We start from the raw sequence: 57,671 nt of genomic DNA, 5'->3' as shown, positions 1-57,671 counted from the left end.
ACGATCTGTGGAACGATTATCTGGCGGAGCTCAAAGCCGCCGGAAAAACCCGCGACCCGAATCAGTCCGTCATCAAGCTGATGCTCTAACTCAAGCCTCCGACTGTTTAGAGGGCATTTTCTAATTCCATCTGTTTGAATGCTGGGCTGTATGGCCAATGAATGGCCTGCTTGCGAAAAAAATTAAACTCGGGTAACCAATGGAGCTGGCAAGTTCCCTGCAGAGTTTTGCGAGCCTGTAAGGCAGCGGTGCGCAATTAACGGTCACCCGAGCAGTAGTACCTGGCATCGTGCTGTGTGACTGCACAGCAGGTCCGGTACTCGTCTCAGGACAATGGAGCGTCGTAGATGAGTAACAAGAATAACGATGACCTGAAACGCCAAGCCTCGGAAAACACCCTGGGGCTCAATCCGGTCATCGGCTTGCGTAGAAAGGATCTGCTTACCTCTGCTCGAATGGTGCTTGCCCAGGCCATCAAACAACCCATCCACAGCGTCAAGCACGTTGCGCATTTCGGCCTCGAACTGAAGAACGTGATGTTCGGCAAGTCGACGCTGCAACCGGAGAGCGACGACCGTCGCTTCAACGATCCGGCCTGGAGCCAGAACCCGCTGTACAAACGCTACCTGCAAACCTATCTGGCATGGCGCAAAGAGCTCCACGACTGGATCGGCGACAGCAGCCTGTCGGAACAGGACATCAGCCGCGGCCACTTCGTGATCAACCTGATGACCGAGGCCATGGCCCCGACCAACAGCGCGGCCAACCCTGCCGCAGTCAAACGCTTCTTCGAAACCGGCGGCAAGAGCCTGCTCGACGGCCTGTCCCACCTGGCCAAGGACCTGGTGCACAACGGCGGCATGCCCAGCCAGGTGAATATGGACGCCTTCGAAGTCGGCAAGAACCTGGGCACCAGCGAAGGGGCTGTGGTGTTTCGCAACGATGTCCTGGAACTGATCCAGTACCGGCCAATAACCGAGCAGGTGCATGAACGCCCACTGCTGGTGGTGCCGCCGCAGATCAACAAGTTCTATGTCTTCGACCTTAGCCCGGATAAGAGCCTGGCGCGGTTCTGCCTGCGCAACAATGTGCAGACCTTCATCGTCAGCTGGCGCAACCCCACCAAGGCACAGCGGGAATGGGGCCTGTCCACCTATATCGAGGCCCTGAAAGAGGCCGTCGACGTGGTGACCGCGATCACCGGCAGCAAAGACGTGAACATGCTCGGTGCCTGCTCCGGCGGCATCACCTGCACGGCCTTGCTGGGCCACTATGCAGCGCTGGGGGAGAAGAAGGTCAATGCCCTGACCCTGCTGGTCAGCGTGCTCGACACCACCCTGGATACCCAGGTAGCCCTTTTCGTCGACGAGCAGACTCTGGAAGCGGCCAAGCGCCACTCCTATCAGGCCGGTGTCCTCGAAGGCCGGGACATGGCCAAGGTGTTCGCCTGGATGCGCCCCAACGATCTGATCTGGAACTACTGGGTCAACAACTACCTGCTGGGCAATGAGCCGCCGGTGTTCGACATCCTGTTCTGGAACAACGACACCACCCGCCTGCCTGCCGCGTTCCACGGCGACCTGATCGAGATGTTCAAGAACAATCCGCTGATCCGCCCCAATGCACTGGAAGTGTGCGGGACGCCGATCGACCTGAAGCAGGTCACGGCCGACATTTTCTCCCTGGCCGGCACCAACGATCACATCACCCCGTGGAAGTCCTGCTACAAGTCGGCACAACTGTTCGGCGGCAATGTGGAGTTCGTGCTGTCCAGCAGCGGTCATATCCAGAGCATCCTCAATCCGCCTGGCAACCCGAAAGCGCGTTACATGACCAGCAGCGATATCCCTGCCTGTCCCGATCAGTGGCAGGAAAACTCGGTCAAGCACACCGACTCCTGGTGGTTGCACTGGCAAGCCTGGCAAGCCGAGCGCTCAGGCGAACTGAAAGCCGCACCCAGTGTTCTGGGCAACAAGAAATACCCAGCCGCCGAGGCTGCGCCGGGGACCTACGTCCACGAACGTTGAGCCCAGGTAGTAAACGACGCGGCGCCAGGAGGTGCCGCCAAGCCCTATTCTTGGTACGAGGCCTGGCCTCAGGAAATCCGGAGGACGCCCGGGAAGGCGCCTCCAATGGTTCAATTCACAGGGCTACGGCATGCCACACTCTTTCATCTTCCGTACCGTTGATCTGGACGGCCAGACCATCCGCACTGCGGTACGCCCCGGCAAGCCTCACTTGACGCCGCTGCTGATCTTCAACGGTATCGGTGCCAACCTGGAGTTGGTGTTCCCCTTCGTCCAAGCCCTGGACCCGGACCTGGAGGTCATTGCCTTCGACGTCCCGGGAGTTGGCGGTTCCTCGACCCCAAGCCGGCCTTATCGTTTCCCGGGCCTGGCCAAGCTGACCGCACGCATGCTCGATTACCTGGACTATGGCCAGGTCAACGCGGTGGGCGTTTCATGGGGCGGGGCCCTGGCCCAGCAATTCGCCTACGACTACCCGGAGCGCTGCAAGAAGCTGGTGCTGGCAGCCACCGCCGCCGGCGCTTTCATGGTCCCCGGCAAGCCCAAAGTGCTGTGGATGATGGCCAGTCCGCGGCGCTACGTGCAGCCCTCCCACGTAATGCGCATCGCCCCGCTGATCTACGGTGGCTCCTTCCGCCGCGACCCGAACCTGGCCGCTGAACACGCGGCCAAGGTGCGCTCGGCCGGCAAGCTGGGCTATTACTGGCAGCTGTTCGCCGGCCTGGGCTGGACCAGCATTCACTGGCTGCACAAGATCCGCCAGCCGACCCTGGTGCTGGCCGGTGATGACGATCCGCTGATCCCCTTGGTCAACATGCGTATGCTGGCCTGGCGAATTCCCAACGCCCAACTGCACATCATCGATGACGGCCACCTGTTCCTGATCACCCGGGCCGAGGCCGTTGCCCCCATCATCATGAAGTTCCTCCAGGAGGAACGACAAAGGGCAGTGATGCATCCGCATCCCCAGCCTTTGCGTCCCGTGAAGTAAAAGATACCTGTCGACAGGATCGTCGCGCGCAAGAAGGGCCAGGACCGACTATGTTGTCTGTCTTGGATTGGTCTGCTTGTTAGTGGTTTGACGAAGGAGTGTTGACTCATGCAAGACAAACCTGCGCAGGGCTCGCTGCCCTCCCCCGCAGCCTATATCAACGCACAGAGTGCGATCACCGGTCTGCGCGGCCGGGATCTGCTTTCCACGTTGCGCAGCCTCGCGGCCCACAGTCTACGTAATCCGTTGCACAGCGCCCGTCATACCTTAGCGCTGGGCGGCCAGCTGGGACGCGTGCTGCTGGGGGAAACCCTGCACAAACCCAACCCCAAGGACAACCGTTTCGCCGACCCGGCCTGGACCCTCAACCCTTTTTACAAACGGGGTCTGCAGGCTTACCTGAGCTGGCAGAAGCAAGTCCGGAACTGGATCGACGACAGCACAATGAGCGAGGACGACCGGGCCCGGGCGCACTTTGCCTTTTCCCTGCTCAATGACGCCGTGGCACCCTCCAACACCCTGCTCAACCCACTGGCCCTCAAGGAGATTTTCAACACCGGTGGCAACAGCGTGGTGCGCGGCATCAGCAACCTGGTGGATGACCTGCTGCACAACAACGGATTGCCCAGCCAGGTGACCAAACACGCCTTCGAAGTCGGCCGAAACCTGGCCGTAACCCCGGGTTCGGTGGTGTTTCGCAATGAATTGCTGGAACTGATCCAGTACAGCCCCATGAGCGAAAAACAGTACGCCAAGCCAGTGCTGATCGTGCCGCCACAGATCAACAAGTACTACATTTTCGACCTCAGCCCGGCCAACAGCTTCGTTCAGTACGCGCTGAAGAACGGCCTGCAGGTGTTCATGATCAGCTGGCGCAACCCGGACGTGCGTCATCGCGAATGGGGCCTGTCGAGCTATGTGGAAGCAGCCGAAGAGGCACTGAATGTCGCTCGCGCCATTACCGGCAGTCGGGAAGTCAATCTGGTGGGCGCCTGCGCCGGCGGCCTGACCATCGCCGCCCTGCAAGGCCATCTGCAGGCCAAGCGGCAACTGCGCCGGGTCGCCAGCGCCACCTACCTGGTGAGTCTGCTGGACAGCCAGCTGGACAGCCCGGCCACCTTGTTTGCCGATGAGAAAACCCTGGAGGCAGCCAAGCGTCGCTCCTACCAGCAAGGGGTGCTGGACGGCCGCGACATGGCCAAGGTGTTTGCCTGGATGCGCCCCAACGACCTGATCTGGAACTACTGGGTCAACAACTACCTGCTGGGCAAGGAGCCGCCGGTCTTCGACATCCTGTACTGGAACAACGACAGCACCCGCTTGCCCGCCGCCTTGCACGGCGATCTGCTGGACTTCTTCAAGCACAACCCGCTGAGCCACGAGGGTGGACTGGAAGTCTGCGGCACACCGATCGACTTGCAGAAGGTCACGGTGGACAGCTTCAGCGTGGCCGGGATCAACGACCACATCACGCCCTGGGACGCGGTGTACCGCTCGACCCTGCTGCTGGGAGGCGAGAAACGTTTTGTACTGTCCAACAGCGGGCACGTGCAGAGCATCCTCAACCCACCAAGCAACCCCAAGGCCAACTACGTGGAGAACCACAAACTCAGCAGCGACCCTCGAGCCTGGTACTACGACGCCAAACACGTCGACGGTAGTTGGTGGAGCCAATGGCTGACCTGGGTTCAGGAACACTCCGGAGCGCAGCGGGAAACCCTGACCACCCTGGGCAACCAGAACTACCCACCGATGGAGGCTGCTCCAGGCACCTACGTGCGCGTGCGCTGAAGACACTTTGCACCACGACTCCGCCGCTGGAGTCGTACCCCTCAATGGACCGACAAGAAGTCAGGATGAAGACCCGCGACCGGATACTCGAATGTGCCCTGCAACTGTTCAACCAGAAGGGCGAGCCCAATGTCTCCACCATGGAGGTGGCCAATGAAATGGGGATCAGCCCCGGCAACCTCTACTACCACTTCCATGGCAAGGAACCTCTGGTGCTCGGCTTGTTCGAGCGTTTCCAGAACGAGCTGACACCGCTGCTGGACCCTCCGTCCGATGCCCAACTGGCGCCGGAAGACTATTGGTTGTTCCTACACTTGATTGTCGAGCGCCTGGCCCACTACCGCTTTCTGTTCCAGGACCTCTCCAACCTTGCGGGACGCCTGCCGAAACTGGCCAAAGGCATTCGTAATCTGCTCAACGCCCTCAAGCGCACCCTGGCTTCCCTGCTGGCTCGGCTCAAGGCCCTAGGCCAACTGGTCAGCGGCACCCAAGCCCTGGGCCAGCTGGTGGAGCAGATCACCATGACCTTGCTGTTCTCACTGGATTACCAACGGATTCTCGATCGCGAAGGGGAAGTGCGCCTGGTGGTCTACCAGATCATGATGCTGGTGGCGCCGCACCTGCTGCCACCGGCAAAACTGGCCACGGAACAGATGGCCCTGCGTTACCTGGATGAACAGGGGTAGCCGATGGCTCCCCAATAAAAAACGCCCGACCTTCGCAGGCCGGGCGTTTTTTGTGTGCCTGATGTAATCAGGACTGGCTGCTTGGCGTCACTGGAGTTGGCGCTGCAGTCGGAGTTACAGCCGGGCCAGGTGCTGCGGCGGAATTCGCCGAGTTGGCCGAGGCCACTGGTGCCGCAGTTGCAGGCTTGGCTGCTGCAGCGGGCTTGGCTGCTACAGGCTTCTTGGCTACAGGCTTTTTCGCCACGGCCGGCTTCGCAGCGGGTTTGGCGGCGGCTTTCACCGCTGGCTTGGCAGCGGGTTTGGCCGCTGGCTTGGCGGCAACGGGCTTGGCGGCGGGTTTGGTTGCCGGTTTGGCGGCCGCTGTTTTCGCTGCTGGCTTGGCGGCAGGTTTTGCGGCGGCCTTGACTGCCGGTTTGGCGGCAGGCTTGACCAGTGGTTTGGCAGCAGGTTTTGCCGCCGGTTTGGCGGCAGCGGTCTTGGCCGCAACCGGCGCGACCTTGGCACCTGTGAGTTTCTCGATCTGCTTGGTCAGGGTATCGACCTTGTCGTGCAGCGCCTTGACCTCATTGCGGCTCGGTACGCCCAGACGCGAGATGGCACTGTTCAAACGCTTGTCGAAAGCGCCTTCCAGTTCATCCCACTTGCCCAGGGCGCGGTCCTTGACGTCGCTGATGCGCGACTTGGCGGAACTTGCGGAGTCTTTGGCAGCATCCACTTTCTTGCCAACTACGCTCTTGGTCAGTTTCTCGGCTTTCTCACCGTCCTTGACCAGTGTCTCGAAAAGCTTGCTGCCGTCAGAGTCGATTTTCGAGTACACGCCTAAACCAGCAAGCCAAATTTTACGGGAGTACTCTTCGACTTTCCCGATCCACGAGCTGCCTTCTTTTTCAGTATTCTTTTTACCAGCCATCCCGTTCTCCTTAATGTTTACGCGCGACACGTTCGAGCAACGCCGTCAGCTCATCGAGCTTAGCAGAGAGTGTCTCAACGTCATGTTTAGACGGAATGCCGATACGATTCAAGGCACTGGCGACGCGCGTGTCAAAAGCCTTCTCGACTTTATCCAGTTGCACTTCGACTTTGCCTTTAAGAGTGCTGACATCCCCTTTAACGCTATCAATCTGACTGTTGGCCGCTTCAAGTTGTTCAGTGACAACTTTTTTGCCTTTCTTTTCAACGGATTGACCAGCCTTGATCAACTCCTGGAAGTAGTCGCTGCCCTCCTGGCCAACTTTGGCGTAGGCACCCAGGCCTGCCAGCCAGATCTTGCGGGCATAGGATTTGACTTCGCTCAGAGCAGTTGATTGAACATCAACTTTTTTCTTCAGAATTACTTTGGCCATGGTGCACCTCACGCGCAGAAGGTTTGAGGAACTGCCCTCGAAAAGAGGACCTGAGGCACAACCTAAAGAGAAAAATTAGAATCGGCACCCTAACGAATGTCATCAAATCATGTAGGAGCCTGCTGGCCGGCGATGCGCTTTGCCTGGCACCGTTGCAGTGCCTGCGATGCGCCGACAAGCCGGCTCCTGCGGGTGGACTCAGGTCAGGGCCTTGTCCAGGGCCTTTTCGATTTCCGACTTGATGGTGCCGCTCATGGCGGACATCAATAGCCCCAGTTCCACATCGATACGGATCGATTCTTCGCCCACATGCACCGCGCCTTTGACGCCTGAGCGCTTGAGATTCAGGGTATCCCCTGCCCATTGCGGCTCCAGGCCATACTGATCGGCGAGTTTCTGCGCCAGTTTGTCAGCCTTTTCACGGGCCACCTGCTTACCCAGGCCATGGGCACGTTCAACACTAATACGGGCCATTGAAGGACTCCTGCTGTTTCGGGACTTGCCTGAAGCATCTTGACCCTGAGTGCGTCAAAACGTCCCGGCGGATCGCTATCTTACATTCAGCCTTGCCAAGACAAAGACCGCCACCGGCATTAGAATGTCGCGCATTCTCTTTTGGTGACAGCGATATGACTGATCAGCGCAAAGGCAGCGATGCCGAACCCACCACGCACTTCGGCTTCAAGAACGTTCCTGAAAGCCAGAAGGCGGAAAAAGTCGCAGAAGTGTTCCACTCGGTAGCGGCCAAGTACGACCTGATGAATGACGTACTGTCCGGCGGCATGCACCGTTTGTGGAAACGCTTCACCATCGAGCTGTCGGGCGTACGCGCCGGCAATCGCGTACTGGACATCGCGGGCGGCACTGGCGACCTGACCAAGCGCTTCTCCCACCTGGTAGGCCCTACTGGCCAAGTGGTACTGGCCGACATCAACGAGTCCATGCTCAAGGTCGGTCGCGACCGCCTGCTGGACCTGGGTGTGGCCGGCAACGTCGAATTCGTCCAGGCCGATGCGGAAAAACTGCCCTTCCCGGACAACCATTTCGACTGCGTGACCATCGCCTTCGGCCTGCGCAACGTCACCCATAAAGAAGACGCCCTGCGCTCCATGCTGCGAGTGCTCAAGCCCGGCGGCCGGCTGTTGGTGCTGGAGTTCTCCAAGCCGACCAACGCGCTGATGTCCAAGGTCTACGACGCCTATTCGTTCGCCTTCATGCCCCTGGCCGGCAAGCTGATCACCAACGACTCGGAGAGCTATCGCTACCTGGCCGAATCGATCCGCATGCACCCCAACCAGGAAACCCTGAAGTCGATGATGGTCGAGGCCGGTTTCGACCGCGTGACCTATCACAACATGACCGCAGGCATCGTCGCCCTGCACCGCGGCATCAAGCCCTGATGTTGCTCAGCGGCTTGCTCGCCAGCGTCGAGACCGGCATCAATCGGGTGTTGCGTCTGGACAGTACGGCCCTGCCGCGCCTGCAGCACCTCAATGGCAAGGTGATCGCAGTGGATTGCCGCAACCCGGCATTGCAGCTGTTCATCCTGCCCAGCGACGAAGGCCTGATGCTGGCCTCCCAGTGGGCTGCGGACCCTGACTGCACCCTCCGTGCACCGGCTTCAAGCCTGATGCGCCTGGCACTGAGCAAGGACAAGACCGCGATCCTGCACAGCCCCGAAGTAGAGCTGGAAGGCGACAGCGGCGTGCTGCTGGACCTGGCGGCCATCCTCCAGGACCTGGAGCTGGACTGGGAATACGAACTGTCCCGGTGGCTGGGCCCCGTGGCCACCCAACTGTTCAGTGGCCATGTGCGCAGCCGCGCCCGCTGGTATCAGCAAGGATTTGCCAGCCTGAATCAGAACCTCGCCGAATTCCTCGCCGAAGAATCGCGCACCCTGGTGGGCCAGCGCGAAGCCGAAGCGCGTTTTCGTGAGCTGGATCAGGCCAAACTCGACCTGGAACGTCTCGAGGCGCGCTTCGAGCGCCTTTCCCGCTCCCTTGACCCAAGCGATAACGCATGAAGCTGCTTGCCGTCCGCCGTCTGTTGCGCATCCAGCGCGTCGTGATCCGTTACCGCCTCGATGACCTGCTGTTTGCCCTGCCTCTGCCCTGGTTTCTCCTGGCCCTGCGCTTCGCCCTGCCCTGGCGCTGGTTCCCGCGCAAGCCGCTGGAACTGAGCCGCGGCGCCCGGCTGCGCCTGGCGCTGCAAGACCTGGGGCCGATCTTCATCAAGTTCGGGCAGATCCTCTCCACCCGCCGCGACCTGCTGCCGGAAGACATCGCCGACGAACTGATGCTGCTGCAGGACCGGGTGCCACCGTTCGATTCACAGAAATCCGTGGCCCTGATCGAAGAGCAACTGGGCAAAAAGATCAGCGACGTGTTCAGCCGCTTCGACATCGAGCCGCTGGCCTCGGCCTCGGTGGCCCAGGTCCACGCCGCCAAGCTCAAGACCGGTGAAGAAGTGGTGGTCAAGGTGATCCGCCCCGGGCTCAAGCCAATCATCGCCCAAGACCTGGCGTGGCTATTCATTCTCGCCCGCGCCGCGGAAAAGCTTTCGGCCGACGCGCGCCTGCTGCACCCGGTGGACGTGGTCAGCGACTACGAGAAAACCATCTACGACGAGCTCGACCTGCTGCGCGAGGCGGCCAACGCCAGCCAGCTCAAGCGCAACTTCGAAGGCTCGCCGCTGCTGTATGTGCCCCAGGTCTACTGGGACTGGTGCCGGCCGAAAGTGCTGGTGATGGAGCGCATCTACGGCATCCAGGTGACCGATCTGGCAACCCTGGCCGACCAGCGCACCGACATGAAGATGCTCGCCGAGCGCGGTGTGGAGATCTTCTTCACCCAGGTGTTCCGCGACAGTTTCTTCCACGCCGACATGCACCCGGGCAACATCTTCGTCAGCACCGTGCAGCCCTGGAGCCCGCAGTACATTGCCATCGACTGCGGCATCGTCGGCAGCCTGACCCCGGAAGACCAGGACTACCTGGCGCGCAACCTGTTCGCCTTCTTCAAGCGCGACTACCGCCGCGTGGCCCAGTTGCACATTGATTCCGGCTGGGTCCCGGCGGAAACCAAGCTCAACGAATTCGAGGCGGCGATTCGCACCGTGTGCGAGCCGATCTTCGAAAAGCCGTTGAAGGACATTTCCTTTGGCCAGGTACTGATGCGCCTGTTCCAGACCGCCCGGCGCTTCAACATGGAAGTGCAGCCGCAGCTGGTGCTGCTGCAGAAGACCCTGCTCAACATCGAGGGCCTGGGCCGCCAGCTGTATCCGGACCTGGACCTGTGGAACACCGCGCAACCTTTCCTCGAACGCTGGATGCGCGAACGGGTCAGTCCGAAAGCCGTGTTCGGCAATATCCACAACCAGATCGAACAGCTCCCCCACCTGGCCAACATGACCCGCGACCTGCTGGAACGCATGTCGCAGCCCCATGCCGCCAACCCTCCGGCGCCCTGGCACAAGCGCAAAGACGACTGGTTCCTGCGCCTGCTGGGCACCGCCCATCTGGGTGGCGGCGCCGTTCTGGCCGCCGGAGGTCCGCTGCATGAGCTGGGCCACTGGCCTGCCGGCATCATGATTGCGGTGGGTTTGTATCTGATCGTTCGCCGATAGCCAGTGGCGCGACCTGCTGGCAAACTGTCGAAATCGCCGAGGCGTCACCAGCGGGTTGAGCCCGGTTGTCGGAGTCGAAAATGAAAGATTGGCTGGACCAGATCAAATGGGATGCGCACGGCCTGGTGCCGGCCATCGCCCAGGATCACAAGACCGGGCGCGTGCTGATGATGGCCTGGATGAACCGCGAGGCCTTGAGCCTGACCGCTGCCGAGAACCGCGCCATCTATTGGTCACGTTCCCGTGGCAAGCTATGGCGCAAGGGCGAAGAGTCCGGGCACGTGCAGAAGCTGCATGAAATGCGCCTGGACTGCGACGCTGACGTGATCATCCTGATGGTCGAGCAGATCGGCGATATTGCCTGTCACACCGGCCGCCACAGCTGTTTCTACCGCGTCTACGAAGACGGCGAGTGGAAAACCGTCGAACCGGTCCTCAAGGACCCGCACGCGATTTATTCTGCAGGACACTGACATGAGCGATACCCTCACCCGTCTGGCCCAAGTGCTGGAAGAGCGTAAAGACGCCGCAGCCGACAGCTCCTATGTGGCCAGCCTATATCACAAGGGGCTGAACAAGATTCTGGAAAAAGTCGGTGAAGAATCGGTGGAAACCATCATCGCCGCCAAGGACGCCGCCATCAGCGGTGACTGCAGCGATGTGATCTATGAAACCGCAGACCTGTGGTTCCATACCCTGGTCATGCTGGCGCAGTTGGGTCAGCACCCCCAGGCCGTGCTCGATGAACTGGATCGCCGCTTCGGTCTGTCTGGACACGCCGAGAAAGCCTCGCGTCCGTCCGCCTGAACAACTTTCTAAGAGGAAACGCAGCATGGGCATTTTTGACTGGAAACACTGGGTCGTCATCCTGGTGGTCGTGGTACTGGTATTTGGCACCAAGAAGCTCAAGAACCTGGGCACCGACGTTGGCGAATCGATCAAGGGCTTTCGCAAGGCCATGAACGACGACGAAAAGCCCGCCGAGCCCGTAGTACCCCCAGCGGCACAGCCCGTGCCACCGGTTCAGCCACAACAAAGCGCTCCGCTGAACCAGCCGCACACCATCGATGTGCAGGCACAAAAAGTCGAAGAGCCGACCCGCAAAGACTCGTGAGCACTGACTAATGTTTGGTATCAGCTTCTCTGAACTGCTGCTGGTGGGCCTGGTGGCCCTGCTGGTGCTCGGCCCCGAGCGCCTGCCTGGCGCGGCGCGTACCGCCGGCCTGTGGGTCGGGCGCCTGAAGCGCAGCTTCAACGCGATAAAACAGGAAGTTGAACGTGAAATCGGGGCCGACGAAATCCGCCGGCAACTGCACAACGAGCACATTCTGTCCCTGGAGCAGGAAGCGCGGAAGATCCTCGCTCCGACCCAGCAGCAACCGACTCCGGTCGAACCGATTGCCGAGCAGACGATTCACTCGCCAAGCTCTGCGCCGGTAGCTGAAACGGCCCCGGTGACCGAAGCGCCGCTGCCAACGACTCCGATTGCCGAGCCTGCGGCCCCGGTGGCGACACCCGTCACCACGGCCCCCCACGACCCCACTTTGCCGCCGCGAGCCCCATGAGCGATATCCCAGAGAACGACCAACACATGCCGCTGGTGTCGCACCTCACCGAGCTGCGTACCCGCCTGCTGCGCTGCGTAGCGGCGATCTTCATCATCTTCGCCGGGTTGTTCGCCTTCACCCAGCAGATCTACACCATCGTCTCCACGCCACTGCGCCAGTACCTGCCGGTGGGTGCGACGATGATCGCCACCGACGTCGCCTCGCCATTTCTCACCCCGCTGAAACTGACCATGATGGTCTCGCTGTTCCTGGCGATCCCGGTGATCCTGCATCAGATCTGGGGCTTTATCGCCCCCGGGCTGTACAAGCATGAGAAGCGCATCGCCGTACCGCTGTTGGTGTCGAGCATCCTGCTGTTCTACATCGGCATGGCCTTCGCCTACTTCCTGGTGTTTCCGCTGATCTTCAAGTTCTTCGCTGCCGCCACCCCGGCCGGCGTGGAGATGATGACCGACATCACCAGCTACCTCGATTTCGTCATGACCCTGTTCTTCGCCTTCGGCGTGGCTTTCGAAATCCCGGTGGCGGTGGTGCTGCTGGTGTGGATCGGCGTGGTCAACGTGGCCTACCTGAGGAAGATCCGGCCTTACGTGATCATTGGCTGCTTTGTGGTGGGCATGATTCTCACCCCGCCGGATATCTTCTCCCAGACCCTGCTGGCCGTGCCCATGTGGCTGCTGTTCGAAGTTGGCGTGCTGTTTGGCGGGCTGATCAGCAAGCGCGGCGACCACCCGGACGATGCCCCGGCTGACGATCACAACGACCAGCCGCCAGCGACCCAAGCGTGAACCTGCTGCTTCTGGAAGAGGCCGACTTCATCGCGGCCGACCTGGTGGTGCTGCGCGACCGGCGCCTGACCCATATGCAGGAAGTGCATCGGGTAGCGGTAGGCGACAGCCTGCGGGTCGGGCGTATCGGCGGGCTGATGGGTTCAGCCCGGGTGCTGCGCCTGGAAGCCACCGAAGCCGAGCTGCAAATCACCCTGGACCAGCCCCCCCCGGCCAAGCTGCCGCTGACCATGGTGCTGGCCCTGCCACGCCCGAAGATGCTTCGTCGAGTGCTGCAGACCGTCGCCGCCATGGGCGTGCCACGGCTGGTGCTGGTCAACAGCTACCGGGTGGAAAAGAGCTTCTGGCAAACCCCGTTCCTGGAACCCGGTGCCATTCGTGAACAGCTGATTCTCGGCCTGGAGCAGGCTCGCGACAGCGTGCTACCTGAAGTGGTCATCGAAAAACGCTTCAAGCCCTTCGTCGAGGATCGCCTGCCGGCCCTCAGCGCAGGCACCCTGGGCCTGGTGGGCCACCCCGGCCAGTACCCGCCCTGCCCCCGCGGCCTGGATGAACCGGTCACCCTGGCCATCGGCCCCGAAGGTGGCTGGATCCCCTACGAGATCGATCTGTTGGCCAAGGCCGGCCTGCAACCGGTGCAATTGGGTGAACGCATCCTGCGGGTCGAAACCGCCGTCACAGCCCTCCTCTCTCGCCTGTTTTGAGCAAAGGCTCCGTGCCAGCCGGAGCTTTCACCAGCAATATCAATTAGCCATCTACCTACAGAATCCACCGCTCCCGCCGATAGCCTATGGTTAAGCCCATCTTGCTAAAAGGGAGTTCGCAGCATGTACCGTTGGCTAGCCAGGAACCTGGGAAATGTAAGCGTCAGCCGCAAACTCGGTATCGGCTTCGGCCTGGTACTGCTTCTGACCCTGTTGATCACCGCCACTGGCTGGACCGGCCTGGGCCGAGTGATCGACCGTGGCGACAAACTCGGCAACATCTCCACGCTCTATGGCATGACCAAAGACCTGCGCATCGCCCGTCTCAACTACGAGATGCACCATGGCGAGCAAGGCCCGGCCGCCGTCAACGACATACTCAAACAACTCGACGAAGGTCTGCGGGCCGCCCGTGTGCAACTGCAGCAACCTGAAAGCATTGCCATGCTGGATCAGCAACTGAGCGCCGTGGCCGAGTACCAGAAAGCCTTTGCCGACATGACCCGCGCCACTACCAGCCGCGAGGCCGCCCGGGCCCAGCTCGGCGCCAGTGCCGACAATGCCGTGGCCCGTGTGACCGAGGTCGAGAAGTCGCTGCTGCAAGGCGACAGCGTGGCTCAGTTCAACAGCGTCATCGACCTCTCCAAACTGATCCAGCAGGCACGCTTCCAGGTGCGTGGCTACACCTATAGCGCCAAGCCGGCAGCCAAACAGCCGGCTCTGGATGCCATCGATAACGCGCTGAACAACCTCACCAGCCTGCCGACCCGCCTGCCGGAGCAGCACATTGCCAACCTGCAGCAGGCCAGCGACTCGCTTAAAGCCTACCGAGCGGCCGTCAGCAACTTCAGCGACGCCGAAGAGGCCAGTGCCGCGGCCCTCCTGCGCATGGCTGCCCAGGGCGACCGGCTGATGACACTGAGCAACCAATTGACCAGCGTACAGACCGCCAAGCGTGACAGCGATGCCAGCCAGGCCAAGAGCACCCTGCTGATTGCCACGGTACTGGCGTTGGTGTTTGGCCTGATTGCCTCGTGGGCCATCACTCGACAGATCATCCAGCCGCTGCAACAGACCCTCAAGGCCGCCGAACGCGTGGCTGCCGGCGATCTCAGCCAGAACCTGGCAGTGGATCGCCACGATGAACTTGGCCAACTGCAGAAAGCCATGCAACGCATGACCCTCGGCTTGCGGGAACTGATCGGTGGCATCAGCGACGGCGTGACCCAGATCGCCAGCGCCGCCGAACAGTTATCGGCCGTCACCGAGCAGACCAGCGCCGGGGTCAACAGCCAGAAGGTGGAAACCGACCAGGTGGCCACGGCCATGAACGAAATGGCTGCCACGGTGCAGGAAGTCGCGCGCAATGCCGAAGAAGCCTCAGAGGCCGCTGTAGCCGCCGATCAGCAGGCCCGCGAGGGTGATCGCGTGGTGAACGAGGCCATTGCCCAGATCGAGCGCCTGGCCAGCGAGGTAGGCCACTCCACCGAAGCCATGGGCCACCTCAAGCAGGAAAGTGACAAGATCGGCAGCGTACTGGATGTCATCAAGTCGGTGGCCCAGCAGACCAACCTGCTGGCCCTCAACGCCGCCATCGAAGCGGCCCGGGCCGGTGAAGCCGGACGTGGTTTCGCCGTGGTTGCCGACGAAGTGCGCAGTCTTGCCCAGCGCACCCAGCAATCCACCGAAGAGATTGCCGAGCTGATCGTCGGCCTGCAAAGCGGCACCCAGCAAGTGGCCAGCACCCTGGACACCAGCCGCAGTCTCACCGACAGCAGCGTTGAACTGACCCGCCGGGCCGGGGGGTCGCTGGAGAACATCACCCGCACCGTGTCGGCCATCCAGGCGATGAACCAGCAGATCGCCGCGGCAGCCGAGCAGCAGAGCGCGGTAGCGGAAGAGATCAACCGCAGCGTGTTGAATGTGCGTGATGTGTCTGAACAGACTTCATCGGCCAGCGAAGAAACAGCGGCCTCCAGCGCCGAGCTGGCGCGGCTGGGGATTCACCTGCAAAGCCTGGTGGGGCGCTTCCGGGTCTGACCCGCTTCGCCGGTAATTCGGCTCCTGCATCCCCTGCAGGAGCCGAATTACCGGCGAAAGCCTCACAGCACCTGACGCAGGAAAGCCTGGGCCCGAGGGTCTTTCGGCGCAGCGAAGAACACCTCCGGCGCCGCATCTTCCAGCAGCTTGCCGTGATCGAAAAACAGCACCCGATCCGCCACTTCCCGGGCAAAACCCATCTCGTGAGTGACGCAAACCATGGTCATGCCTTCCAGGGCCAGGGTCTTCATCACATCCAGCACCTCGCCGACCATTTCCGGGTCCAGGGCCGAGGTCGGCTCATCGAACAGCATCACCTTGGGCTCCATCGCCAGGGCCCGGGCAATCGCCACCCGCTGCTGCTGACCGCCGGAAAGCCGTGAAGGAAACTCATGGGCCTTCTGCGCGATACCGACCTTCTCCAGCAGCGCCAGGGCCTTGGCCTCGCGCTCCTGCTTGCCCCGCTTGCGCACCACCTTCTGCGCCAGGCAGAGGTTTTCCAGCACGGTCATGTGGGGGAACAGGTTGAAATGCTGGAACACCATGCCGACTTCCCGGCGATAGGCGTTCACATCGGTCTTTGGATCGGCCAGTTGCAGGCCGTCGATGCTCACCGAACCCGAGTCGAACTCTTCCAGGCCATTGAGGCAACGCAGGAAGGTCGACTTGCCGGAACCGGACGGACCGATCACCACCAGCACTTCGCCCTTGGCCACCTGGGTGGTGACGTTATCCACCGCACGCACCACCTGGCCGCGGGTGTCGAAGACTTTTACCAGATCGCGGACTTCAATCACTTTGCGCGAGCCTCCGCTCAAGCCGACTGGCCATCTTCGACAGCGGCAGGTTGATCAACAAATACAGGCCCGCCACACAGAACAGGATCTCGAACGGCGAGAACGAGGTGGTAATGACTTCCCGGCCGCTCTTGAGCAGCTCGGTAATGGCGATCACCGACACCAGCGAAGTGTCCTTGACCAGGCTGATGAACTGCCCGGCCAGGGGCGGCAGCACTCGTTTGAACGCCTGAGGCAGCACCACGTGACGCATCGACTGGCCGGCGCTGAGCCCCAGGGAGCGGGCCGCTTCGTTCTGCCCGCGGGTGATGGACTGCACCCCGGCACGGACGATTTCCGCCACATAAGCCCCGGTAAACAGCGACAACGCAGCGATCCCGGCGAACTCCCGGGACAGGTTGAGCACCGTGCCGATGAAGAAATAGAAAATGAAGATCTGCACCAGCAGCGGCGTCCCCCGCACCAGCTCGACATAAATCGTCGACAGGTCGCGCAGGGTCGGGTTGCTGGACAGCCGGCACAGGCCGGTGCCAAGGCCGATGAGCAGGCCCAATACGCCAGACACCACCGACAGCCACAAGGTGGTCCACAAGCCCCACAACAGGGGGCCCGCCGCCCAATGCCGGGTCACGCCAATCACGTCGCCTTCGGCCACGTCATCGCCGCTAGCCACCTGCAGGCTGCCTTCATCGACACTCAGATGCTGCTCGGCACCCGAGTCACCGCGCAGGGTGACTTGAGCCTTGCCGCCCTGGCGCACAACCTCGGCGACGGTGGAGATCTCCGCCGCCCGCTGGGATTCTTCGGCCTGGTAAACGAAGTATTGGGGGACACGGTTCCAGCGCCATTCGTAGGACATCAGCGAGGTGGCGTAGTAGAGAGCGCCGGCCAGGCCGATCAGCACCAGCACGGTCAATACATGCCAGGGCCATTGGGCTTTTTTCTGTTTCATTGCTGTGCAGGTTCCGGAGTGGGTATTGCGAAATCAGACGCTTTCGCCGGCCAGCCGGCGCCTACACATGCCCCCGTAGGAGCCGGCTGGCCGGCGAAGGAGAACGGTGCGCGGTCACTGAAACGACCCGCACCGCCCAAGCAGCGTTACTCCATGTCCTTGAGCCACTCGGTGCTCTTGAACCACTTGTCATGGATGCGATCGTAGGTGCCGTCTTCGCGGATCTGGTGCAGGAAGTTGTTGATGAAGTTGATGCTGTCGTAGTCACCCTTCTTCAGGCCAAAGGCCAGAGGCTCATAGGTGAACGGCTTGTCGAGGAACGTCAGCTTGCCGTTGCCCACCTTGTTCACCGCCACCACGTTGTACGGGGCGTCGTAGATAAAGGCGTCGGCCTTGCCGTTGACCACATCCAGCACCGCTTCCTGCTCGTTGTCGTAGCCGTGGTACTTGGCCTTGGCGATCAGCTTCTTGGCGACCATTTCCCCAGTGGTGCCCAGCTTGGAGGTGATGCGGTAGTCGGCGCTGTTCAGATCCTTGTAGGACTTGATGGTGCCTTCCAGGTCTTTGCGGATCAGCAGGGTCTGGCCGACCACGATGAAGGGCTCGCTGAAGTTCAGGCGCAGGTTGCGTTCCTGGGTCAGGGTCATGCCGCTGCCGATCATGTCGAACTTGTCGGTGAGCAGGGCCGGGATAATGCCGTCGTAGCCAGTGGAAACCAACTCCAGCTTGACTCCCATGGACTTGGCCATGGCCTTGAGCAGGTCGACTTCGAAACCGATGATTTCGCCGCGCTTGTTGGTCATCTCGAACGGCATGTAGGTCGGGTCCATGCCGACCTTCAGCGTACCGCGCTTGACCGCGTCATCGATGGCGCCGGCCTGGGCGGTAGTGACCGCCAGCATGGCGGCGGCGCCTGCCAGCAGCAGCGAAAGATACTTCTTCATCTCAAGTCCCCTGAAGCCATTTTATTGTGGTGTCTGCACGCGGCGGGCCTGGAATGAAAATCTTCGGATATCAAGCCATTGTCGATCACGCACAGAAATTTGCGGGAGCGATGCTAACGCACTCGGCCGTTTGCACAAGGATTTTTGTTGTTACAAAGGGGGGATACGGGGCTATTGGCCGCGCAAAGCAAAACGCCCTTGAGTGGAGGCTCAAGGGCGTTGGCTTCAGGCCGGTTGCGGTGCCGCCATCAGCGGCTGCAATGGCAGCAGCGGCGCATGGGGATCAGCATCCACCGACTGGCGCCAGGCATCCAGCCAATCGCTGTGGCCCTCGCTCCAGACTTGCTGGTGCAAGCGTCCCAGGGCCACCGGATCGCTCAACAGCGCCAGGCGCTCGCTGTTGTTCAAGGCCGCCGGGCCGACTTTCAGGGCATGGCGCACCCGCTCCTGGCGCAGCCACTCGATCGGCTCGGCCTGGGTGTGGCGGGAGGTGGCCAGGGCACAGGCCAGAGCGTTCTGCTGCGGGTCGACAACGGCGCGGATAAAGCCGTCGTTGAGCGCATGCCAGCGGTTCTCGTGGGTGTACTGGTCGGTGGCCAGCAGCGCCTGGGGCGGAGCGTATTCCTCGGGAATCAGGAACAGGCTCTCGTCACGGGACTTCAGGCCCAGACCGACACGACTGGAGATCACCGACACCGGGATCGACAGCATCAGCGAACCGACAATCGGCACCAGCCACCAGAGGAAGCTGGGGTTCAGCCAGATCACCAGCAAGGCCCAGCAGAAGCCCAGCAGGGTCTGCGGACCGTGACGGCGCACGGCTTCGCTCCATGGCGTGGAGTCGTCGTCACGTTGCGGCGAGTTCCAGGTCGCGGCCCAACCGAGGAACGCGGCCAGGACGAAACGGGTGTGGAAAATCATCCGCACCGGCGCCAGCAGCATAGAGAACAGCATCTCCAGAAGCATCGACAGGGTCACCTTGAACTTGCCGCCGAACTCTTTCGCACCCTTGGCCCAGATCAGGATGATGCTCAACAGCTTGGGCAAGAACAGCAGCACGATAGTCGTGGAGAACAGCGCGATGGCTTTGTCCGGGTGCCACTGCGGCCACAGCGGATACAGCTGCCGCGGTTCAAGAAAGTACTGCGGCTCCATCAGGGTATTGACCGCCAGCAGAGCCGTGGACAGCACCAGGAAGAAGAACCACAACGGCGCCGACAGGTAGGACATCACCCCGGTGAGGAACACCGCGCGGTGCACCGGGTGCATGCCCTTGACCAGGAACAGGCGGAAGTTCATCAGGTTGCCGTGGCACCAGCGCCGGTCACGCTTGAGTTCGTCCAGCAGGTTCGGCGGCAGCTCTTCGTAACTGCCAGGCAGATCGTAGGCAATCCACACGCCCCAGCCGGCACGGCGCATCAGTGCGGCTTCGACGAAGTCGTGGGACAGGATCGCACCGGCGAAGGCACCTTTACCGGGCAACGGCGCCAGGGCGCAGTGCTCGATGAACGGCTTCATGCGGATGATCGCGTTATGGCCCCAGTAGTGCGACTCGCCCAACTGCCAGAAGTGCAGGCCGGCAGTGAACAGCGGACCATAGACCCGGGTGGCGAACTGCTGCATGCGCGCATACAGCGTGTCCATGCCCGAGGCCCGCGGCGCGGTCTGGATGATCCCCGCATCCGGCGTGGCTTCCATCAGGCGCACCAGGCTGGTCAGGCATTCGCCGCTCATCACGCTGTCGGCGTCGAGCACCACCATGTACTTGTAGTCGCCGCCCCAGCGACGGCAGAAGTCGTCGAGGTTGCCACTCTTGCGCTTCACCCGGCGCCGGCGGCGGCGATAGAAGATCTTGCCGAAGCCCTTGGCTTCCCGGCAGACATCCAGCCAGGCCTGCTGCTCGGCGACGCAGATATCACTGTCGTTGCTGTCGCTCAAGACGAAGAAGTCGAAGCGATCCAGATCACCAGTAGCCGCCACTGACTCGAAGGTGGCGCGCAGGCCGGCAAACACCCGCGGCACGTCTTCGTTGCAGATCGGCATCACCAGTGCGGTACGCGCATCCTTGGGAATCGGCTCGTTGCCGGCGCTGGCCCCGGAAATGCGGTACTTGTCGTGACCGGTCAACAGCTCCAGGAAGCCCATCAACGCAGTCCAGAAACCCGCCGACACCCAGCAGAACAGGATGCCGAAGAGGATCAGGATGCTGGTCTGCAGAGCATAGGGCAGCACTTGCTGCGCGGTCTGCATCAGCGGCTGGTGCATCACCTCTTCCAGGTCGACGAAGGACCAGCCCTGATACGGCATGATGCCTTTCATGTACCAGCCGGCGACGATGGTCTGGCCGAGCATCAGCACCAGCAGGATGTAGCGGCGGATCGAACCCACGGTGCGCCAGCGGGCCGCCGGAAGCACACGCTCGTCCTTCTTCGGCGCCGGCGGGTTGGTGCGCCCGGTCAGGCGCCGCCAGCCGCGCACCAGGATATTGGTGCGCCACGGCTCCGGTACCACCTTGGTGCGGCGGATCGGCGGCGTGGCCTTGAGGCAGACCCGACCTTCGGCGTCGACCGCAAGCATCTCCGCTTCTTCGAGTTCCGCGGCGGTGCTCAGGGACAGACGCTGGCCCACCGATGCCTGGGCGGCATCGGTTGGAGCGTCGAAGGTCGTTGACGACAGACGTTGGTGCAGTTCGCTGAAGGACTGGCAGCCCGCGAGCTCCGCGCGCTGCGCATCCGACATCGGCAAGTGCGCCAGGTACTCGGCAAGAGTCTCTGGCTGTAGTTGAGAGTTACTCATCGGCAGGCAACTGATAGCTCCAGGTCTCGGTCAGGACTTGTTCAGTTTTAACCGGTTCCGGTGTGGCTGGGGCCGCCTCGGCAGCAGGCTGCTTGGCGTCTTTGTGGTCCTTGGCGTTCTTGGCGTCTTTGGCGTCTTTGGCCGGCTTGGCGTCAGCCTGCTTGGCCGCTGCCGCAGCGGCTTCCTTCTCCTTCTTCTCCTGTTGCTTGGCGGCGATCTTGTCGGCCTTGGCAACGGAGGAGTTGGAGTTTGGCGTCGAGGCCTTGGCCGGCTCGGCTACCGGGATGTTGCGCACCAGCGCGGCCCGCATCTCGGTGGCCTTGCTCGCATCCTTGATCTTCATCCGCAGAGTCAGGCGCCAGCCTTTGGTTTCCGGGTTGTAGCGAACGCTGTTTTCCACCAGCTCGGCGTTGTCGCCAACACTGACCTGGCTGCGCACTTCGGCGTTTTCCGGCAATGCCGCCAGGGATGGGCCCTGGAAGTCCACCAGGTAGGCAACGCTGCCATCGGGTTGACGAATCAGGTTGGATTGCTTGACGTCACCGGTGGAGCGCAGGGTTTGCTGCACCCAGGCGCTGTCAGGCGAATGCAGGGCGGCTTCGTCGATGGTCCAGTGCATACGGTAGGCGAAGTCCAGCGGCTGGCCCGGTTCAGGCTGCTTTTCCGGGCTCCAGAAGGCCACGATGTTGTCGTTGGTTTCGTCCGCAGTCGGGATCTCTACCAGGTCGACGGTGCCTTTGCCCCAGTCGCCCTTGGGCTCGATCCAGGCGCTTGGGCGCTTGTCGTAGCGGTCGTCGAGGTCTTCATAGTGGCTGAAGTCGCGGCCACGCTGCAGCAGGCCGAAACCACGCGGGTTCTCTACCGAGAAGTTGCTCACGGCCAAGTGTTTCGGGTTGTTCAGAGGACGCCAGATCCACTCGCCGTTGCCGGCATGGATCGACAGGCCGCTGGAATCGTGCAGCTCGCGGCGGTAGTTGAGGACTTTCGAGGGCTGGTTGGCGCCGAACAGGTACATGCTGGTCAGCGGGGCCAGGCCCAGCTTGCCCACCTTGTCACGCAGGAACACCCGAGCCTTGACGTCGACGACGGTGTCGGCGCCCGGACGCAGGGTCAGGCGGTAGGCGCCAGTGGCCCGTGGCGAGTCCAGCAGGGCGTAGATCACCAGGTGCTTGTCGGTTGGCTTGGGTTGTTGGATCCAGAACTCGCTGAAACGCGGAAACTCTTCGCCGGACGGCAGGGCGGTGTCGATCGCCAGACCACGAGCGGACAGGCCATAAGTGTGGCCTTTGCCAATGACGCGGAAGTAGCTCGCGCCCAGCATGGTCATGATTTCGTCTTGCTTGTCAGCCTTGTTGATCGGGTACAGCACACGGAAACCGGCATAGCCGAGCTTTTCGGTGGCCTTGGGATCGAACTTGACGTCGCCGAAATCGAAGCGACTCGGGTCGTACTTGATCTCGGAAACAGTGTTGGCGCTGATCTCGTTGATCTTCACCGGCGTGTCGAAGTGCATGCCCTGGTGATAGAACGACAGCTTGAACGGGGTCTTCTGATTGGCCCATTCGGCTTTTTCGCTGAGGAAGCGGATTTTCTGGTAGTCCGCGAACTTCATCTCACGGAACTCGTTCGGCAGGTTACTGCGCGGGGCCTCATACTTTTGCCCGGCCAAGTCTTTGGCCTTGGCCGACACATCATCCAGGTTGAATGCCATGAGTTGACCGGCGCCGAACAGGCAGACCAGCGCAGAGCCCGTCACCAGTGCGTTTCGTAACCGTTTGGCAAACAAGTTTGGTGCATTACAGGGACTAACAATCACGAGCAACCCTCGCCGAAAACAGATCTAAGAACCAACGGCCAGCTATCTATATGCCAGGTTGGCGAGCATTGTTCCGACTCCGATGGGGCTAAATGATTCCCCAAACGGCCGTGGACAAGTCTCTACTAAAGTCAAAATGGACCAACGAACGCTGATCCCCGTAGCGCGCGATTATCTAGTAGCCCGCGTTACAACGCATCAGGGGTAACAAAGTATTTATCGTGAAAAACAGCAGTTTCCGGCTCAAATCGGCGGAAAAAGCTGTTTCAGGCGTTTTCAGGTCTGTAACAGGAAGGTTACCGGGCCATCGTTGACCAGATGCACCTGCATGTCCGCGCCAAAACGCCCTGATGCCACTTTGCCATGCAACTGTTGCGCCTTCGCTATCAGGTAATCAAAAAGCTCTTCGCCAAGGGCCGGTGGTGCAGCCGTGGAAAAGCTTGGGCGCAACCCGCTCTTGGTGTCTGCCGCCAAGGTGAACTGCGACACCAGCAGCAGCCCGCCCTGCACATCCGCCAGGGACAGGTTCATCTTGCCCTCAGCATCGCTGAACACCCGATAGTTAAGCAGCTTGTGCAGGAGTTTGTCGGCGCTGGCCCGAGTGTCCTCGGGCTCTACCGCCACCAGCACCAGCAAGCCCTGGTCCACCGCACCGACTATTTCCCCGGCCACTTCCACCCGCGCGCCGCGCACGCGCTGCAACAGGCCCTTCATGCTTCTTCAGGCGGCAGGTCAAGCAGGCGGCGCGCCATCTGATCAGTGGCGCGTACCAGAGCGTCGGTGATGCCGGGTTCCGAGGCGGCGTGACCGGCGTCGCGTATCACCTGCAGCTCGCTGTTGGGCCAGGCCTGATGCAGCTCCCAGGCGTTGTCCAGGGGGCAGATCACGTCGTAGCGACCGTGGATGATGACCCCGGGCAGATGGGCAATCTTGCCCATGTCGCGGATCAACTGGTCCGGTTCGAGGAACGCGTTGTTGATGAAGTAATGGCATTCGATCCGGGCAATCGACAGCGCCCGCTGCGGCTCGGAGAAGCGGTCCACCACCAGCGGGTTCGGACGCAGGGTCGCGGTGCGCCCTTCCCAACCCGACCAGGCCTTGGCGGCATGCATCTGGGCGATCTGGTCATTGCCGGTCAGGCGCTTGTGGAAGGCGCTAACCAGGTCATGACGTTCCTCCAGGGGAATCGGTGCCACGTAGTCCTGCCAGTAATCCGGAAACAGGCGGCTGGCGCCGCACTGGTAGTACCACTGGATTTCCTGGGGACGGGCCAGGAAGACGCCCCGCACGATCAGGCCCAGCACCCGATCCGGGTGGGCCTGGGCATAGGCCAGGGCCAGGGTCGATCCCCAGGAGCCACCGAACAACACCCATTTGTCGATGCCCAGGTGCTGGCGAATCCGCTCCAGGTCCGCCACCAGGTCCCAGGTGGTGTTGTTCTCCAGGCTCGCGTGGGGGGTGGAACGCCCGCAACCGCGCTGGTCGAAGGTGACGATGCGGTACAGGTTCGGGTCGAAATAGCAGCGACTCGCCCCATCACAGCCCGCCCCCGGGCCACCGTGAATGAACACCACCGGCAAACCTTCCGGTGAACCACTTTCGTCGACATACAGCACATGGGGCTTGTCGACGGCCAGATCGTGCCGGGCATAGGGTTTGATCTGCGGGTACAAAGTCTGCATTACGCGCTCCGTGGAGGTCGGGTTCATCCCTGCTGGGGACTTCATTTATGCTGCCGTTCGGCATCATAAACCCGAATTACGCAATCAGCATGTCCTTGAAGAAAACAGGGTTGTTCAAGGGATTGCAACGAGTTGCGCAGGGCGCTTGGCGAGCAAGCTCGCCCCTACATAAAGGCGTGCATCCGCAATAGGAGCCAGCTTGCAGGCGCAAGCAATGTCAGCGGTAACGCTCCTGCCCCCAGGCCAGCAGTCCCTGCAGCAATGCCTTGAGCACCACCTGGGTCGGTGCCGCCAGGTCCTCGCGATAGCGGAATGGCTCGAACTCCTCCATATAGGCGCTCTGCGCCAGTTCCAGTTGCACCGCATGAATGTGCTCGGCCGGGTTGCCGTAATGCCGGGTGATATGACCGCCCTTGAAACGACCATTGAGCACATGGGTGTAATCGCCGTGGGCGGCGCAGATGCTCTCCAGACGGCCGGCCAGTTGCGGATCGCAGCTGGCGCCGTTGAAGGTGCCGAGGTTGAAGTCCGGCAGCTTGCCCTCGAACAGATGAGGGATCAGCGAACGGATGGAGTGGGCATCGAACAGCAAGGCATAGCCGAACTCGGCCTTGAGCCGTGCCAGCTCCCCCTGCAGGGTGCGGTGATAGGGCCCCCAGACTTGCTCCAGGTACTGTTGCCGCTCTTCTTTGGACGGCGCCTGCCCTTCAACGAACAACGGCTCGCCATCGAACAGCGTCGCCGGGTACAGCCCGGTGGTAGCACCGACGTACAGCGGCTTGTCATCGGACGGCCGATTCAGGTCGATGACGAAACGCGAGTATTCGGCCGCCAGGGTGCTGGCTCCCAGCTCCTCGGCGAACTGATACAGCCGCGGAATATGCCAGTCGGTGTCCGGCAGGCTTTGCGCCTGTGGAACCAGCCCGGCCATCACTGCCGGGGTCAAGCGCGTACCGGCGTGGGGCATGCTGATCAGCAGGGGCACCCGGCCTTGTTTGAATGTCAGAACCTTATCCACAACCTGTCTCCTAAACAGTCACTTCAACGCCGTGTCGCACGACGCGTTTTTCCAGGTCGCCGCCCAGCCAGTAAGCCAGGTCGGCGGGACGATCGATCTGCCAGGCGACAAAGTCCGCCACCTTACCCACCTCCAGTGAACCATGGGTCTGCTCCATGCCCAGGGCCTGGGCCGCGTGCAGGGTGACCCCGGCCAACGCCTCTTCCGGCGTCAACCGCAAACAGGTGCAAGCCATGTTCAGCATCAGGCGCAGCGACAACGCCGGCGAAGTCCCGGGATTGAGGTCGCTGGCCACGGCAATCTTCACCCCGTGCTTGCGCAGGGCTTCCATCGGCGGCAACTGGGTTTCCCGGAGGAAATAGAAAGCCCCCGGCAACAGCACTGCCACGGTTCCCGAAGCCGCCATGGCTATGGCATCGTCCTCGGTCATGAACTCCAGGTGATCGGCGGACAGCGCCCGGTAGCGCGCCGCCAGGCTCGAGCCATGCAAGGACGACAATTGTTCGGCATGCAGTTTCACCGGCAGGCCGAGCTTCTGCGCGGCAATGAATACCCGCTCCACCTGCGCCGGGGAGAACGCCAGGTACTCACAGAAGGCATCCACCGCATCCACCAGCCCCTCGGCCGCCAGGGCCGGGAGCATCTCGCTGCAGATGTGCTCGATGTAGTCGTCGCTGCGCTGGGCATATTCCGGCGGCAGAGCGTGAGCCGCCAGGCAGGTGCTGCGCACACTGACCGGCAACTCCTCGCCAAGACGGCGGATCACCCGCAGCATCTTGCGCTCGCTGGCCAGGTCCAGGCCGTAGCCGGACTTGATTTCGACGCTGGTGACACCGTCGCGCAACAGGCTCAGCAGACGCTTGCGAGCGCTGACGAACAGCTCCTCTTCAGTGGCCGCGCGGGTCGCCCTCACGGTGCTGGCGATACCACCACCGGCCGCGGCGATCTCAGCGTAGCTCACGCCCTGCAGGCGCTGCTCGAACTCGCCGCTGCGGTTGCCGCCGAACACCGTATGGGTGTGGCAATCGATCAGGCCCGGAGTCACCCAGGCGCCGCCCAGGTCCTGGACCTGGTGGTCATCGGCGACCGGCGCCTGCTGGCGCCGGCCAATCCACTCGATGTGCGCCCCTGACGTCACGATGGCCGCGTCCTCGATGATCGAGTAAGTGCCCTGGGCCATGCTGGCGACGTTGCAGTGTTGCCAAAGAGTTCTCATCCAAGGCCTCCGTTAATGATCAGTAGGTAAAGAAGAATCGACGCGGATCTGCTGAGCCTGTCCCGCCGCCGGCTTGACCCACAGCATATAGGCCACCACCAGCAGAATGATCCACACCACGCCCACCATCAGCGCCGCTTGAGTTTTCGGGAAATAGCCCAGCACGCCGAAGATGAACAGCATGAAGGCAATCGCCGCTGCCGGCGCCCAAGGCCAGAACGGCACCTTGAACTGCAACCGGGCCACTTGCTCGGCGGTCATGGAGCGGCGCATCGCCACATGGGTCAACAGAATCATCAGCCACACCCAGACCGTGGCGAAGGTGGCCAGGGAAGCGATCAGCAGGAAGATGTTTTCCGGGATCAGGTAGTTCAGCACCACGCCACCCAACAGCGTCACGGCCATCACCACCACGGTCATCCACGGCACGCCGGCCTTGGAAATCTGGGCAAAGCCCTTGGGCGCCTGCCCTTGCTGGGCCAGGCCGTACATCATGCGCCCGGCACCAAAGATATCGCTGTTGATCGCCGACACCGCCGCCGAAATCACCACGATATTAAGGATGGTGGCCGCCGAGCTGATGCCCAGGCTGTCGAAGATCTGCACGAAGGGGCTGCCCTGAGTGCCGATCTGCGGCCAGGGGAAAATCGACATCAGCACGAACAGGGTCAGCACATAGAACAGCAGGATGCGCAGCGGCACCGCGTTGATCGCCTTGGGGATGACCCGCTGCGGGTCCTTGGCCTCACCGGCGGTGACACCGATGATCTCGATGCCGCCAAAGGCGAACATCACCACCGCAAAGGAGGCGATCACCCCGCTGATGCCATTGGGCATGAAGCCGCCATGGGCCCAGAGGTTGCTGGCGCCGGTGGCCTGCTCGGTGAGCGCGCTGCCAATGCCGAACAGCATGATGCCGAAACCACCGAGGATCATGGCGATGATCGCCCCGACCTTGAGCAGCGACAGCCAGAACTCCATCTCGCCGAAAACCTTGACGCTGCACAGGTTCAACCCGCCGATGAGCAGGACGATGCCCAGCACCCAGATCCAGCGTGCCACCTCGGGAAACCAGAAGCCCATATAGATGCCAAAGGCGGTGACGTCTGCCAGGCAGACGATGAGCATCTCGAACGCGTAGGTCCAGCCCAGGATAAAGCCCGGCAAGGGCCCCAGGTACTGGCTGGCGTACTGCCCGAAGGAGCCGGACACCGGGTTGTGCACGGCCATCTCCCCCAGGGCACGCATCACCATGAACACCGCTGCACCACCAATCAGGTAGGCCAGCAGCACCGCCGGGCCGGCCATCTGGATGGCGGAAGCCGAGCCGTAGAACAATCCGGTGCCAATGGCCGATCCCAAGGCCATGAAGCGTATATGGCGGGCTGTCAGCCCCCGACGTAATCCTGTTTCTTGCGATTGCATGTCATCGTCCCTTTTATTGTTATCGGACAAGTGCGTTCCGCGCAGAAGCGCGGGGCGGCAGAAACGGGCGCTCCGCGCCCGTTTAGCAGGTACAGCGAACCAACAGGGGCCACCAATCTCGGCCGAGCGCGGAGTCATCTGGCGGCCCGGCGTGCATTACAGGCTCGGCAACAACTGGGCTGGCAGCAGCCCATTCAGGCAGCGCGAAGCCAACAACTCGCTGGCCGCGTTGATATCCGGAGCAAAGAAACGGTCCTTCTCGTAGTACGCCACCTTCTCGCGCAGGGTGGCGCGGGCTTTTTCCAGGGTCGGCGAGGTTTTCAGGCCTTCGCGCAGGTCCAGGCCCTGACAGGCCGCCAGCCATTCCACGGCCAGCACACCGCGGGTGTTCTCGGCCATTTCCCACAAGCGCTTGCCGGCGGCCGGCGCCATGGAAACGTGGTCTTCCTGGTTGGCGGAAGTGGGAATGCTGTCCACCGAGTGCGGGTGGGCCAGGGCCTTGTTTTCACTGGCCAGGGCCGCAGCGGTGACCTGGGCGATCATGAAGCCGGAGTTGACCCCGCCATTGGCCACCAGGAACGGCGGCAGCTGGGACATGTGCTTGTCCATCATCAGCGAGATACGGCGCTCGCTCAGGGACGCGATCTCGGCGATGGCCAGGGCCATGTTGTCGGCCGCCATGGCCACGGGTTCGGCGTGGAAGTTGCCACCGGAAATCACATCACCTTCGGCAGCGAACACCAGCGGGTTATCGGACACCGCGTTGGCTTCGACCACCAGCACTTCGGCGGCCTGGCGGAACTGAGTCAAGCAGGCGCCCATCACTTGCGGCTGGCAACGCAGGGAGTACGGGTCCTGGACCTTGTCGCAGTTCTGGTGCGAGGCGGACACCTCGGTGCTGTCCCCCAGCAAGGCGCGATAGGCCGCAGCGGTGTCAATCTGCCCGCGCTGACCGCGAGCGGCGTGAATCCGTGGGTCGAACGGCGAGCGCGAACCCAGCACCGCTTCCACCGTCAGGCCGCCGCACACCAGAGCACCGGCAAACAGGTCTTCGCCTTCGAACAGCCCGCGCAAGGCGAACGCGGTGGACACCTGGGTGCCGTTGAGCAGCGCCAGGCCTTCCTTGGCGGCCAGGGTCAGCGGCTTGAGACCGGCGACTTCCAGGGCCGCGGTCGCTTCCAGCCACTGGCCCTTGTAGCGCGCCTTGCCCTCGCCCAGCAGCACCAGGGACATATGAGCCAGAGGCGCCAGGTCGCCGGAAGCGCCCACCGAGCCCTTGAGCGGGATATGCGGATAGACCTCGGCGTTGATCAGGGCGATCAGGGCATCGATCACCTGACGGCGGATGCCGGAGAAACCGCGGCTCAGGCTGTTGACCTTGAGCACCATGATCAGGCGCACCAGATCGTCGCTGATGGGCTCGCCCACGCCAGCGGCATGGGACAGCACCAGGGAGCGCTGCAGGTTTTCCAGATCGGCGCTGGCGATGCGGGTCGAAGCCAGCAGGCCAAAACCGGTGTTGATCCCGTAGGCAGTGCGGTTCTCGGCGAGGATCTGTTCGACACAAGCGACGCTGGCGTCGATCTGCGCCGAGGCGCTGTCATCCAGGGTCAGGGTCAGCGGCTGCTGATAGATGGCCCGCAGTTGGGCCAGGGTCAGTTGGCCGGGAATCAGGTTAAGCGCAGTCACATTCATGCTCCTTTTGAGAGTTTTGTAATAACTACCAGTCGCTCCGGAAGCTTCCGTTATCCGTCGTCATTCGCGGTTTTGCACGAGTGACGCCTTGGCACGCTGGTGATGGAAAAAACGGTTCATTGCACCTTGGAAAAGCGTTTGTGCAGCAGCAAAGGGTCCTTGAGCAGCGCTGCGGCGTCGGCAATGTCCGGCGCCAGCCAGCGGTCCTGGTCATAGGCCGGGACCCGCTCGCGCAGCAGGCACCAGGCGATACCGGTGCCGGTGCCGAAACGCTGCTCCTTGAGAAACTCGAAGGCCTGGGCTGCCAGCAGGTACTCGATGGCCAGGATCTGGGTGCAGTTCTCCAGCACCTGATGCAGCTTCAGGGCGGCATTGGTGCCCAGGCTCAGGTGGTCTTCCTGCAGGCCCGAAGTCACGTAGTTGTCCAGCACCGCCGGCTGGGCCAGCTGACGGTTCTGTGCGCACAGCGAGGCGGCCACGTATTGCACGATCATCATTCCGGAGTTGACCCCGGGCTCGCTGACCAGGAACGCCGGCAAGCCACTGACATGGGGGTTGATCAAGCGGTCCAGGCGACGTTCGGCAATGGAGCCGATCTCGGCCATGGCGATGGCCAGCAGGTCCGCCGCCAGCGCCACCGATTGCCCGTGGGGGTTGGCCTGGGACACCACTCGATAGTGCTCCGGGGTGCCCAGCAGCAACGGATTGTCGGTCGCGCCATTAAGCTCGGTTTCCACTTGTTTGACCGCATGGGCCAGTTGATCCCGGGCGGCGCCATGCACCTGGGGAATGGAACGGATACTCAAGGCGTCCTGGGTGCGGATGCCGCGGCTGGCGGCGATGACTTCACTGCCATCGAGCAAGGCCCGCAGATTGCTGCCCACCACCTGCATGCCGGGGTGCGCCTTGAGGGCAATGATCTGGGCATCGAAGGCGTCGATCTGGCCCCGCTGGGCTTCGAAGCTCATGGCGCCGATGACGTCGGCCCACTGCAACAGGCGACTGGCATCGGCCAGGGCCAGGCAACTCAGGCCCGTCATGCACGGCGTGCCGTTGACCAGGCACAAGCCATCCTTGGCCCCCAGTTGCACCGGCTGCAGCCCTTCTTCGGCCAGGGCCTGTTCGGCGCTGACAATACGACCGCGATAGCTGACCTGACCGACGCCAAGCAAGGCGATGCCAATGTGGGCCATGTGGGTCAGGTAACCCACCGAGCCCTGGGACGGCACCTGTGGAGTGATGCCGCGATTGAGCAGGGTCAGCAGCGCCTCGACCACTTGCCGGTGGATGCCGGATTTGCCGTGGCTGTAGTTGATGATGGCGGCGCAAAGGATCGCCCGGGTCTGCTCATCGGCCAGCGCCGGCCCGACACCGCAGGCATGGCTGAGCAAGGTGTTGCGCGACAGCTGGCTGAGTTGCTCACCGGCCAGCACCACGTTGCACAAGGCGCCCAGGCCCGTGCTGATGCCATAGGCGCGCTCGCCACTGTCCACCACCTGGCGGACGATGGCCTGGGCATTGTCGATACGCGCCCAGGCCTGGGCCGAAAGCGCCAGCTGCGCGCCATGACGGGCGACAGCGACAACATCCTGCCAACCCAGAGGGGCGTCGGCGATAACGATTTTTTCAGCCTGGGACATCGGGGACCTCTTCTTGCAAACCTTGGGTTGTCTGCCGCTTTGCCGGACCTTTGGCCGGCAAGCCGGCTCCTACACGGTGGCGGCGCGGCGCTGGACGAAACGATCGACGTACTCATCCGCCGGCGAATGCAGGATCTCCTTCGGCGTACCCACCTGGATCAGGCGGCCGTCCTTGAGGATCGCGATGCGGTTGCCGATGCGTACCGCCTCGTCCAGATCGTGGGTGATGAAGACAATGGTCTTGTGCAGGGTCTTCTGCAGCTCCAGCAGCTGGTCCTGCATCTCGGCGCGGATCAACGGGTCCAGGGCGCTGAAGGCTTCATCCATGAGGATGATGTCGGTGTCCGCGGCCAGGGCCCGGGCCAGGCCGACCCGTTGGCGCATGCCGCCGGACAGCTGGTGCGGGTACTTCTTCTCGTAACCCTTGAGGCCCACGGTGTTGATCCAGTGCAGGGCCCGCTCGGCGCACAGCGACTTGCTCTCGCCACGCACCTTGAGGCCGTAGGCGACGTTGTCCTGAACATTGCGGTGGGGCAGCAGGCCGAAGCTCTGGAACACCATGCTGATCTTGTGCCGGCGGAATTGGCGCAAGGCTTCCATGTCGTATTGCAGGATGTCTTCGCCATCCACCAGGATCGCCCCGCTGGTGGGGTCGATCAGGCGGTTGAAGTGGCGCACCAGGGTCGACTTGCCGGAACCGGACAGGCCCATGATGACGAAGATCTCACCGGTGCCGATGCTCAAGGACAGATCATTGACCCCCACCACGCAGCCGGTCTGGGCCAGTACCTGATCCTTGCTCTGGCCCTGGCGGATCATCGCCAGGGCGTCAGAGGGGCGGTTGCCGAATACCTTGAAGACGTTCCTGACTTCGATCTTGCTCACGGCAGCGCTGCTCATTTGCTCACCTCATGACGTGGACGACCGTAGGCCTGGGTAATGCGGTCGATCACCACCGCCAGAATCACGATCGCCAACCCCGCTTCCAGGCCGCGCCCGACGTTGAGGGTCTGGATGCCCACCAGCACATCCTCGCCCAGGCCGCGGGCCCCGATCATCGAGGCGATCACCACCATCGACAGGGCCATCATGGTGGTCTGGTTGATCCCCGCCATGATGCTTGGCAGGGCCAGGGGCAGTTGCACGCCGAACAGCTGTTGCCAGCGGTTGGCGCCGAAGGCGTTGATCGCCTCCATCACTTCACCGTCCACCTGGCGGATGCCCAGGTCGGTGAGACGAATCAGCGGCGGTGCGGCGTAGATCACCGTGGCGAAGATCGCCGGCACCTTGCCCAGGCCGAACAGCATCAGCACCGGGATCAGGTACACGAAGCTGGGCATGGTCTGCATGATGTCCAGCAGCGGCATCAATACCGAACGCAAGCGGTTGCTGCGAGCCGAGAGAATCCCCAGGGGAATGCCGATCAGCACCGAGATCACGGTCGCCACCAGCATCAGCGCCAGGGTCTGCATCAGCTTGTCCCACAGGCCGACGGCGCCCACCAGGAACAGCAGGCCGACAATCACCGCCGTGGTCAGCAGCTTGCGGGTGGAGTGCCAGGCAATGCCGCCGACAATCGCCAGCATCAGCCACCAGGGCGCCATGCGCAGCAGGCCTTCAAGGTTGACGATGGCCCACAACAAGGTGTCGGAAATGTGCCGGAACACATCACCGTAATTGGTCACCAGGGAGTCGACCCAGCCGTTGACCCAGTCGGCGATGGAAAAGGTGAAGCTTTCTGGAAACATAAGAAACTCTCGATCAAAGGAGGTTGTGGTCCAGCCTCCGACGGCTCTTGTGAACCGTCGGAAAAGCCCGACCTACAAGGCCGCGTCGATTTTCCTGGCAGCGTCGTCGCTGACCCATGGGTGCCAGACTTCAGGATGTTCCTTGAGGAAGAGTTTCGCCAGTTTCGGCGACTCGATGCGTTCGCGGGTCATGCGCGCCAGATTCTGGTTGAGCAGGTCGATGGGCAGGTTGGCCTTGGCCAGTACCGCCACCAGTTCAGGAGCTTCGTCATGGAAGGTCTTGGACAGGCCGACCTTGATGCTCACGCTCTTGTCGACGCCGGGTTTCTCCTCCAGCTTGACCAGATCCACCTGGCCCATGAGCGGGGTCGGCGACCAGTAGTAGAAGAGAATCGGTTCGCCACGCTTGTAGCTCGACAACACCGCCGCATCCAGGGCCGGGCCGGTGCCCGGGCGGAAGTTGGTGTAGCTGCTTTCCAGGCCATAGCTCTTGAGCATCTCGCTGTTGTCCAGCTCACAGGTCCAACCGGCCGGGCAGTTGTAGAAGCGGCCCTTGCTCGGTTCTTCCGGGTCTTTGAACACGCTGGCGTACTGGCCCAGGTCGGCGATGTTTTTCAGGTTTGGCGCCTTGGCTTCGAGCTTGCGCTTGGCGTCGCCCTCGATCACATAGCGCGGCACGTACCAGCCTTCGACGGCGCCCACCACCGGCGCGCCGACGCCCACCACCTTGCCGGCCTTCTCGGCCTTGTTCCACACCTCGCTGCGGCCCACCCACTCTTCGGCGAAGACCTGGATGTCATTGCTGCCCAGGGCGTTCTCCATGGTGATGGAGTTGCCCGGCAGGCTATCGGTCTTGCAGTCGTAGCCCTTCTCCAGGACGAACTGCAGGACGTCGGTCAGCAACATGCCGCTTTCCCAATTCAGGCCGGCGAACTTCACCGGTTTGCCCGACTCGCACCAGCCGGCCGCCTGGGCGCCGGAAGCGGCCAGCAAGCCCATGGACAGCAACGTGGTCAGCAGGGTCTTATGCATTTTCATTGTGTGACGCTCCTAATCATGAGTTGGCTTACGGCAGTTAAGAGGCATCCAGCCCTGTCCACGTCCCGTCAAGACTCACACCGCTGCAGCGCGACGGGCCTGACTCAGCTTTTGTTCGTTGGGCGCGTCCTGCTCTACCGGCAGGATCAGGTGCTCGGGCACCGCGCCATGCCACTTCTTCGCGCAGACGTAGTACAACGCCGCGGGTACCACCAGGCCGATGATCCAGGAGATATCGGTATCGCCCAGACTCGCCACCAGGGGGCCGGTATAGAAGTGGGTGGAAATGAACGGCATCTGGATCAGCACGCCGAACACATAAATAGTGATGCCCATGGCATTCCAGCGCCCGTAGCGGCCGTCCGGATTGGACAGCGCCGGGATGTCATAGCGCTCTTTGGTGATGCAGTAGAAATCCACCAGGTTGATCGCGCTCCAGGGCGTGAAGAACGCCAGCAGGAACAGGATGAAAGACTTGAATGCGCCGAGGAACGAGTGCTGGCCCAGCAGCGCGATCAGGGTCGCGGCACCGACAATCAGCAACACCGCGATCAACCGCTGCAAGCGCGTCACTTTCAGCTCGCCGCGAAAGCCGCTGATGATGGTGGCGATACACATGAAGCTGCCGTAGGAGTTCAGCGTCGAGATGGTCACCTTGCCGAAGGCGATGCTGAAATAGAGCAACGCCGCTATGGCGCCAGTGCCGCCCAGGCCGACGATGTAGGCCACCTCACGACCGGCGAACTGGCCCTGGGACAGGGACGCGGCGAACACCCCGAGCACCATCGCCACCTGGGCACCGATCACCGAACCGGCACCCGCGGCGAGGAAGGTCTTCAATGGCGACGTCTTGCTCGGCAGGTAGCGCGAATAGTCGGCGACATAAGGACCGAACGCGATCTGCCAGGATGCGGCCAACGACACCGCCAGGAGGAAGCTGCTCCAGCTGAAGTGCCGAATCGCCAGCAAGGCGCTGACGTCGGTCTGGCTCAGCAGCCGGCTGAACAGGTAGAAAAAGGCGATCACGCCGATCACGCTGGCAACCCGGCCGATGTAGTGAATCACCCGATAGCCAAGCACCGTGACCAGCACAATCACGCTGGCGAAGATCAGGATGCCGATGCTGTCACTGACGCCGAACATCTGGCCCAGCGCCTGCCCGGAAAGCACCGTGCCGGTTGCGGTGAAACCCAGGTACATCAGGCACACCAGCACCATCGGAATGGCCGCGCCATAGACCCCGAACTGCACCCGGCTGGAAATCATCTGCGGCAGGCCGAGCTTCGGTCCTTGCGCCGCATGCAGCGCCATCACTGCGCCGCCCAGCAGTTGCCCGATCAACAGCCCGATCAACGACCAGAACACATCGCCGCCCAACACCACCGCCAGAGCGCCGGTGACGATGGCCGTGATCTGCAGGTTGGCACCCAGCCACAGGGTGAACTGGCTCAGTAGACGACCGTGTCTTTCCGCTTCCGGGATGTAGTCGATCGAACGCCTTTCGATCAACGGCTTGCTGCTTGCACGATCATTCGCTAAGGCCATGGACGTCAAACCTCTATGGGCACTGCAGACGATTTCCACTGTAGGAGCGAGCTTGCTCGCGAGGTGGTGCAGCTGATGCACCGTGGTGCTTGCTTCGCCAGCAAGCTGGCTCCTACAGGGAGAGTGGGGTGAACCGATACTCCGGTTACTTGCCGGTGATCATCGGCAGGTTCAGGCCCTGTTCCTTGGCGCAGTCGATGGCGATCTGGTAGCCGGCGTCGGCATGACGCATGACCCCGGTGGCCGGATCGTTGTGCAGCACCCGGGCAATCCGCTCGGCCGCTTCGTCGGTACCGTCGCAGACGATGACCATCCCCGAATGCTGGGAGAAGCCCATGCCGACACCGCCACCGTGGTGCAGGGAAACCCAGGTCGCACCGCTGGCAGTGTTCAACAGGGCGTTGAGCAGCGGCCAGTCGGACACGGCGTCGGAGCCGTCCTGCATGGATTCGGTTTCACGGTTCGGGCTGGCCACGGAGCCGGAATCCAGGTGGTCGCGACCGATGACGATCGGCGCCGACAGCTCGCCGCTGCGGACCATTTCGTTGAACGCCAGGCCGAGCTTGGCGCGCTGGCCCAGGCCGACCCAGCAGATCCGCGCCGGCAGGCCCTGGAAGCTGATGCGCTCGCGGGCCATGTCCAGCCAGTTGTGCAGGTGGGCATCGTCAGGGATCAGTTCCTTGACCTTGGCGTCGGTCTTGTAGATGTCCTGCGGATCGCCGGACAGCGCCGCCCAGCGGAATGGACCAACGCCACGGCAGAACAGCGGACGGATGTAGGCGGGCACGAAACCCGGGAAGTCGAACGCGTTTTCCACGCCCTCTTCCTGGGCCATCTGGCGGATGTTGTTGCCGTAGTCGAAGGTCGGGACGCCCATCTTCTGGAAGGCCAGCATGGCTTTGACGTGCTCGGCCATGGACTGCTTGGCGGCCTTGATCACGGCAGCGGGCTCGGTCTTGGCGCGGTCGCGGTACTGCTCCCAGGTCCAGCCCTTGGGCAGGTAGCCGTTGAGCGGGTCGTGGGCGCTGGTCTGGTCGGTGACCATGTCCGGACGCACACCACGGCGTACCAGTTCCGGCAGGATTTCTGCGGCGTTGCCACACAGGGCGATGGAGATCGCGCGGCCTTCGGCGGTGTATTTCTTGATGCGTGCCAGGGCGTCGTCCAGGTCGGTGGCCTGCTCGTCGACGTAGCGGGTCTTGAGGCGGAAGTCGATGCTGGTCTGCTGGCACTCGATGTTCAGCGAGCAGGCCCCGGCCAGGGTTGCGGCCAGCGGTTGCGCGCCGCCCATGCCACCCAGGCCGGCGGTCAGGACCCAGCGGCCCTTGAGGTTGGAGTCGTAATGCTGGCGACCGGCTTCAACGAAGGTTTCATAAGTGCCTTGGACGATGCCCTGGCTACCGATGTAGATCCAGCTGCCGGCGGTCATCTGGCCGTACATGGCCAGGCCCTTGGCGTCCAGTTCATTGAAGTGCTCCCAACTGGCCCAGTGCGGCACCAGGTTGGAGTTGGCGATCAGCACCCGCGGCGCGTTGCTGTGGGTCTTGAACACGCCCACCGGTTTGCCGGACTGCACCAGCAGGGTCTCGTCGTCATTCAGCTGGGTCAGGGCTTCGACGATCTTGTCATAGCACTCCCAGTTGCGCGCGGCGCGGCCAATGCCACCGTAGACCACCAGTTCCTTGGGATTCTCTGCAACTTCCGGGTCGAGGTTGTTCATCAGCATGCGCAGCGGCGCTTCGGTCAGCCAGCTCTTGGCGGTCAGCTTGTTGCCACGTGCAGCGCGGATTTCAACGTTGCGGAATTGGGTGGGTTTGCTGTCAGTCACGGAAAAACTCCTCGGCGATGAGTCCAAGGTGCGAAGAGGATTCCATCGACTCTTACGCACACATATTTACTTGTACATACAAGCATATGCAATCAAGCGGCCAACTCGCTTGAGATGTACCTGAAAAACCTTGAGAGCAAACCGCAAGCCTTGCTGGACAAGGCTTTCAACAGGGCGAGAATTTTCCAGAAGAGATTTTTGGCCGCAGCGAAGCTGTTACCAAAACCCGGTTTTGCGCTGTGCTGGGGCGTTCGGTAACAAACTGGTGCGCGAGAGAAACAGCAATTGCAGGGAGATGTGCGCCAGTTCTGCACGGCAGGTGCGGGCTGGGGTTCCGGCGCAGCGAGGGAACGAGTAGAAGCCGGTAGCAGGCCGTATCCCGGCCTGCGTCCAGCCACAATGATCAGATGGCGGTGAGTTCGATGACGCAGCAGCGTCCATCGGTGGCGATTTCCATAACCCCGGCATTGTCATCCAGGCGCAGGCAGTCATAACACCCCAATGCCTGCACCGGGATGCTGCCCGTGTCCACCCAGGTCTGCTCGGCGACACTGAACACCAGCACGGTGTGCGCCTGGGTGAAGAAGCGTTGCTGACCATCGAACCACTGCAAGCGGGCGACGTAACGCTCAGGGCAATAGATCAGGTTGAAATCGCGGATCGCGCCCTCCAGCAGGGTGCAATTCACCTGGCTGGCACCGCTGAAGGCAAAGGGGTCCAGGGGCAGCAAGGGCCGTACCTCTTCGCCATCGACCGTCAGTTGCATGCCCGCACCCTGCAGCACGGTGATGATCCGCTGATAACCGGCAAAGCTGGAAAAGCCGCCGGATTCGCCGATATCGGCAATCGACAAGCGCCAGCCAAAACCTTCCAGGCCAGTGCCGGCGTCACGGGTGATTTCTTCGGTGCTGCCGCCGCCGTTTTTCCATGGCATGCGCGGGTAGTCGGCGGCGCGTAACAGAGTGGACTGGATCATTTATGAAAACGCCCTTCCAGACGATGACGGGAACCGGGGTGGATCAAGCGGGCGGCGGTCACCGGCTGGCGCCCGGACCAGGTGCGACGCCGAATCAACAGGCACGGCTCGCCACGCTCGATCTGCAGCAGCTCGCACTCTTCGGGCTCGGCGAGAATCGCCTCCACCACATGCTCGCCCTCAGTCAGGGGGGCGACCTGGGACAGATAGGCGTAAGGGGTTTGCAGGGTGAAGTCCTGCTTGAGGTACTCCGGCGCCACCAGGGCGTTGACGAAGCGATCCTCGATCTGCACCGGGATGTCGTTCTCGAAATGCACGATCAGCGAGTGGAAGACTCGCTGCCCTTCGCGCATGTCCAGGGCCAGGGCGCGCTCGGAACCGGCAGCCTCTTCGCCCAGGGTGACGACCCGGCAGGTGTGGCGATGACCGCGGGAGGCGATCTCGTCGGCAATGTTGTGCACTTCGAACAAGGCCGATTGGCTCTTGGGTTCGGCGACGAAGGTCCCCACGCCCTGCATGCGCACCAGCATGCCCTCAGCGGTCATCTCACGCAGTGCGCGGTTGATGGTCATGCGACTGAAACCCAGCTGATTGACCAGCTCGCTTTCCGAGGGAACCCGGTAATGCGGCGGCCAGTTTCCGCTCTCGATCTGCTGGGTGATCATCTGTTTGACGCGGGCATACAAGGGCGCCGGACTATCGCCCAGATGGGCAGCCAGCGGCGATTTGGCAGGCGGAGTCGGCACGGGAAATCCTTGTTGAGCAAAAAAGGTGACTAGCTTGCCGGAGTTTACCGAGCAGGCAAACGTCTGTATATGTATATACAAATAACACACGATGGGGTGCTTGAACCATGTCCGCCTTCTTCGCCGAACGCGCGCTGCTGCCTGATGGATGGGCCAACCATGTACGTCTTGAAGTCAGTGCCGACGGCCTGCTGACTCACATCCAGGCCAACGCCAGTGCAGAAGGTGCAGAACAGCTCAAGGGCCCGCTGCTACCCGGCATGCCCAACCTGCATTCCCACGCGTTCCAGCGAGCCATGGCCGGGCTGGCGGAAGTGGCCGGCAACCCCAACGACAGCTTCTGGACCTGGCGCGACCTGATGTACCGCCTGGTGGGCAAGATCAGCCCTGAACAGTTGGAGATCATCGCCCGCCAGCTGTACATCGAAATGCTCAAGGCCGGCTACACCTCAGTGGCGGAATTTCACTATGTGCATCACGACACGGACGGCCAGCCCTACGCCGACCCTGCCGAGCTGTCCCAACGCATCAGCCAGGCGGCCGCGGCCAGTGGCATCGGCCTGACCCTGCTACCCGTGCTCTACAGCCATTCGGGATTCGGCGGCCAGGCCCCCAATGACGGCCAACGCCGCTTTATCAACAGCACGGAAAACTACCTCCAACTGCAACAGCACTTGCAGCCCCTGCTGGCGCAACAGGCCAACCAGCAGCTGGGCCTGTGCTTTCACTCGTTGCGCGCGGTCACGCCACAGCAGATCAGCGAAGTCCTGGCCGCCAGCGACCGCCAATGCCCCGTTCACATCCACATCGCCGAACAGCAGAAGGAAGTCGACGACTGCCTGGCGTGGAGCGGACGCCGCCCGCTGCAATGGTTGCATGAGAACGTCGCGGTGGATCAACGCTGGTGCCTGGTCCACGCCACTCACGCCGATCCGGAAGAAGTCAGCCTCATGGCCAAAAGCCGGGCCATTGCCGGCCTGTGCCTGACCACCGAGGCCAACCTGGGCGACGGTATCTTCCCGGCGGTGGACTTCCTCGCCCAGGGCGGACGCCTGGGCATCGGCTCCGACAGCCACGTGTCTTTGAGCGTGGTGGAAGAACTGCGCTGGCTGGAGTACGGCCAACGCCTGCGGGACCAGCGTCGCAACCGTCTGTACCGCGCGGACCAGCCCATGGTTGGCCGCACTTTGTACGATGCCGCGCTCGCTGGCGGCGCTCAGGCGCTGGGGCAACCCATAGGTACATTGGCCGTGGGCAAGCGCGCCGATTGGCTGGTGCTGGATGGCAACGACCCTTACCTGGCCACCGCGGATGGCGACGGGATTCTCAACCGTTGGTTGTTTGCCGGCGGCGACCGCCAGGTCCGGGATGTGATGGTGGGTGGTCAGTGGGTTGTGCGTAACGGACGTCACGCAGCCGAAGAAGACAGTAGCCGGGCCTTCACCCAAGTCCTGCGCGAGCTGCTCAACTGACCCCAAGTTCGTAGGAGCCGACGTGCTGGCGAAAGCATTCTCACGAACGCCTTCGCCGGCCAGCCGGCTGCTACAGGGGATGAGTCTATTTCGAGGTCTTGGCCATGGCCGAGTCCGACACCCGCCAGATCAGTCGCGTGGTGTCGTAGCCCTGCTGACGCGCCTTGCTCAGCAACTCTTCACGCACCGTCTCATTGACCTCCTTGGTCCGCGACAGCAACCACAGGTAACGACGGTTGGGATTGCCGACAATCGCGGTCTTGTAGTCATCGCTGACATACAGCACCCAGTAGTCGCCCCTGGTCGCCCCCGGCAACAGCCGCGAGAACCAGTTATCGAACTCGACCCACAGCTTGTCGGTCTTGCCCGGCACCTGAGGCGTTGCCGTACCACGAGCCTCCTCCCACTTCCACTCCGGGGTCAGGCAGCGGTTGAGCACCGCCACGTTGCCCTCCGGCAACAGGGTGTAGCGGGCCTCGGATTGCGCACAGTTACGCTGGAAATACATCGGCAACCGCGCCAGCTCGTACCAGGTCCCCTGGTAACGCTTGAGATCGACGTGGTTGACGGTCTTGGGCGCCAGCGAATCGTCCCGGGACGTGGCGCAGCCGGCCAAGAGCAGGCCGACCAGAAGAGTGAAAACAAAACGCATCATTATTTTTCTCCCGTGGGCCCGAAGCCCCGGTTTTTTTACTTCAGGCCTTGCCCGGAAAACATCAGAACCTTGTCACCGGCATACTGCACGCTGATAAAGCTGTTCTTGTCGCCCCAGGTGCAGCTGGACATGCCCAGCGCGCCCGAACAGTCAGTCGGCTTGCCCAGGAGTTGTTCAACCTCGGCCTTGGGCATGCCCGCCGAGAGCTTGGAATAGTTTTCCTGATTGACCTTGCTGCACGCAGCCAGCAGCACGCAGAACGACAACAGAGCGAGAGAACGCAGGGACATGGTGAACTCCTGGACGAAAGGGGGAAGGCCTGTCAGCCAACCAGAAGCTTAGAAGAGAAAACCCCCTTCTGGTTCCCCGCTCGGCCGGGTATTTCTTGCCCGCTGCTCCGGGCATTTTCCCGGTAAATCAAACACCTTTTCGCCTTGCCCTGCTGTTCGTCGGTTTTTCTCCACGAGGCCTCATCTTCAGTAATAGCCAGTCGACATAACTGCAGCGCAAAGCCCTCCACTGTGGCAAATTGACGCCCCTCGTTGACCAGCCCATCGCGGTAGTTCACTTAATGACCAGCAATATGAAATTCAGCCACAAGATCCTGCTTGCCGCCGCCCTTGTGGTGGCCGTCGCGTTCGCCTGTTTTATTCTGTTCAATGACTACCGACAGCGTGAGGCCCTGCGCAGCAGCACCGAGTCCACCATGCAGGAACTGGGCAGCCTGACCACCAGCAATATCCAGACCTGGCTGGAAAGCCGCATCCAGCTCCTGCAGTCTCTGGCCCAGCAGATCGCCGTGGACGGCAACGGCGCCGAGAGCCTGAAACGCAGCGTCGGCCTGCCCGCCTATACCAGCAACTTCCAGCTCAGTTACTTCGGCGGCCAGGACGGCGTGATGTTTTCGGTGCCGGCCGGCAATCGCGCCGCCGACTACGACCCCCGCGCCCGCGGCTGGTACAAGGCGGCCACCGGCGCGCAACGGACCATCGTCACCGAACCCTACATCGCCGCTTCATCCGGCAAACTGGTGATCACCGTGGCCACCCCGGTGCAGCATCAGAACCAGATGATCGGCGTGGCCGGCGCCGATATCGACCTGTCGAGCATCAGCGCCATCATCAACTCGCTGAACTTCGGCGGTCACGGCCAGGCCTTCATCGTCAGCGCCGACGGCAAGATCCTCATCCACCCCGACAGCAAACTGGTGCTCAAGAGCCTCGCCGAAGCCTATCCCGCAGGTGCCCCGAGCATCAGCCCCGGCCTGAAAGAAGTGCAACTGAACGGCAAGACCCAGTTCATCTCCTTCACCCACGTCAACGGCGTGCCCTCGGCCGACTGGTACGTGGCCCTGGTCCTGGACAAGGACACCGCCTTCGCCGTGCTCAGTGAATTTCGCACCTCGGCGATCATCGCCATGCTGATCGCGGTGGTGATCATCATCAGCCTGCTGGGCATGCTGATCCGCATCCTGATGCAGCCGCTGCACGTGATGGGCCGGGCCATGCACGACATCGCCGAAGGCGAAGGCGACCTGACCAAACGCCTGGTGATCCATGGCCACGACGAATTCGGCACCCTGGGGGTGTCGTTCAACCGTTTCGTCGAACGCATCCACAGTTCGATCCGCGAAGTGTCCTCGGCCACCGGTCAGGTCAATGAAGTGGCCCTGCGCGTAGTCGCCGCCTCCAACTCGTCGATGTTCAACTCCGACCAACAGGCTTCGCGCACCAGCAGCGTGGCCGCGGCCATCAACCAACTGGGCGCCGCTGCCCAGGAAATCGCCCAGAACGCTGCCCTCGCCTCGCAGCACTCCAGCGAGGCCCGCAGCCTGGCGCAAGACGGCCAGCAAGTGGTGGATCAGACCATCGCCGCCATGCATCAGCTGTCGGCAAAGATCAGCAGCTCCTGCGACAACATCGAGACCCTCAACAGCAACACGGTGAACATCGGGCAGATCCTCGAAGTCATCACCAGCATTTCTCAGCAGACCAACCTGCTGGCCCTCAACGCCGCCATCGAAGCGGCTCGCGCCGGTGAGGCCGGACGCGGTTTCGCGGTGGTAGCGGACGAGGTGCGTAACCTCGCCCACCGCACCCAGGATTCGGCGCAGCAAGTGCAGAAAATGATCGAGGAGCTGCAAGTGGGCGCCCGTGAAGCGGTGGGCACCATGACCGAGAGTCAGCGTGAGAGCGAAAGCAGCGTCGGCATCGCCAACCAGGCCGGCGAACGCCTGGGCAGCGTGACCCAGCGCATCGGCGAAATCGACGGCATGAACCAGTCGGTGGCCACCGCCACCGAGGAGCAGACCGCGGTGGTGGAGTCGATCAACGTCGACATCACCGAAATCAACACCCTGAATCAGGAAGGGGTGGAAAACCTGCAAGCCACCCTGCGCGCCTGCGCCGACCTGGAACAACAGGCCAAGCGCCTGCAGCACCTGGTGGGCAGCTTCCGTATCTGAGGAGCAGCTTCGCCGGCAAGCCGGCTCCTACCACTCTTCCGTAGGAGCCGGCTTGCCGGTCAAAGCGCGCTTAAAAACGCGAACCAGGCTCGCGCAGGAAAGCCAGCTCCTCGGCAGTGGACTCACGACCGAGGATGGCGTTGCGATGGGGAAAGCGCCCGAAGCGGGCAATGATTTTCTGGTGCCGTTCGGCGTAGTCCAGCTGATCGGCGAACACCGGGCGATCGTCCTCCGGTTGTTCGTCGTGCAGGGCAGCAAAGCGGGAAACCCCTTCGTTCTGCACCGCCAGATGCTCGCAATGCTCGAACACCAGGTAGATGAAGCAGCGCTGCATGGCCGGCAGGCGCCGGTCAAAATCCGCGGCAATGCCTTGCGCCACCAGTGCCTGGGCACGGGTATCGCCGGAGAACGCCTTGGGCGTATCGCGATAGATCATCCGCGGCAACTGATCGAGCAACAGCACCAAGGCCAGCCAACCTTGGGGACTTTGCGTCCACTCGGTCAATCCGCCAGCCAGTGCCTGCTCCACCAGACCACCAAAGCGCTGGCGCGCTTCGAGGTCCTGGCTGTCGCGTTTGCCAAACCACAGCCCGCCCTTGGCAGCGACCACCTCTGCCGGCTTTTCGGCTGAACCGAACCACCAATCAAGCAGAGGCTGCCAGGACTGGGCCATGTCTTATTCCTTGTGGTAGCCCGTCACACGAGCCACTTCTTCCTTGGAACCAAGGAATACGGCAACACGCTGGTGCAGGCCTTCAGGCTGAATGTCGAGGATGCGCTGGCGACCGTCGGTAGAAGAACCGCCAGCCTGTTCGATGAGGAAGGACATCGGATTGGCTTCGTACATCAGCCGCAGTTTGCCCGGCTTCTCCGGCTCGCGGCTGTCGCGTGGGTACATGAACAGGCCGCCACGGGTCAGGATACGGTGCACGTCGGCGACCATGGCCGCGACCCAGCGCATGTTGTAGTTCTTTTTCAGTGGCCCGGTGTCGCCGGCCAGCAGCTCACTCACGTAGCGCTTGACCGGGGCTTCCCAGTGACGCTCGTTGGACATGTTGATGGCGAATTCCTGGGTGGATTCCGGGATCTTGATGTCTTCGTGGGTCAGCACGAAGCTGCCCATTTCACGGTCCAGGGTGAAGCCCTTGACGCCATGCCCCAGGGTCAGGATCAGCATGGTCTGCGGGCCGTAGATGGCGTAACCGGCAGCAACCTGCTGGGTGCCCGGCTGCAGGAAGGCCTTTTCGTTCAAGGCTTCGTTCTGGCTCAGGTACTCGTTCGGGCAACGCAGCACCGAGAAGATGGTGCCAACGGGCGCGTTGATATCGATGTTCGACGAACCGTCCAGCGGGTCGAATACCAGCAGGTAGGCACCTTTCGGGTATTTGCCCGGGATCTGGTAGGCATTGTCCATTTCCTCGGACGCCATGCCGGCCAGGTGACCGCCCCATTCGTTGGCTTCCAGGAGGATCTCGTTGGAAATCACGTCGAGCTTCTTCTGCACTTCGCCCTGCACGTTTTCCGTGCCCATGCTGCCCAGAACACCACCCAGGGCGCCTTTGGACACAGCGTGGCTGATCTCCTTGCAAGCACGCGCCACCACTTCGATCAGGAAGCGCAGATCGGCAGGAGTGTTGTTGCTGCGGGTCTGCTCAATCAAATAGCGACTCAGGGTAACGCGGGACATGGAAGGCTCCGGAGGAATGGGGGACTAAAAACCCGCGCAGTTTAACGCGAGTCGGGGCGCATTTCCTCCTCTCAGACAGGGAACCGGCAGATAGAGTTCAGGCACCGGTTTCAGCGTAGCCACAAAACCTCAGCCATGACTGGCCACAGCGCCCTCTGCCATCCCCGCAACCGCTCAGGATTTGACCGCCGGCTTGCGCAGCAGACTGAAGGCCATGCCGGCCAATGCCAGCACCCCCAGGAGCAGCACCGCCCACAGGCCGATTTTTTTCCAGTCCGACCCGCTGGCCACGGCGACGTCCGGCGACGCCGCAGTGGACGTCGTCAATTGCGCCGCGCCTTCGACCTTGGCCTGGCCCAGTTCCTTGAGACGCTGCGGACTGTAGTCAGGAATCAGGGTGGCCAACGGCAGGTTGGCCGCTGTTGCGGTCGGGTTGCCCAGCGCCAGGGTATAGGGCCCGGCGCCACGAGCCAGGAACACCAGTTGCGTGCCGCGTACGGCAAATTGCAGAGTCGGCGCCTCCGCGCCCAGGCCGCCGCCACGCTCATCCACTGTCAATTTGAGCTGCTGCACGGTCTGCCCCGGCAATTGCAGTTCGTTCTGCTGCACGTCCTGGCCGTTCTGGGTCAGGCGGTACAGCAGGCCATTGCTCAGGGGCTGCCAGGGCAGGCTGCTCTCACGGCGTCCGTACAATGTTGCGGGCGCCAGACTATTGGCCTGTTTGAGCTCGACCCGCACGCGCTCGACATTCAGCCCCTTGGGCAACTGCCAACTGTACTCACCGGCCTTGGCGGCCGTGCCGCCCAGCGGTTGCGACCACACCAGCGGCGACGGCAGGCTGCTGGTGGTGCTGCTCTGCAACTGCACGGAAGTGAGCACCGGCGCCGCCTGTGGGGTGTTCCACAGCAAGCGCAAGTAACGTGCCGACTGCCCGGGCAAAGCCACCTCATGCTGCTCGACCCGCTCGTCGGCAAACGACAGCCGTGCCACCTGGCCTTCTCCCCAGGATTGCCAGTGCTGCAGATCGTCACTGGCCTCGATGCTGAAACGCTGGAAACCGTCGCGCTCACTGGTCCAGTCCAGCACCAGTTGTTGCAGCGGCGCCTTGATGGCGCTGGCATCCAGCAACCAGCCTCGCAGGACTTCTTCACCCGCCTCCAACTCAGTGGCCGGCTGCACTTGAACCAGCGTGCCATTGGCGTTGGACTGCACCCGCACACTGGGGATGCTGTCGCCAGCTTGCGCCGAATTGTACAGCGGGAACCACTTCACATCAGCAAGGCTGCGCTGCTCGCGAGTCTGCGCCTGCTGACGGGCCACGGCATAGGCCTGGGGCTCGCCGGCGGCGTTGAACACGCGAATATCCCGCAGATCGATCTGGCTGGCCTGGAGCTGCACGGCGAGCGGCAGCTCCAGGCGGTACCAGGGGCCTTCTCCGCTCAGGGTCAAGGGCACCTGGGACTTGAAGTCCCCGGGCTTGTCCTGGGCCACGGCGGACAATGCCACACACAGGCCCGCAGCCCCCCACCAGCGCAGGTTCAACTTCTGACTCAAGACGACACTCCTTCATTCAAGGGCTTGCCGGCTTCAGGCTCGGCCTCGACCCGCTTGGGCGGCAAGGGGGCGAAATAACCCACCACCAGCAACAACACACCGACCCCGATGAAAGAGACGATCCGCGCCAGCCCGCCACGATTGCTCAATTCCACCAGGAACAGCTTGGCCACCACCACCGCGATCAACGCCGCGCCGATCAGCCAGACTTCGCGGCGATGGCGCACATGCCCGCCGATCATCAAGCCCAGGGCAATCAGGGTCCAGACGATGGACAGCCCGGCCTGGACCATCATCGACTCAAGCAACGCATCCGCCTGGAACGGCACGCCGCTCCAATGGTGAGCCGCGCGCATGACCAGCACGGTGAAGAAGGCGAACAGGGAAACCCCCGCCACCAACTGGGCGCCGCGCTCGGCGTAATCGCTCCGAAGCGCCAGCACCTGCACCGCGCTGCGGGACCACACATACACCCCGAACAGGGCAAACAGCAGCCCCAGCTCCAGGGGATTGAGCAGCGGCAAGTAAGGCAACGGCTCGGCACGGCCGTCGCTGAAGGTATTGGCCAGCCAGAACCAGCCCAGCATCAACACCGCCAAGGGCAGCGCGGCATACAGGCGGTACTCCCTGGAATGCGCGGCAACCGGCCACGGCCAATGGCGCGGCGCGGCCATGGCCACCAGATACAGGCTCGGCAGGATCGCCCAGCCCAGCCAGCGCCAGGCGTTGTACTGCTCGGACAACAGCAGCAAGGCGTAGCGCAGTTCCAGCGCCAACACCCCCAGCAGCAGCCAGCAACCCAGCACATGGGCGATGCTCAGGACCCGCGTCGGCAGCCATGCCGCCAGGCGCCGCAGACTGAAGAAGTGCACGGCGAACAGCAGGGTCCAGGCCAGCCAGCCCAGGTCCGCCGCCGGGTGATAACGCGGTGCCCAAGCCGCCAGCAGCACCAGGGCTCCCGCCGGTATCAGCAGGCTGCACACCAGGCCCAGGGACTTCCACTGCAGGCGCACCGCCAGTAGCGCGCAGAGCAGCATGCTGGCTGCGGTGATCAGCAGCAACAGGCTCGCCTGCCAATGGGCCGGGGCGAAGCGCAGTACTTCCTTGAGCCAGGTAAAGGCCCACCAGCAAGCACCCCAGGCCAACAACAGGTCGGACAGGCGCCCCAGGCTCAAGGCATCGAACGCCGAGCCATGATGGCCCCGCTGCAAGCGCCAGGCCCCTACCAGCGCCGCCAGAGCCAGGACCATCGGCGTCCAGAAGTCGCCATTGGCCAGGGGCCGCGCAGCGTCCGCCACCGCCACGAAATACCAGTCCGAACCGGCCAGCAGGAAGGTGCTGCCGCCGATCACCTGGAGCACCAGGCCAAAGACAAAACTGGCCCGCTGCTGCAAGTACAGGCTGAGCCAGATGATCAACAGCCCGCTGGCGGCCCAGACCCCGCTGGCAGTACGCCAAGGCAGCACAAACAGCACCGCCAGGTTGATCATCATCAAGCCTGCCAGCAGCACCACCGACAGCCCCCGCAACAAGCGCGGGTCCTTGCGCACCATGTCATTGCGGGCGGCCAGGAGCATGCCGCCAATGAGCGCCAGCCCAATCAGCGAGGCGCTCATCAGGCCGCTCCAGCCGGCGCTGAAGACTGCGCTGGCGTCGCCGTCCGCTCCTTGCAGGCGCATCAGGAACAAGGCCCCGCCGAACAACTGGATGCCGAATGCCGTGAACAGGAAGGCCCGCGATTGCAGGCGCAGGCCGACCCACAAGGTCGCCAGCCCGGCCAGGGCCCAACTGATGGCCGTGCCCTGGGTGAAGAAGAACAAGGGCGCCAGCAGATACAGGAAACCTAGCCCAAGCACCGCCAGGAGAGGCGCAATGCCCTGCTCCCAGGTCGAAGGCAAGGACTTATCGGCCCGTCGCAGTTGGTCGAAGCTGAACAGCAACGCGCCACCGAGCAGCAATGCCCCCAAAGGCGCACCGGCCAGCAGGCTGGTGTTCCCGGGACTCAATTCACTGAGGAAAGCCAGGGCCGAGCCCACCTGCAACAGCAAGGCGAAGGCCCGGGCCAATGGCCGCTGCTGACGCAGGCCGAGCCAGAAGATCCCCGCGCCCTCCACGGCCCAGGCCGCCGACGTCCAGCGCGCATCCAGGCCCAACGGAATGGCCAGGCTGGCGAAAATCACCCCCAGGGCCAGGCAGGTTTCCCCCAGCAACAGGGCGCGCCCCCCCATCAGCACCCGCGCCAGGACCATGTAGATCAAGCCCAGGGCCAGGGCACTGAAAGACGCCGCGAACTCCAGATGCCGGACCAGCGCCAGTTGCAAACCGAAAGCCACCAACGGCGGGCCGAAGAGCAGGCTGCCATCGACGTAGTCACCCTTGCGTGCGGACCAGTGCAGCAGCGCCTGACGATCGGCGTGCGCCGGAGCATCGGTCATGTCCAGCAGCTTGCGCCGGGTGAACAGCAGGCCAATGGCCAGGTACATGAGGAAGAACAGGATCAGGAACGGCTCGGTACTCCACAGCAGCTCCGGGGCATAGGAGCGCAGGCCCCAGGCGAAACCGATGCCGAAGGTGCCGACAAAGCCGATCAGGTTCAGCAGGCGCCAGGCCTTGAACCAGGCAATGCCGAGGATGCCGGCGTTGAGCAGGGCGAAGTAGCTGAACAGCGCCACATGGCTGCCGGCGCCGGTGGACGTCAGGATGGGCGCGGCAAAACCGCCCAGGGCGGCGGCCGCCGCCAGACCCAGGGCATCCTGGGTAATGGCCAGGATCGCCGAAAACACGGTCACGGCCACCAGCAGGCCCAAAGCCGCAGAAGGGTCGAGCAACGGGTGCAGGCGCATGGCCGCGAACACCGTAAGGTAGAGCACGGCGATGCCGGTGCCCTGCAGCATCAGGGCGTAGTTGCTGTTGCGCCGCCGCAGCCACCAACCCAGCCCCAAGAGGCCCAGGGAGCTGGCCGCCACTCCGGCATAACGCAATTCGATGGGCACCACCATGCCTTCGGTGGCATAGCGCAGGAGGAAGGCCAGGCCGAGGAACAACAGCACCACGCCGACCCGCAGCACGGTGTTGCCGCCAAACAGCCAGTTGCGTGCACCGCTGATGGCGCGTTCGATCAGGTTCGGTTGCAGGTCCACAGGGGCCGCAGCTGGCTCTGGCTCCCGGGACGACACCTGGGGCCCGGGTTGCCAGACCGACTCCGGCAGCGGCTGGCTGGCTTGGATTGCCGCGGCAGGGCGCACCGCGGCGGGCAGTTCCCAGACCAGCTCGGGGGCAGCCGGCTCCACAGGCTGGACTTCGTCAAGAATGAATTCAGGCAGGTCTTCGCGTTCCGCCGCGGCGCTCGAGCCTGCGCGAGCCTCGGCAAGCGGGGCATTGACCAGGGGCTCGGCCGCAGGTTCGGCGGCGGGGCTAGCGTTGCTTTCCAGCAGCGCAAGACGCTGGCCCAGGGTGGCCAGGGCCTTTTTCGCCTGTTCCAGCTCACGGTGCTGGTCGACAACCTGACGATGCAGGGCGCCGAAGCGAATGGCCAGGCCGACAGCCAGGCCCAGCAGGGCACCGATCAGGGCATCACTGATGGACTCATCAACGATCCACCCCAGCACCAACCCCAACAGCATGAACATCCATTGCATGTGTCGATATCCCTAAGCGGTCCACTAAAGGACAGGTACAGCTGTGTTGACGCGTTCGCCGGCAAGCCGGCCCCTACGGAGATTGTAGGCGCCGGCTTGCCAGCGCAGGTCTGTCCCCGATTGGAAGCCGAGCGTGGCCCGAAAGACACCATCCGGGAGATAAAATCGGCGCTCAGTATATCGACCCGACCCAACAAACGTTGGGCCTTATGCACAGTTCGAGAATTCTCCCAAACGCCTCACTCCAGCGCCTTCCAGATCTGCGTGGCGTATTCACGGATGGTCCGGTCCGAAGAAAACCAGCCCATGCGCGCCGTGTTGAGCACCGCCGAACGCCACCATTCCTTGGCGTCGTGCCAACGCTCCTCGACCCGAGCCTGGGCACTCCAGTAGGCATCGAAATCGGCGCAGACCAGGAACCGGTCGTAGTCGATCAGCGAATCGATCAGCGCGGTGTAACGCGACGGATCATCCGGGGAGAACACCCCGCCACGAATCGCCTGCAGCACATCGCTGAGCCGATGGGAGGCGGCGATATCCGGCACCGCGCTGAATTCGCCATTGCGCTTGCGCGCCTCCACCTGCTGGGCGCTGAGACCGAAGATGAACATGTGTTCGGCGCCCACCTGCTCGCACATTTCGACGTTGGCACCATCCAGGGTGCCGATGGTCAGGGCGCCGTTGAGGCCGAACTTCATGTTGCTGGTGCCCGAAGCCTCGAAGCCGGCGGTGGAGATCTGCTCCGACAGGTCGGCGGCGGGAATGATGCTTTCCGCCAGGCTGACGTTGTAGTTGGGCAGGAACACCACTTTGAGCAAGCCACGTACAGTCGGGTCGCTGTTCACCGTACGGGCGATGTCGTTGGTCAATTTGATGATCAGCTTGGCCTGGTGATAACTGGCGGCCGCCTTGCCGGCAAAGATCTTCACCCGGGGCACCCAATCGGTTTCCGGCTCGGCGCGGATCGCCTGGTACAGCGCCACGGTATGCAGCAGGTTGAGCAACTGGCGCTTGTACTCGTGAATACGCTTGACCTGCACATCGAACAGCGCCGCCGGGTTGACCGCGATGCCCAGGCGCTCATGGATGATCGCCGCCAAAGCGCGCTTGCTGTGCAGCCGCTGTTCGGCGAACTGCTTGCGAAAGGCGGCTTTCTCGGCGAAGGGTTCCAGCCCCAGTAGCAGCGCCTCGGGATTGTCCAGCAGCTCGGGGCCCAGGACGTCCACCAGCATTTCGGTCAGTTGCGGGTTGGCCTGATACAGCCAGCGGCGGAAGGTGATGCCGTTGGTCTTGTTGTTGATCCGCTCCGGGTACAGTTTGTGCAGCTCGGAGAACACCGTGCTGCGCATCAACTGGGTGTGCAGGCCGGACACGCCATTGACGCTGTGGGAGCCGAGGAACGCCAGGTTGCCCATGCGCACCCGGCGGCCGTTGTCTTCCTCGATCAGCGACACGGCCCGCAGCACGTCGAAATCATGCAGGCCCTTGGCCCGCAATGAGTCGATGTGCTGGGCGTTGATCAGATAGATGATCTGCATGTGCCGCGGCAGCATGCGTTCCATCAGGCCCACCGGCCAGGTTTCCAGGGCCTCGGGTAACAGGGTGTGGTTGGTGTAGGCCAGGGTGTCCACGGTGATCTGCCACGCCGCATCCCAGGCGATGCCGTGCAGGTCCACCAATTGGCGCATCAGCTCGGCCACGGCAATCGACGGGTGGGTGTCATTGAGCTGGATGGCCGCGTGCTCGCCGAGGCTGAGCACCGAGTCGTGCATGTTCTTGTGGCGCCGCAGCAAATCCTGCAACGACGCCGAGACGAAAAAGTACTCCTGGCGCAGACGCAGTTCCTGGCCCGCCTCGGTGCTGTCGGCCGGGTACAGCACCCGGGAGATGCTCTCGGCCCGGGCCACTTCCGCCACCGCCCCCAGGTGGTCACCGGCGTTGAAACGCTCCAGGTGCAAATCCTCCATGGCCCGGGCCCGCCACAGACGCAAGGTGTTGACGCTGGCCCCACGCCAGCCCACCACTGGAGTGTCGTAGGCCACCGCCCTGACGATCTCCGCCGGCCGCCAGACCTGGCGAATGTTGCCCGCTTCGTCGGTCACGCTGTCGACGCTGCCGCCAAAGCCGATGGAGTAGATCACCTCGGGGCGCTCGAACTCCCAAGGATTGCCGAAATCCAGCCAGTGTTCGGTCTGCTCCTGCTGCCAGCCGTCGACAATCGCCTGGCGGAACAGGCCGTGCTCGTAACGGATACCGTAGCCGTGACCGGCCAGGCCCAGGGTCGACATGCTCTCCATGAAACACGCCGCCAGGCGCCCCAGGCCACCATTGCCCAGGGCCGCATCGGGCTCCAGCAGGCGGATGCGTTCCAGGTCCACCCCCAGATCGGTGAGGGCCTCGCGGGCCACGTCCAGCAGGCCAAGATTGCTCAGGCTGTCAAACAGCAAGCGACCGATCAGGAACTCCAGGGACAGGTAATACACCCGCTTCTGACCCTTGCGGTACATCTGTCGCGTGTGATCCATCCAGTGATCGACCATATGGTCCCGTGCCGCCAGGGCAATGGCCTCGAACCAGTCGTGGTCGAAGGCGTGATCCGGGTCTTTGCCAACCGCGTAGGTGAGTTTGGTCAAGACGGCTTCGCGAAAGGCGGCCACCTCAGCGTCACGAACAAGGGATTCCTGAGTCATCGATACGACCTCTGACGAGATACACAGTGAGCATGGAATGGTCTGAGCCTAGTCGGTCTGACACGGAGCGAAGGCTCTGGTTCGGCGCTGTCTCAAATGGCTCGACTCACGAGAGAGCCTTGCGCGCCTGCGGGGGAAAAAGATGCAGATGCCGTGCCGCCAGGGACTAATCGCAAGGCAGACAAGAAAAATCCGACCTAAAGTCGTTCAAAAATCCACCAGTCCCGGTATGATCGCGCGCCCTGGAACATGCCGGAAAAACCACCTTGATGAAGTCCAACCTGATCGCTGCCGCGGAAATCGACCGTCTCGATACCTGGGCCAAATACTCCGCGCCCATGTGCGGTTCCTGCATGTCCAGCTGCTGCACCCTGCCGGTGGAAGTGAAGATCAAGGACCTGATCCGCATTGGTATCGTCGACGAATTCGAGCGCGGCGAACCGGCGAAGAACATTGCCAAGCGCCTGCAGAAAGAAGGCATCGTCGAGCGCTACAACCAGAAGTCGGAAATCTTCACCTTGCAGCGCATGAGCAACAACGACTGCCTGTATCTGGATCGTAAAAGCCGCCTGTGCACCATTTATGACAAGCGCCCGGACACCTGCCGCAACCACCCGAAGATCGGCCCGCGCCCGGGCTACTGCGCCTACAAGCCCAAGCCCCAGGAGCGCCCGACCAATACCAGCAGTCGAACCCTGGAACGTTTCTGAGCCGCCGCGCCTCACCGCTACTACCACTGCTGTAGCCGCTGCCGAGCTTGCGAGGCTGCGACCGGCTGCGCAGCGGCCGTAAATCCAAGTGGCGCGTAATGCCTGAACGGCTGCAATGGCCGTCTTGCGGCTGCTTTGCAGCCGGTCGCAGCCTCGCGCTGCTCGGCAGCGGCTACATGAACAGGTTTTCTCCAGGCATAAAAAAACGCCCCCGGTCTCGCGACCGGGGGCGTTTTCATTCAGCCGGAACTAAAGACTCAGTTCTTGGCTTTCTTGGCAGCGCGGGTACGCTCGCCTTCGTCCAGGATCTTCTTGCGAAGACGGATGGACTTAGGAGTCACTTCACACAGCTCGTCGTCCTGGATGAATTCCAGAGCCTGTTCCAGGGTGAAGCGAACAGGTGGAACCAGGGCGATGGTTTCGTCTTTACCCGAAGCACGCATGTTGTCGAGCTTCTTGCCCTTGGTAGGGTTGACGCCCAGGTCGTTGTCACGGCTGTTCAGACCGACGATCTGACCGTTGTAGATTTCCTGGCCGTGCTCGACGAACAGCTTGCCGCGCGCCTGCAGGGTTTCCAGGGAGTAGGTCAGGGCCTTGCCGGTTTCTACCGATACCAGGACGCCGTTCTGACGGCCGGACATGTGGCCGGACTTCATCGGAGCGTAGCGATCGAAGATCGAGGTCAGGATGCCTGCGCCGTTGGTCAGGGTCAGGAACTGGTTACGGAAACCGATCAGACCACGGGCTGGAATGTTGTATTCCAGGCGTACACGGCCCTTGCCATCCGGAACCATGTTGCTCAGGTCGCCCTTACGCAGGCCCATTTCTTCCATGACCTTGCCCTGGGATTCTTCAGGGATGTCGATGGTGACGTTTTCGAACGGTTCCTGCTTCACGCCATCCACTTCACGGATGATCACTTCAGGACGGCCAACGCCCATCTCGAAGCCTTCGCGACGCATGGTTTCGATCAGTACCGACAGGTGCAGCTCACCACGGCCGGAGACCTTGAACTTGTCAGCCGAGTCGCCTTCTTCAACGCGCAGAGCAACGTTGTACAGCAGCTCTTTGTCCAGACGTTCCTTGATGTTACGGCTGGTCACGAACTTGCCTTCTTTACCGCAGAATGGCGAGTCGTTGACCTGAAAGGTCATGGAAACGGTTGGCTCGTCGACGCTCAGTGGCTTCATCGCTTCGACAACAGTCGGATCGCACAGGGTGTCGGAGATGAACAGCTCGTCGAAACCGCTGATGCAAACGATGTCGCCAGCAGCGGCTTCTTCAACGTCTACACGGTGCAGGCCGTGGTGACCCATCAGCTTGAGGATACGACCGTTACGGCGCTTGCCGTTGACGTCGATGGCCACAACCGGGGTGTTGGGCTTGACGCGACCGCGAGCGATACGGCCAACGCCGATCACACCCAGGAAGCTGTTGTAGTCCAGAGCGGAAACCTGCATCTGGAACGGACCGTCACGGTCAACGCTTGGCGCTGGCACGTTGTCGACGATCGACTGGTACAGCGGGGTCATGTCTTCAGCCATTTCGGTGTGGTCCAGACCGGCAATGCCGTTCAGGGCCGAGGCGTAGACGACTTTGAAGTCCAGCTGTTCTTCGGTGGCACCCAGGTTGTCGAACAGGTCGAAGATCTGGTCCAGAACCCAGTCAGGACGCGCGCCCGGACGGTCAACCTTGTTGATCACCACGATTGGACGCAGGCCGGCTTCGAACGCCTTCTTGGTCACGAAACGGGTTTGCGGCATCGGGCCGTCTTGAGCGTCGACCAGCAGCAGTACGGAGTCGACCATGGACATTACGCGCTCAACTTCGCCGCCGAAGTCGGCGTGGCCCGGGGTGTCCACGATGTTGATGTGGTAGCCGTTCCAGTTGATGGCGGTGTTTTTCGCCAGGATGGTAATACCGCGTTCTTTTTCCTGGTCGTTGGAGTCCATCACGCGCTCGTCGTTGAGCTCGTTGCGCTCCAGGGTGCCGGATTGACGCAGGAGTTTGTCTACCAGGGTGGTCTTACCATGGTCAACGTGGGCAATGATGGCGATGTTGCGTAGATTTTCGATCACTTGTGTATCTCGATCAGAGGATTCGGTGTGCTGACAAATGCTGGCAGCGATTAACAATAGAGTCAGGCCTGGCCGTTACAGCTGGACGGCGGCGTCGGGGGGCCGGTGACGCAAGCCACAGGCGAACATCCCCGGGCACTTAGCTCGGTCTATAAACGCGCACATTGGCATGTCCCTCACTGAGCAGATGGTGAGCATGCAGGCGACTCATGACGCCTTTGTCGCAATACAGCAGGTACTGGCGCGTAGGGTCCAGTTCCTTGAAGCGGGCGTTCAATGCATAGAACGGCAGCGCTTGTACTTCGATGCCAGCAAGCTCCAGCGGGTCGTCTTCCTGGGCATCCGGGTGACGGATGTCGATGACGATCTGACCGGCCAGCGCCTCACTGACTTCTTCAATCTGCAAATCCTGGCCCAACTCGTCGATCACCCGATCGATCGGCACCAGCTTGGCCCGCTCGATCGCACGCTCGAGCACCGCCATATCGAATTCTTTCTCTTCATGCTCGACGCGATGGCGCTTGGCATGGGTCTTGGGGTTCACCGAGATGACCCCGCAGTACTCCGGCATGTGCTTGGCGAAGTCGGCAGTGCCGATCTCTTCGGCCAGGTCGATGATGTCCTGCTTGTGGCTGGCGATCAGCGGGCGCAGCACCAGCTTCTCGGTCACGCAGTCGATCACCGACAGGTTGGGCAACGTCTGGCTGGACACCTGGGAAATCGCCTCGCCGGTCACCAGCGCGTCGATGTGCAGACGGTCGGCGATGCTTGAGGCGGCACGCAACATCATACGCTTCAAAATGACGCCCATATGACTGTTGTCGACTTTGCCGAGAATTTCCCCGAGCACTTCCTCGAACGGCACGCTGACGAACAGCACCCGCTGGGAGCTGCCGTACTTCTTCCATATATAGTGCGCGACTTCCATCACGCCCAGTTCGTGGGCACGGCCGCCCAGATTGAAGAAGCAGAAGTGGCTCATCAGGCCACGGCGCATGACCTGATAAGCGGCGACCGTGGAGTCGAAGCCGCCGGACATCAGCACCAGGGTCTGTTCCAGGGCGCCCAGCGGGTAGCCACCGATACTGTTGTGCTGGCTGTGGATCACGAACAACCGTTGGTCGCGAATTTCCATCCGCACTTCGATTTCCGGCTCTTTGAGGGAAATGCCGGCGGCGCCGCACTGCCGACGCAGCTGGCTGCCGACGTACTTTTCCACGTCCATGGAGCTGAATTCATGCTTGCCGGCACGCTTGCAGCGCACCGAGAAAATCTTCCCGGGCAAGGCCTCGCCGAAGT

At 62.4% G+C, this 57,671-nt stretch carries 49 protein-coding genes and 2 pseudogenes (2 of these 51 cut by a window edge); 20 read left to right on the top strand and 31 right to left on the bottom strand.

Annotation, left to right across the window (positions count from 1 at the left end; genetic code table 11):
- The 5 genes from ACMGF8_RS07180 to ACMGF8_RS07160 form a co-directional block, all read left to right on the top strand.
- Positions 1-89: the 3' end of a gamma-butyrobetaine hydroxylase-like domain-containing protein gene (locus ACMGF8_RS07180; RefSeq protein ID WP_102862793.1), read on the top strand. The gene continues 289 nt to the left of window position 1, outside the view; the window shows 89 of its 378 coding nt (coding positions 290-378); its start codon lies off the left edge, out of view; the stop codon is at positions 87-89.
- Between the two features lie 258 nt (positions 90-347).
- Positions 348-2,027 (top strand): class II poly(R)-hydroxyalkanoic acid synthase, encoded by a 1,680-nt coding sequence (gene phaC / locus ACMGF8_RS07175; RefSeq protein ID WP_102862792.1) that lies wholly within the window; start codon positions 348-350, stop codon positions 2,025-2,027.
- A 130-nt stretch (positions 2,028-2,157) separates the two neighbouring features.
- Positions 2,158-3,018 (top strand): poly(3-hydroxyalkanoate) depolymerase, encoded by an 861-nt coding sequence (phaZ, locus tag ACMGF8_RS07170; RefSeq protein ID WP_102862791.1) that lies wholly within the window; start codon positions 2,158-2,160, stop codon positions 3,016-3,018.
- A gap of 108 nt (positions 3,019-3,126) precedes the next feature.
- A complete protein-coding gene (phaC, locus tag ACMGF8_RS07165) occupies positions 3,127-4,809 on the top strand; it encodes a class II poly(R)-hydroxyalkanoic acid synthase (RefSeq protein ID WP_102862790.1) in 1,683 nt (560 codons plus the stop codon).
- A 65-nt stretch (positions 4,810-4,874) separates the two neighbouring features.
- Entirely contained in the window at positions 4,875-5,495 is a 621-nt protein-coding gene (locus tag ACMGF8_RS07160) for a TetR/AcrR family transcriptional regulator (protein WP_102862789.1), read from the top strand.
- A 67-nt stretch (positions 5,496-5,562) separates the two neighbouring features.
- Here ACMGF8_RS07160 and ACMGF8_RS07155 read toward each other — a convergent pair whose 3' ends face one another.
- The 3 genes from ACMGF8_RS07155 to ACMGF8_RS07145 all read right to left on the bottom strand — a co-directional run bounded on the left by ACMGF8_RS07155 (position 5,563) and on the right by ACMGF8_RS07145 (position 7,312).
- Positions 5,563-6,405 (bottom strand): phasin family protein, encoded by an 843-nt coding sequence (locus tag ACMGF8_RS07155; protein ID WP_267269258.1) that lies wholly within the window; start codon positions 6,403-6,405, stop codon positions 5,563-5,565.
- A 10-nt stretch (positions 6,406-6,415) separates the two neighbouring features.
- On the bottom strand, positions 6,416-6,838 hold the full coding sequence (locus ACMGF8_RS07150) for a phasin family protein (RefSeq protein ID WP_102862787.1): 423 nt from the start codon (positions 6,836-6,838) through the stop codon (positions 6,416-6,418).
- Between the two features lie 198 nt (positions 6,839-7,036).
- Positions 7,037-7,312, bottom strand: coding sequence for a polyhydroxyalkanoic acid system family protein (locus ACMGF8_RS07145; protein WP_102862786.1), 276 nt, complete (start codon positions 7,310-7,312; stop codon positions 7,037-7,039).
- Between the two features lie 155 nt (positions 7,313-7,467).
- On the opposite strand from ACMGF8_RS07145, the gene ubiE reads away from it, so the two are divergent.
- The 11 genes and pseudogenes from ubiE (at position 7,468) to ACMGF8_RS07090 (ending at position 15,562) form a co-directional block, all read left to right on the top strand.
- Entirely contained in the window at positions 7,468-8,238 is a 771-nt protein-coding gene (gene ubiE / locus ACMGF8_RS07140) for a bifunctional demethylmenaquinone methyltransferase/2-methoxy-6-polyprenyl-1,4-benzoquinol methylase UbiE (RefSeq protein ID WP_011058802.1), read from the top strand.
- The gene (locus ACMGF8_RS07135) at positions 8,238-8,861 is read left to right on the top strand and encodes a ubiquinone biosynthesis accessory factor UbiJ (protein WP_102882093.1); all 624 of its coding nucleotides are present in this window, start codon (positions 8,238-8,240) and stop codon (positions 8,859-8,861) included. Before ubiE ends, ACMGF8_RS07135 begins: the two co-directional genes overlap by 1 nt.
- A complete protein-coding gene (ubiB, locus tag ACMGF8_RS07130; RefSeq protein ID WP_102862784.1) occupies positions 8,858-10,462 on the top strand; it encodes a ubiquinone biosynthesis regulatory protein kinase UbiB in 1,605 nt (534 codons plus the stop codon). The genes ACMGF8_RS07135 and ubiB overlap by 4 nt, the downstream gene beginning before the upstream one ends.
- An 80-nt stretch (positions 10,463-10,542) precedes the next feature.
- Positions 10,543-10,935 carry a phosphoribosyl-AMP cyclohydrolase gene (gene hisI, locus ACMGF8_RS07125; RefSeq protein WP_102862783.1) on the top strand — a complete coding sequence of 131 codons (393 nt, stop codon included), beginning with the start codon at positions 10,543-10,545 and terminating at the stop codon, positions 10,933-10,935.
- A 1-nt stretch (position 10,936) separates the two neighbouring features.
- The gene (locus ACMGF8_RS07120) at positions 10,937-11,269 is read left to right on the top strand and encodes a phosphoribosyl-ATP diphosphatase (protein ID WP_011058798.1); all 333 of its coding nucleotides are present in this window, start codon (positions 10,937-10,939) and stop codon (positions 11,267-11,269) included.
- Between the two features lie 25 nt (positions 11,270-11,294).
- Complete coding sequence (locus ACMGF8_RS07115) at positions 11,295-11,576, top strand: twin-arginine translocase TatA/TatE family subunit (protein ID WP_102862782.1); 282 nt, start codon at positions 11,295-11,297, stop codon at positions 11,574-11,576.
- Between the two features lie 10 nt (positions 11,577-11,586).
- Positions 11,587-12,027, top strand: coding sequence for a Sec-independent protein translocase protein TatB (gene tatB / locus ACMGF8_RS07110; RefSeq protein WP_416759121.1), 441 nt, complete (start codon positions 11,587-11,589; stop codon positions 12,025-12,027).
- Positions 12,024-12,818 carry a twin-arginine translocase subunit TatC gene (tatC, locus tag ACMGF8_RS07105; RefSeq protein ID WP_102862780.1) on the top strand — a complete coding sequence of 265 codons (795 nt, stop codon included), beginning with the start codon at positions 12,024-12,026 and terminating at the stop codon, positions 12,816-12,818. The genes tatB and tatC overlap by 4 nt, the downstream gene beginning before the upstream one ends.
- Positions 12,815-13,522 carry a 16S rRNA (uracil(1498)-N(3))-methyltransferase gene (locus ACMGF8_RS07100; RefSeq protein ID WP_102862779.1) on the top strand — a complete coding sequence of 236 codons (708 nt, stop codon included), beginning with the start codon at positions 12,815-12,817 and terminating at the stop codon, positions 13,520-13,522. Before tatC ends, ACMGF8_RS07100 begins: the two co-directional genes overlap by 4 nt.
- A 123-nt stretch (positions 13,523-13,645) precedes the next feature.
- Positions 13,646-14,704 (top strand): annotated as a pseudogene (locus ACMGF8_RS07095) (methyl-accepting chemotaxis protein); the annotation flags it as partial.
- Entirely contained in the window at positions 14,690-15,562 is an 873-nt protein-coding gene (locus ACMGF8_RS07090; protein ID WP_371826193.1) for a methyl-accepting chemotaxis protein, read from the top strand. The pseudogene ACMGF8_RS07095 and the gene ACMGF8_RS07090, both read left to right, overlap by 15 nt.
- A gap of 62 nt (positions 15,563-15,624) precedes the next feature.
- Here ACMGF8_RS07090 and ACMGF8_RS07085 read toward each other — a convergent pair whose 3' ends face one another.
- The 19 genes from ACMGF8_RS07085 to hutC all read right to left on the bottom strand — a co-directional run bounded on the left by ACMGF8_RS07085 (position 15,625) and on the right by hutC (position 39,424).
- Entirely contained in the window at positions 15,625-16,359 is a 735-nt protein-coding gene (locus ACMGF8_RS07085; RefSeq protein ID WP_102862777.1) for an amino acid ABC transporter ATP-binding protein, read from the bottom strand.
- The gene (locus ACMGF8_RS07080) at positions 16,352-17,311 is read right to left on the bottom strand and encodes an amino acid ABC transporter permease (RefSeq protein WP_102862776.1); all 960 of its coding nucleotides are present in this window, start codon (positions 17,309-17,311) and stop codon (positions 16,352-16,354) included. Before ACMGF8_RS07080 ends, ACMGF8_RS07085 begins: the two co-directional genes overlap by 8 nt.
- 146 nt (positions 17,312-17,457) lie before the next feature.
- Positions 17,458-18,255 (bottom strand): transporter substrate-binding domain-containing protein, encoded by a 798-nt coding sequence (locus ACMGF8_RS07075; RefSeq protein WP_102862775.1) that lies wholly within the window; start codon positions 18,253-18,255, stop codon positions 17,458-17,460.
- 225 nt (positions 18,256-18,480) lie between these two features.
- The gene (gene mdoH / locus ACMGF8_RS07070; RefSeq protein ID WP_102862774.1) at positions 18,481-21,051 is read right to left on the bottom strand and encodes a glucans biosynthesis glucosyltransferase MdoH; all 2,571 of its coding nucleotides are present in this window, start codon (positions 21,049-21,051) and stop codon (positions 18,481-18,483) included.
- Positions 21,044-22,867 carry a glucan biosynthesis protein G gene (locus ACMGF8_RS07065; protein WP_115582461.1) on the bottom strand — a complete coding sequence of 608 codons (1,824 nt, stop codon included), beginning with the start codon at positions 22,865-22,867 and terminating at the stop codon, positions 21,044-21,046. Before ACMGF8_RS07065 ends, mdoH begins: the two co-directional genes overlap by 8 nt.
- A gap of 276 nt (positions 22,868-23,143) precedes the next feature.
- Positions 23,144-23,581 carry a D-aminoacyl-tRNA deacylase gene (gene dtd / locus ACMGF8_RS07060; RefSeq protein WP_102862773.1) on the bottom strand — a complete coding sequence of 146 codons (438 nt, stop codon included), beginning with the start codon at positions 23,579-23,581 and terminating at the stop codon, positions 23,144-23,146.
- The gene (pip, locus tag ACMGF8_RS07055; RefSeq protein WP_102862772.1) at positions 23,578-24,549 is read right to left on the bottom strand and encodes a prolyl aminopeptidase; all 972 of its coding nucleotides are present in this window, start codon (positions 24,547-24,549) and stop codon (positions 23,578-23,580) included. Before pip ends, dtd begins: the two co-directional genes overlap by 4 nt.
- Before the next feature lie 217 nt (positions 24,550-24,766).
- Complete coding sequence (gene hutG, locus ACMGF8_RS07050) at positions 24,767-25,567, bottom strand: N-formylglutamate deformylase (protein WP_102862771.1); 801 nt, start codon at positions 25,565-25,567, stop codon at positions 24,767-24,769.
- Between the two features lie 10 nt (positions 25,568-25,577).
- Positions 25,578-26,783: an imidazolonepropionase gene (hutI, locus tag ACMGF8_RS07045; RefSeq protein ID WP_207166949.1), complete on the bottom strand. Its 1,206-nt coding sequence runs from the start codon at positions 26,781-26,783 to the stop codon at positions 25,578-25,580.
- Positions 26,784-26,795: 12 nt separating this feature from the next.
- Positions 26,796-28,208: an amino acid permease gene (locus ACMGF8_RS07040; RefSeq protein ID WP_102862769.1), complete on the bottom strand. Its 1,413-nt coding sequence runs from the start codon at positions 28,206-28,208 to the stop codon at positions 26,796-26,798.
- Between the two features lie 156 nt (positions 28,209-28,364).
- Entirely contained in the window at positions 28,365-29,903 is a 1,539-nt protein-coding gene (gene hutH / locus ACMGF8_RS07035; protein WP_102862768.1) for a histidine ammonia-lyase, read from the bottom strand.
- Positions 29,904-30,019: 116 nt separating this feature from the next.
- Entirely contained in the window at positions 30,020-31,543 is a 1,524-nt protein-coding gene (locus tag ACMGF8_RS07030) for an HAL/PAL/TAL family ammonia-lyase (protein ID WP_207166948.1), read from the bottom strand.
- 69 nt (positions 31,544-31,612) lie between these two features.
- A complete protein-coding gene (locus ACMGF8_RS07025; protein ID WP_102862766.1) occupies positions 31,613-32,443 on the bottom strand; it encodes a quaternary amine ABC transporter ATP-binding protein in 831 nt (276 codons plus the stop codon).
- Positions 32,440-33,291, bottom strand: coding sequence for an ABC transporter permease (locus tag ACMGF8_RS07020; protein WP_102862765.1), 852 nt, complete (start codon positions 33,289-33,291; stop codon positions 32,440-32,442). The genes ACMGF8_RS07025 and ACMGF8_RS07020 overlap by 4 nt, the downstream gene beginning before the upstream one ends.
- Before the next feature lie 72 nt (positions 33,292-33,363).
- A complete protein-coding gene (locus ACMGF8_RS07015) occupies positions 33,364-34,329 on the bottom strand; it encodes an ABC transporter substrate-binding protein (RefSeq protein WP_102882106.1) in 966 nt (321 codons plus the stop codon).
- A gap of 75 nt (positions 34,330-34,404) precedes the next feature.
- The gene (locus ACMGF8_RS07010; protein ID WP_416759113.1) at positions 34,405-35,874 is read right to left on the bottom strand and encodes a purine-cytosine permease family protein; all 1,470 of its coding nucleotides are present in this window, start codon (positions 35,872-35,874) and stop codon (positions 34,405-34,407) included.
- 145 nt (positions 35,875-36,019) lie between these two features.
- On the bottom strand, positions 36,020-37,702 hold the full coding sequence (hutU, locus tag ACMGF8_RS07005) for a urocanate hydratase (protein ID WP_102862762.1): 1,683 nt from the start codon (positions 37,700-37,702) through the stop codon (positions 36,020-36,022).
- Between the two features lie 403 nt (positions 37,703-38,105).
- A complete protein-coding gene (locus ACMGF8_RS07000) occupies positions 38,106-38,678 on the bottom strand; it encodes a HutD family protein (protein WP_305949280.1) in 573 nt (190 codons plus the stop codon).
- Positions 38,675-39,424 (bottom strand): histidine utilization repressor, encoded by a 750-nt coding sequence (gene hutC, locus ACMGF8_RS06995; RefSeq protein WP_102862760.1) that lies wholly within the window; start codon positions 39,422-39,424, stop codon positions 38,675-38,677. Before hutC ends, ACMGF8_RS07000 begins: the two co-directional genes overlap by 4 nt.
- 107 nt (positions 39,425-39,531) lie before the next feature.
- On the opposite strand from hutC, the gene ACMGF8_RS06990 reads away from it, so the two are divergent.
- Complete coding sequence (locus ACMGF8_RS06990) at positions 39,532-40,896, top strand: formimidoylglutamate deiminase (protein WP_115581429.1); 1,365 nt, start codon at positions 39,532-39,534, stop codon at positions 40,894-40,896.
- An 85-nt stretch (positions 40,897-40,981) separates the two neighbouring features.
- On the opposite strand, the gene ACMGF8_RS06985 is transcribed toward ACMGF8_RS06990, so the two are convergent.
- Together ACMGF8_RS06985 and ACMGF8_RS06980 are read right to left on the bottom strand one after the other, a co-directional pair.
- Complete coding sequence (locus ACMGF8_RS06985) at positions 40,982-41,551, bottom strand: lipocalin family protein (protein ID WP_416759110.1); 570 nt, start codon at positions 41,549-41,551, stop codon at positions 40,982-40,984.
- A 35-nt stretch (positions 41,552-41,586) separates the two neighbouring features.
- Complete coding sequence (locus tag ACMGF8_RS06980; protein WP_011058771.1) at positions 41,587-41,841, bottom strand: hypothetical protein; 255 nt, start codon at positions 41,839-41,841, stop codon at positions 41,587-41,589.
- Positions 41,842-42,122: 281 nt separating this feature from the next.
- On the opposite strand from ACMGF8_RS06980, the pseudogene ACMGF8_RS06975 reads away from it, so the two are divergent.
- Together ACMGF8_RS06975 and ACMGF8_RS06970 are read left to right on the top strand one after the other, a co-directional pair.
- Positions 42,123-43,157 (top strand): annotated as a pseudogene (locus ACMGF8_RS06975) (cache and HAMP domain-containing protein); the annotation flags it as partial.
- A gap of 93 nt (positions 43,158-43,250) precedes the next feature.
- Positions 43,251-44,015 carry a methyl-accepting chemotaxis protein gene (locus ACMGF8_RS06970; protein ID WP_371826192.1) on the top strand — a complete coding sequence of 255 codons (765 nt, stop codon included), beginning with the start codon at positions 43,251-43,253 and terminating at the stop codon, positions 44,013-44,015.
- A 70-nt stretch (positions 44,016-44,085) separates the two neighbouring features.
- On the opposite strand, the gene ACMGF8_RS06965 is transcribed toward ACMGF8_RS06970, so the two are convergent.
- The 5 genes from ACMGF8_RS06965 to ACMGF8_RS06945 form a co-directional block, all read right to left on the bottom strand.
- Positions 44,086-44,688: a DUF924 family protein gene (locus tag ACMGF8_RS06965; protein ID WP_102862755.1), complete on the bottom strand. Its 603-nt coding sequence runs from the start codon at positions 44,686-44,688 to the stop codon at positions 44,086-44,088.
- Positions 44,689-44,691: 3 nt separating this feature from the next.
- A complete protein-coding gene (locus ACMGF8_RS06960) occupies positions 44,692-45,702 on the bottom strand; it encodes a class 1 fructose-bisphosphatase (RefSeq protein WP_102862754.1) in 1,011 nt (336 codons plus the stop codon).
- A gap of 174 nt (positions 45,703-45,876) precedes the next feature.
- Entirely contained in the window at positions 45,877-47,256 is a 1,380-nt protein-coding gene (locus ACMGF8_RS06955) for a DUF3999 domain-containing protein (RefSeq protein ID WP_416759107.1), read from the bottom strand.
- The gene (locus tag ACMGF8_RS06950; RefSeq protein WP_102862752.1) at positions 47,253-50,894 is read right to left on the bottom strand and encodes a DUF2339 domain-containing protein; all 3,642 of its coding nucleotides are present in this window, start codon (positions 50,892-50,894) and stop codon (positions 47,253-47,255) included. Before ACMGF8_RS06950 ends, ACMGF8_RS06955 begins: the two co-directional genes overlap by 4 nt.
- Before the next feature lie 239 nt (positions 50,895-51,133).
- On the bottom strand, positions 51,134-53,584 hold the full coding sequence (locus ACMGF8_RS06945) for a glycogen/starch/alpha-glucan phosphorylase (protein WP_102862751.1): 2,451 nt from the start codon (positions 53,582-53,584) through the stop codon (positions 51,134-51,136).
- 266 nt (positions 53,585-53,850) lie between these two features.
- On the opposite strand from ACMGF8_RS06945, the gene ACMGF8_RS06940 reads away from it, so the two are divergent.
- Positions 53,851-54,294: a YkgJ family cysteine cluster protein gene (locus ACMGF8_RS06940; protein ID WP_180988553.1), complete on the top strand. Its 444-nt coding sequence runs from the start codon at positions 53,851-53,853 to the stop codon at positions 54,292-54,294.
- 257 nt (positions 54,295-54,551) lie between these two features.
- Here the strand turns inward: ACMGF8_RS06940 and typA are convergent, their stop codons facing one another.
- A complete protein-coding gene (gene typA, locus ACMGF8_RS06935) occupies positions 54,552-56,372 on the bottom strand; it encodes a translational GTPase TypA (RefSeq protein WP_025130242.1) in 1,821 nt (606 codons plus the stop codon).
- A gap of 139 nt (positions 56,373-56,511) precedes the next feature.
- Positions 56,512-57,671: the 3' portion of a tRNA uracil 4-sulfurtransferase ThiI gene (thiI, locus tag ACMGF8_RS06930; RefSeq protein ID WP_102862749.1), read on the bottom strand. 295 nt of this gene lie beyond the right edge of the window; only the last 1,160 of its 1,455 coding nucleotides appear in the window; its start codon lies off the right edge, out of view; its stop codon occupies positions 56,512-56,514.

This window comes from Pseudomonas sp. BNK-7, from assembly GCF_048072025.1.
In the GTDB taxonomy this organism is placed as follows: Bacteria; Pseudomonadota; Gammaproteobacteria; order Pseudomonadales; family Pseudomonadaceae; genus Aquipseudomonas; species Aquipseudomonas danubii.
The sequence above is the reverse complement of the archived record's forward strand: the minus strand, read 5'-3'. Positions and strand labels throughout refer to the sequence as shown.

What these genes read in the sequence shown, in the direction of transcription:
- ACMGF8_RS06985 (WP_416759110.1), bottom strand. Translation starts at nt 41,551, where the DNA reads ATGATGCGTTTTGTTTTCACTCTTCTGGTCGGCCTGCTCTTGGCCGGC.
- ACMGF8_RS07150 (WP_102862787.1), bottom strand. Translation starts at nt 6,838, where the DNA reads ATGGCCAAAGTAATTCTGAAGAAAAAAGTTGATGTTCAATCAACTGCT.
- dtd (WP_102862773.1), bottom strand. Translation starts at nt 23,581, where the DNA reads ATGAAGGGCCTGTTGCAGCGCGTGCGCGGCGCGCGGGTGGAAGTGGCC.
- pip (WP_102862772.1), bottom strand. Translation starts at nt 24,549, where the DNA reads ATGCAGACTTTGTACCCGCAGATCAAACCCTATGCCCGGCACGATCTG.
- ACMGF8_RS07135 (WP_102882093.1), top strand. Translation starts at nt 8,238, where the DNA reads ATGTTGCTCAGCGGCTTGCTCGCCAGCGTCGAGACCGGCATCAATCGG.
- ACMGF8_RS07015 (WP_102882106.1), bottom strand. Translation starts at nt 34,329, where the DNA reads ATGAAAATGCATAAGACCCTGCTGACCACGTTGCTGTCCATGGGCTTG.
- ACMGF8_RS07080 (WP_102862776.1), bottom strand. Translation starts at nt 17,311, where the DNA reads ATGAAACAGAAAAAAGCCCAATGGCCCTGGCATGTATTGACCGTGCTG.
- ACMGF8_RS06950 (WP_102862752.1), bottom strand. Translation starts at nt 50,894, where the DNA reads ATGCAATGGATGTTCATGCTGTTGGGGTTGGTGCTGGGGTGGATCGTT.
- ACMGF8_RS06970 (WP_371826192.1), top strand. Translation starts at nt 43,251, where the DNA reads ATGTTCAACTCCGACCAACAGGCTTCGCGCACCAGCAGCGTGGCCGCG.
- ACMGF8_RS07010 (WP_416759113.1), bottom strand. Translation starts at nt 35,874, where the DNA reads ATGGCCTTAGCGAATGATCGTGCAAGCAGCAAGCCGTTGATCGAAAGG.
- ACMGF8_RS07025 (WP_102862766.1), bottom strand. Translation starts at nt 32,443, where the DNA reads ATGAGCAGCGCTGCCGTGAGCAAGATCGAAGTCAGGAACGTCTTCAAG.
- ACMGF8_RS06945 (WP_102862751.1), bottom strand. Translation starts at nt 53,584, where the DNA reads ATGACTCAGGAATCCCTTGTTCGTGACGCTGAGGTGGCCGCCTTTCGC.
- ACMGF8_RS06960 (WP_102862754.1), bottom strand. Translation starts at nt 45,702, where the DNA reads ATGTCCCGCGTTACCCTGAGTCGCTATTTGATTGAGCAGACCCGCAGC.
- ACMGF8_RS07115 (WP_102862782.1), top strand. Translation starts at nt 11,295, where the DNA reads ATGGGCATTTTTGACTGGAAACACTGGGTCGTCATCCTGGTGGTCGTG.
- phaZ (WP_102862791.1), top strand. Translation starts at nt 2,158, where the DNA reads ATGCCACACTCTTTCATCTTCCGTACCGTTGATCTGGACGGCCAGACC.
- mdoH (WP_102862774.1), bottom strand. Translation starts at nt 21,051, where the DNA reads ATGAGTAACTCTCAACTACAGCCAGAGACTCTTGCCGAGTACCTGGCG.
- ubiB (WP_102862784.1), top strand. Translation starts at nt 8,858, where the DNA reads ATGAAGCTGCTTGCCGTCCGCCGTCTGTTGCGCATCCAGCGCGTCGTG.
- phaC (WP_102862792.1), top strand. Translation starts at nt 348, where the DNA reads ATGAGTAACAAGAATAACGATGACCTGAAACGCCAAGCCTCGGAAAAC.
- ACMGF8_RS07090 (WP_371826193.1), top strand. Translation starts at nt 14,690, where the DNA reads ATGCAACGCATGACCCTCGGCTTGCGGGAACTGATCGGTGGCATCAGC.
- ACMGF8_RS07155 (WP_267269258.1), bottom strand. Translation starts at nt 6,405, where the DNA reads ATGGCTGGTAAAAAGAATACTGAAAAAGAAGGCAGCTCGTGGATCGGG.
- ACMGF8_RS06965 (WP_102862755.1), bottom strand. Translation starts at nt 44,688, where the DNA reads ATGGCCCAGTCCTGGCAGCCTCTGCTTGATTGGTGGTTCGGTTCAGCC.
- ACMGF8_RS07120 (WP_011058798.1), top strand. Translation starts at nt 10,937, where the DNA reads ATGAGCGATACCCTCACCCGTCTGGCCCAAGTGCTGGAAGAGCGTAAA.
- ACMGF8_RS07075 (WP_102862775.1), bottom strand. Translation starts at nt 18,255, where the DNA reads ATGAAGAAGTATCTTTCGCTGCTGCTGGCAGGCGCCGCCGCCATGCTG.
- ACMGF8_RS07160 (WP_102862789.1), top strand. Translation starts at nt 4,875, where the DNA reads ATGAAGACCCGCGACCGGATACTCGAATGTGCCCTGCAACTGTTCAAC.
- ubiE (WP_011058802.1), top strand. Translation starts at nt 7,468, where the DNA reads ATGACTGATCAGCGCAAAGGCAGCGATGCCGAACCCACCACGCACTTC.
- hutH (WP_102862768.1), bottom strand. Translation starts at nt 29,903, where the DNA reads ATGAATGTGACTGCGCTTAACCTGATTCCCGGCCAACTGACCCTGGCC.
- ACMGF8_RS07000 (WP_305949280.1), bottom strand. Translation starts at nt 38,678, where the DNA reads ATGATCCAGTCCACTCTGTTACGCGCCGCCGACTACCCGCGCATGCCA.
- ACMGF8_RS07030 (WP_207166948.1), bottom strand. Translation starts at nt 31,543, where the DNA reads ATGTCCCAGGCTGAAAAAATCGTTATCGCCGACGCCCCTCTGGGTTGG.
- phaC (WP_102862790.1), top strand. Translation starts at nt 3,127, where the DNA reads ATGCAAGACAAACCTGCGCAGGGCTCGCTGCCCTCCCCCGCAGCCTAT.
- tatC (WP_102862780.1), top strand. Translation starts at nt 12,024, where the DNA reads ATGAGCGATATCCCAGAGAACGACCAACACATGCCGCTGGTGTCGCAC.
- ACMGF8_RS07040 (WP_102862769.1), bottom strand. Translation starts at nt 28,208, where the DNA reads ATGCAATCGCAAGAAACAGGATTACGTCGGGGGCTGACAGCCCGCCAT.
- ACMGF8_RS07145 (WP_102862786.1), bottom strand. Translation starts at nt 7,312, where the DNA reads ATGGCCCGTATTAGTGTTGAACGTGCCCATGGCCTGGGTAAGCAGGTG.
- tatB (WP_416759121.1), top strand. Translation starts at nt 11,587, where the DNA reads ATGTTTGGTATCAGCTTCTCTGAACTGCTGCTGGTGGGCCTGGTGGCC.
- hutI (WP_207166949.1), bottom strand. Translation starts at nt 26,783, where the DNA reads ATGAGAACTCTTTGGCAACACTGCAACGTCGCCAGCATGGCCCAGGGC.
- ACMGF8_RS06990 (WP_115581429.1), top strand. Translation starts at nt 39,532, where the DNA reads ATGTCCGCCTTCTTCGCCGAACGCGCGCTGCTGCCTGATGGATGGGCC.
- ACMGF8_RS06980 (WP_011058771.1), bottom strand. Translation starts at nt 41,841, where the DNA reads ATGTCCCTGCGTTCTCTCGCTCTGTTGTCGTTCTGCGTGCTGCTGGCT.
- hisI (WP_102862783.1), top strand. Translation starts at nt 10,543, where the DNA reads ATGAAAGATTGGCTGGACCAGATCAAATGGGATGCGCACGGCCTGGTG.
- ACMGF8_RS07020 (WP_102862765.1), bottom strand. Translation starts at nt 33,291, where the DNA reads ATGTTTCCAGAAAGCTTCACCTTTTCCATCGCCGACTGGGTCAACGGC.